The organism is Candidatus Jidaibacter acanthamoeba (assembly GCF_000815465.1).
In the GTDB taxonomy this organism is placed as follows: domain Bacteria; phylum Pseudomonadota; class Alphaproteobacteria; order Rickettsiales; family Midichloriaceae; genus Jidaibacter; species Jidaibacter acanthamoebae.
In genome coordinates, this window is sequence record NZ_JSWE01000058.1 from 113713 (window position 1) to 171383 (window position 57671).

Below are 57671 nucleotides of genomic sequence, written 5' to 3' on the forward strand. Positions count from 1 at the left end.
GCTGCTGTCTTGGTGGCCTCTATGCTGCTGATGTTGCTGATGATCGCGAAGCCCGAAATTTAATGAGGTGCCTTCATTCCCTCCGGTTAATGCGGATAAGGATGATTCCAATTCTTTTACCGAGCTCTGCAAAATGTCAAAAGTAGTAAATTTTTCACTTAATATTTCTATCTTTTTATTTCCCATAGCATCAACCTGCAAAGATATCTCAATTTTGCCAAGCTCTTGGGGTGATAACTCCACTTGGATTCTTGTTTCTCCGGAGGTGATTGCTTTATTGATTCGCATGGAAACTTGTTCGGCAATGTGGCTATAGTTCGGCAGATTATTTGTTTTTAACTCTTCAAGAGGTTTTACGGAGTATTTGCCGGCTTTAGGTGTTATTTCGTAGATTGGGTTTTGATAATTGTTTTCGCTTGAATCAGCTTCAACTGTTAATTCTTTATCAAATTCATTCAATGATCCGGTAGATAAATTTGTCTGAACCTGAGGATTTAGCCGCGAATCTTTTAATGGCTGTATTTCAGCATGCGGTTCCAAGTTTTCTGAATTTAACTTCCCTTGGTTATCATCTTTCTTAATATTTAATTTAGGCTCTTTCTCTTTAAAGTTTGTTAAATCTACATTCGGCTTTTCCTTAGTAAATATTATCGGAGTAGAAGTTTCCTGAATCGGTAGTTTTTGAGTATTAATATAATAAGAATTTTCCTCATATATTAAATTTGACGGATAAGGTAAAGAATCAATTTCTTCAAAGAATGTATACTCTTCTTTATCAGCTATAAAAGATTTTTTGTCAAAAGGTAAGCTTTCTTTAAACGGGATATTACTCATTTCATTTGGAATGATTTGAATTTCGCTGTATTCGTTTGTTAATTTGCTATTAATGTTTAAATCAGTATTATTCTCTTTTTCACCGTTCGGGGTTAGAAGCACCTCCGGATTTTGCTTGTCTATTTGATTGTTTGAGGGTAATTGTTTAACCGTATTTTCAAGATTTACCAAAGTTATAAATTCTCTCGGCTGCCCAATAAATCCGTCAAAATTAAAATTTTTCTCTATATCGAATGTAGGGTTGCTCTGAAGTGTTATATTTTGAGCTAAATTAAATTCCGGATGAGAAAAAGAATGGTTTATCAAAGAAGGCATAGAAGGTTTAGATGCTGCTATATCCTGCTTTTCATTTAATAAGGTGAGGCTACTGTAAAAATTATAGTTTTGCTGATTTGCATCAGGCTTTATTTCTAAATTTATAATATCTTCAGAAGGCAAGAAGCTAGATAAGCCATTTAGTAATTGTTCAAAATTACCAAGTTTCGGATCGATATTACCACCGACCATTCCGTTAAGTAACGAGTGGGTAATAACACTCTGCTCATTTGCAGCAATATTGACGGGTAAATTTCCTACTATTAAACTATCCATTATACAGCATTATAAATATAACTTAGTTATTGGTTAAGCAAATTTTATGCCAATTAATTAGAAGCTTTAATTAATTTATCGCCCGGCTTTACATTGTAATAATCAGTAAATCCGGCATTTACCTCAAGTGCATAAGAATAAGGCAGCCGAGATTCTATTATTTTTTTGCTATAGGGTTTTAAATTATAGTGGATTTCACGGATGATTAAATCCTTATCTAAATAAAACAAATCGAGAGGAATACGAGTATTATTCATCCAAAACCTTAAATTTTTTGGTTTGTCAAAAATAAATAACATACCATTGTCTTTAGCCAAATGGTCTCTATTGGATAAACCTTTCTTAATATCAGAAATATTTTCGGCAATTTCTAAATTTAGCTTAATGATGTTAGTCTCGCTAAGTAGAAAATATTCTTCAATCTTTAAGGCATGACTCTTAAAGAAATAAATCACAATTAAAGTAAGAAGTAGGATTCCGACTATCCTTTTAAACTTTAATAATAGCCGATAACCTTTCTTCCAACTCGGCAAATTCCGTTTCATACAGCAAATCATTATAGGGTTCAAAATTCAAAAAAATGTTAAGCCTGCTAACTTTAGTTATTTGTTGTGTTGTTAAAGGTTGTGCTGCTTCTGCAATCTCTTTCATTTCTTCTATTTTACCATTGCAGTGAAGTAATATATCGCATTTTGCTTCTAAAGCTCGTGCGGCATTTTGTTTTAGCGCGCCTGTCAGAGCTTTCATCGATAAATCATCGGTAACTAATAAGCCTTTAAAACCTATTTTATTGCGTATATAATCTATAACTCGAGGTGAAATCGTTGCAGGAAGTTTATCATCTATTGCGCTATAAATTATATGTGCAGTCATAGCTAAATTTAAATCAGATAGCCGGCTAAATACTTTGAAATCATTTTGCTCAAGAGTCTCCAAATTTTCATTCACGATAGGCAGGTCGAGGTGGCTATCTTTATCCGCTCTACCATGACCCGGTATATGCTTAATAATCGATTGAACACCGGCATCCCTTAAGCCGATATCGGCAATTTTACAAAGTTCGCCTACAATATATGGATCATCGCCGTAACTTCTATCTCCAATGATGTCGTTTGCATCTTTATAATAAAGGTCGGCAATGGGTGTGCAGTCTACATTTATTCCAAGGTTTGCAAGTTCTCTACCCATAAGTAGATGATTTATATATACTGCAACTTTAGCTTGCTCTAAATCCGTAAGGGCAAGGTCGCCAAAAATTTTAGCAGGTAAGCTTTCTCTAAAATTAGGTGGCCTTAATCTTGCAACTCTACCACCTTCCTGATCAATAAGTACTAGAATATTATCTCTGCCCAATAAATCTTTAAGCGATTTTATTAAGTTTTTTATCTGCTCCTTAGTTTCGCAGTTTCTTTTAAAAAGAATAAAGCCCAATGGATTAACTTCTTTAAAAAATGCTTTTTCTTCATAATTAAGCTGAGTGCCGTTTAACCCGAATATTACATTTGTTACTAAAGAGATGGTTAAGTTTTTCATATTCTAATGCTTTTTAAGCTAAAATTTATTTGTTATTATCAACTTCTATCACATCAAAAACGCTACTTAAAGATTTTTTATCGCTTTTAATAGATGCATTTCTTTCTAAAGTTTGTTTAGAATTGTTTTTAGGTTCTTTCGGTTTTGTTATTGCTTGTGTTGATTTTTCTTCAAGCTTCTCAGGTTTGGCTATAATTTCTTGGGGTTTTTGTGTCGTTTCTTCAGTGCTGTCTTTAGCATTTTGTATCTTGGTAATTAAATCAGACATCTTGTCTGAGTGGATCTGTTCAGCTTGGTTAGCCCGGGTTGCTGCCTTAGTTTCTAAAGTCGAATTTTGAGGAGTGATACTATTATATATTTCTTTATCCTGATTGGAAAATATTATACCGCCTCTATCTTCCGGAATGATTCTTAAATAGGAAGGATCACGCTTGATTAAAGGGAGGTTTTCCAGATCAACCGGCTTTACGGTATATTTATAAGAATAAAAGTATATTACCGTAAAAACCAATATGGAGATTAATAAAAAAGCATAACGAGGTTTAATTTTAAAAAATAAATTTAGAGATAATTTTGATTTATTATCTTCAGGTTTAATATCCTTAAGTCTTGTTCTTTTTAATTCTCGATAATTGCTTTTCATAAGTTGATATGATTTTTACTATTTTACTCTATCTATACTAAATAAAAGGTGAGTTTACTATACTTAAACTTAAAAATTACTTGATACTAAAGGTGAATTATGCTGAACATAAGAAAAGATAATAAATTTTTAACTAAAAGCTTAGTAATTTAATTAATAATCTTAAAGATTCTACCGTTGCCTGCTGCCTAATCTCATTTCTGTCTCCAACAAAAGTATATTTTTTACATTTGATATCACCTCTGCTGCCATAACCGATATAAACCAAACCCACAGGTGTTGTAGAGCTGCCGCCGCTGGGGCCTGCTACACCTGTAATGCTTATCCCCATATGTACGGAGGAGAGTTCGAATAACCCCGATAACATTTGGCGAGCTACCTCTTCACTAACCGCTCCTTGCTCGTTCAATACCTTAGAGCTTACCATTAATACTTCTCGCTTGGATTTCTCAGTATAGGTAACGTAGCCTCTCTCAAAAACTTGCGAGCTTCCGGGCACGGCTGTCAGGTAACAGGATAGCATTCCACCGGTACATGATTCGGCGGTACCGATTCTAACCAGCTGATCCTTGGCTTTAATTATTACTTCTTCTGCAAGTTTATAAGAATCTAAAAAAATCATATATCACATATAAAATATAAAAAACAACTCCTGCAAATATTGCAGCTAATAAATCATCTAATATCACACCGAAAGGATTTTTATAATACCTATCAACATATTTTATAAAAAAAGGTTTCCTTATATCAAAAAACCTAAACCCGATAAAAGCAATAATAAAGGTTAAATCCATCTGAGAAATTCCAAATAGATTGAAATAACTTTGTGAGATGAGATATAACCATTTAAAACTTATTGCAAGAGTTAAACTCATCCCGATCACTTCATCAATAACAATTGAGGAGTGGTCAAAAGTTTTAGTATTATTTTGAAAAGCCGTTACCGCCCATAGCCCTAAAATAAATAATACAACAGTACAAATCCAAAGGTTTAAAATTGCTTCGGAACTATCGGCTGCATGAAGCAATAACCAATAATAAAGCGGATAAAACCCTAAGCTTCCTAATGTGCCGCTTGCAAACCTGATTCTACCTATAAAAAACCAAGTTGATATTAATGAATATAAAGCAAAAGGAATCTTTACTTTAGTATGCTTAGCATGGGTGATCGTGGAAAGATCATAGTTTTTATAAATGTTACTCAAAATTCCTCTCAATAGTTCTTAGGAAGTGTAATAGCACATACCGCAGAAACGGAAATGCCCTCTTCTCTGCCGACAAATCCCAGTTTTTCGGAAGTTTTGGCTTTTACACTTACCTGATTATTACTTATATTAAGTAATTCTGCAATTTTTTTTCGCATCATATCCTTAAAATTCATGAGCTTAGGCTTTTCTGTAACTATTGTGACATCTATATTGTTTATAATGCCTCCCTTATCGGTTAATAACATATAGGCATGCTTTAAGAATATTGTGGAGTCTGTATTTTTCCATTTTTCGTCGGTCGGAGGGAAATACATTCCGATATCATCTTCACCCATCGCACCGAGTAAGGCATCCGTAATCGCATGTAGCGCAACATCCCCATCGGAATGGGCTGATAATGATTTGTTAAACGGTACCTCTATAGCACATAATTTTATGGTATTATTCTGATCTAAAGCAGGTTGAAATTTATGTATATCAAAGCCGTAACCAACGCGAGTAATATAATTTTGTTGCATAATTAATCCTCCGTAAGTTAAACACTCAGGTGTGGTAATTTTAATGTTTTGCGCATTGCTTTCTACAAAACCGACTTCAATCCCTTCTTCTATGCATAAGCTTATATCATCGGTAAAAATATGTTCCTGATATTTATTGTGAAGCTTTAAAATAGTTTGGAAATCAAACCCCTGCGGCGTGTGGGTAAGGTAAAAGTTATCCCTGTTATATATTGCATTAGGATGTTTAGATTTCAAAGTATCTTTTAATGATATTCCGGTATCCACTGCTTTTAATAACTCTAATTTCTTTAGTACATTTGAGATTACCTCTTCGCTTATAAAAGGTCTAGCTGCATCATGGATTAATATATTTTTAATTCCCGGTAATAAGCTTAAGCTTTGTAAACCGTTTCTTACCGAGTCCTGTCTTCTTTCACCGCCACGAGCGGGAGGCAGTAACTTATCCTCTAACCCTTTGGTCGCTTCACAATATAAATCATGATGCTCGAGATTTATTACTACCCTTACGGCATCGATTTTAGGATGATTGATGAATTTGAGAAGGGTAAGTTTCAAGATAGAGGTATTACCTAATTTTAAATATTGCTTAGGTATGGAAGCATTAACCCTGATTCCTAATCCGCTTGCCACAATTAAAGCAATATTTTTCATTTAATTATAAAATAATTTACTTAAATTTAAGAAAGTATTACCATAATTTATAAGGTTTTAATAGCAAGAAAAAATTTGAGGAAGGGGAGGGGTGCCAAACAAATTGCAAAAAGGTTATACTTTATTGGAACTAACCTTTGTCATAATTATAATTAGCTTGTTAATTTCAGCTATATACAGTGGTTATGGTTTAATTCAAAATACTAAATTAAAAAGCATTATCACTGATTCAAAATATTTTATTAATGCAGTTAATTTATTTGAACAAACCTATGGTAGCTTACCGGGAGATTTTCCGATCGCTTCTAATGTATGGGGTGCAAATTGTGATTCTACTCCGAGTAATTGTAACGGAGACGGAGATGGGATTACAAGATTTACAGCGAGTAGTACAACTCAGAATGAAGCATTAAGAGCATGGCAGCATTTGGCCTTAGCCGGATTGATTAAAGGGAAATATAACGGGGTTTCTACCGTGGCGGTATTTAATTTAGATCAGTATAATTCCCCGGTTTCTAACTATAATAAAAGTGCTTTTTGGAGTTTTTACTATAATTATCCGTATAACCCTCCCGATTATGAAGGACAATTTATCCAGTTGGTGAACTTTTATGGCCAAAATATAATTACTCCTAATGATGCATATACCATTGATGCTAAAATTGATGATGGCCTTCCAAGAAATGGTTTAGTGTGGGCTGAGGGTAGCCTTTGTACTAATAGTACTACACCGCCTACTTATAATTTAGGGGAATTAAATCAATACTGCTGGATAAAATTTGTGTTTAGGAAGTAGAGGAAAACTATGAATAATCACTCGATAAAAGGTTTTACGTTACTTGAACTATCAGCCGTAATTTTAATAATTGGGATAATAATAGGCAGTATTTCCTATGGGGCGAGTTTAATCGATCAAGCTCGGTTAAGAAGTATAATTACCGAGGCTAACGAATATATGGAGGCTATAAACTTGTTTGAGCAAAAATACGGTAATCTACCCGGAGATATTCCGACCGCTTCCGATCTATGGGGTACAACATGCGATGCTACGCCAAGTAACTGTAATGGGGATGGTGATGGTATAATCTCCTATTCGTATGGTACAACTAATCAAAATGAAGCTTTAAGAGCATGGCAGCATCTATCTTTAGCCGGAATGATTAAAGGTTCTTATTCTGGGGTATCCTCTGTTGCAGGAGAAACCAATATTGGGATTAATGCACCAATGTCACAATATAATAAAGGGGGTTGGAGCTTTTGGGCTTATACCCCGTACAACCCGCCTAGCAATGAAGGCCAGTATCTTGAGATTGGCTTATTTAGGGCTTCTAATGCTGCTGATAATAATATTTTAACAACCATGGACGCTTATAGCATAGACAGCAAAATTGACGATGGTTACCCACGAAATGGATTGGTTTGGGGATACTCCATATCAGGGGCTACATGCTATTCCGGTAGTACCGTAACAACACCTTATCTTGTTAACTCAACGGGTAACCTTTGTATATTAAAATTCACATTTAGAAAGTAGGATAGATTGAAAGAGAGAAATATGGAGAAATATAAGAAAACAGGATTTAGTTTAATAGAGTTAGCAGCAGTGATTTTAATAATCGCATTTTTAATTAGTAGTATTTCTATTGCATATTCCATGATTAAGCAAGCGAGTTTAAGAAGTATTATTAGCGAAGCAAACACTTTTACGGATGCTATTAACTTGTTTGAACAAAAGTATAGAAGCCTTCCAGGTGATTTTCCGTATGCCTCCGTTCAATGGGGAACGGCATGCGATTCTACTCCAAGTAACTGTAACGGTAACGGAGATGGGGTAATTGAATATAGTTATTCTTCCCTTTCGCAAAATGAAGCATTAAGAGCGTGGCAGCATTTGTCTTTAGCCGGGATGATTATTGGAAGCTATACCGGGGTTACTGATTTGGCAGGAACAACGTATATAGGAGTTAATGCTCCAATGGCTCAATACAATAAAAAAGGATGGAGTTTTCAAAATGAAGTTCGATATAGCCATTTAGAGCAATATTTAGAAATCGGCGGCCCACGTTTAGGGTTTCCTCCTAATGATTCCATACTTCCTACCATCGATGCTTATAGTATAGATAATAAAATTGATGACGGTTACCCGAGAAACGGCCTTGTTTGGGGAGCTACAATCTACGGTTTTCCGGGCGGTTGCTATTTTCCTGATACCACTACAGCTCCTTATACTACTGATGCAACTAACGGAAGTTGTATTTTAGAATTTACATTTAGAAAAAATAGATAAGGGAATGTAACATTACCTTTATTTTAGGAAGCCGGGTAGTGCCGAGATTATTCTACTTTATTAAAAACCTCCTTAAAATCTTTAAGAACCTCCGGAAACCTAACATTTTCCTCATTAAAAAAGTCGATCTCAACAAACTTAGCCATTTCAATTTCATCCTCGAATTCTTTAGGAACTTGGGGGTTTGGCGGCTCGTTAGATATAATTTTGCATTCAAATATATAGAAGTCTCCTGAGCTCTTAAGTAACCTGATAGGCTCAGCATTAAGTCCGGTCTCCTCATAAGTCTCTCTTGCAGCAGTTTGGTAAGCCAGCTCTTCTCCTTCCGGTTTACCTGAGGGTATGTCCCATTTATGACATTTTGCATTTTTAACGGCTAACAGCTTTCCGTTTATTTTAATTATGCACCCAGCTTTACCATAAATTTTCGGCAATACATATGTTTTTTCCTGTTGCATAAGATTTGTAACCTCAATACTGCTTTAGTTAATATATGAATACACTAAAACATAACAATAATAAGATGACTAATTTAAAATTTAATAAATTTTCACTTAGACTTTTGAAATAACGCAAATTGTCAGATCATCTTTGAGGTTAAAAGCATAGCTCTTATCAAATTCAAATATAATCTTTTCAAGCAGCCAGTTGCTTATATTGCTGCTTGGTATATCTTGAGTGCTGGTAGCCAGATTTTTCAGAAAATTACTTAAGTTAAACAAAATGTTATCTCGGTTTTTCGTTTCAATTAAAGCATCGCTGTAAAATATTATTAGATCCCAGTTAGTAAAATCGATAATATGATTTTTATAGCGGGGATTATCAATTATACCAAGCGGAAAACCTGTAGAATCCAATTTTTTTACCTTGGAATGCTTAAATGAAACCAGGTAAGGGCAGGGAGTGCCGGTTGCGGCATAAGTTAGCTTTTGCAGTGGGATATCTATCAAGCAGTAGAACATAGTAGCAAATTGATCTCTGCTTAGCATGGTAAAGAGATAGCTATTTATTTCATTTAAAAATTCAGCCGGATTTACTTGGGTTCCTGTAATGCTTTGAATTAATGAATGTAATCTGAAAGTATTAATAGCTGCCCTGATGCCGTGCCCAGAAAAGTCCCATATATAGCTTGCGACCAAACCGTCATCCATTTCCTTTATCGCATAATAGTCTCCCCCCAGTTCTTCTGAGGTTTTATAGTAAGAGGCGATAGAAAGGTTATTTTTTTTAGAAATTTCACTATGAACATTATCTTTGGAGATTAAACTTAAAAGCATTTTTCTTGCTTCTTCCAGTTCAAAATTTAATCTTTCTTGAAACTCTACAAGGCTTTTAAAGAGTTTGCTTTGAGATAAGTGCATCTTAACTCTGGTAAGTATTTCTACTTCTAATGCCGGAGTGCTAAGAAAATCATTGATTCCAAGTGCGAAAGCTTTCTTTTTTTTACTATAAGATTTGCAGTTTATTTTAGCTATTATAGGTATATGTTGTGTTTTACTATTTGATCTAAGCTTTAGACAAGTCTGATAACCATCGAGCTCCTGAGTAACCATATCTAAAATAATTAAATCAGGAATGCTTATTTCTACTGTTTCTAAAGCTTCACGGCAGGTATCGGCGATGCTCACTTTACTAAAACTTTCCTTTTCTAAGGTATTTTTAATAAAGTTTATTTCGTGTTTATCAGGCCCTATAATTAATATATCAGAGCTTTTAAGCTGCTTTTCTATACTTTCAATATGTTTTTCAATAAAATACATAACTCCCCCATTAATTCATTTTAACATCTATATAACTTGTTAGATATGAAAATGTTAAAAAATAACCGATATTAAGAATTGTCGTCAAATATATGGTTTTAAAATAAATCGGAATAGGAGGTAAAATTAATTAAACAGTAAAAGTTATGTGAAATATTGATACTTGAGTTGCAAAATAATACTAAGTGTTTGTTAAATATAGATTAAATTATTATAAGAAGTAATATTTCATAATTTTTAATTTTGGCTTGAACTATAGAAGTTATGTAGCTTTATCTAAACCGGTGATGAGTCGAGATTTTAATAATTACAAAAATATTAGACTATTAGCCTGTGTATTTACTTGCAAAAATATTAAAAAGTTTATAAAATTTAATATTAGGAGCTAAATTAGCAGAAAAGCGGAGCAAAAAAACAATGTCGAAGGTATTAAAGCCCTCTATACTGGTAGTAGAAGACGAAGAGTCAATTGCTACTGTAATTAAATATAATTTACAAAAAGAAGGTTATCAAGTCCAAATTACTTCAGATGGCGAAGAAGCAATATACTTAGCTAAAAATAGTAAGCCGGATATCATTCTTCTTGATTGGTTACTACCGTCAATTCAAGGTATTGAGGTTTGTAGAGTTTTAAGAGAAACTCCTGAAACTTCTAATATTCCGATTATCATGATCTCGGCTAAAGGCGAAGAATTTGATAGAATAAGCGGACTTGAACGCGGTGCTGATGATTACATAGTTAAACCTTTCTCTCCGGCGGAGTTAATTGCAAGGATTAAAGCAATATTCAGAAGATTGCGTCCTGCATTTTCAAATAAAACTCTGGATTTTGAAGATATTACTATGGATCTCATGACTCATTCCGTGAGCAGAAACGGGGTGGAAGTGAAGCTTGCGCCTATTGAATTTCAAATATTGCAAATTCTAATGGAGCACCCGAACAGAGTGCTTTCAAGAGAAGCTTTAATAGATAAGATTTGGGGTGTTGATATTTACGTCGGATCAAGAACGGTAGATGTGCATGTAACCAGACTTAGAAAAGCTTTAATAAAAGCTAGCCCTAATGGTGAAGATTTAATTAAAACTATTAGACTTGCGGGATATTGTTTAAAAACATCGGTAAGAAGATAAGTTTGCTTGATGCTCTTAAAATTCTGTAGTATTAGAAGTTTAGGAGCAAAGATTTACTTTCTTTTATTATGATGTCATATATACCTGCAATAGTGGTATTTCTAATTTATTTTTTTACTTTAGTAGTAACTTTGGTTTTAGGGCTCAAGGTATCGCACTATCATACTGTTATTGAGCCATTATCATTTTTTATCTCATTATGCGCAGCCGGTGTTATTAATTTTTTTATTTTGAAAAAGATATCACTTTCTAAAAAGCTAGCTGAGTATCAAACGCAAATATTTTCTACTGCTCTTTCCAATGAATGTGAATTTTATATAATATTAAATGATAACAACCAGATAGTTTTTTTAGATCCTAATCTTTCTTCACAAGTTAAGTTGCTTGGGAGTAGTTTGAAACCTAGCGAATTAGATAGCATATTTGAATTGCTGAATCTCAAAGCAGCAGCAAAAAATTCTATTATGGATGCGATTAATAAAGTTATAAAATTTTCAACTAATACGGATGTATTGGTTGCTTTTAAAGCCGTAAAAGTCAAGCTGGTAGCTGAACCATTTTCTGTATATGATCCGAATGATAAGACTGATAATATTTTTTCCAATAACAAAAGGTTTTATGTTATAAAAGGTACAAGGCTTAACGGTGATGAAGAAATAATTGAAACTGTTGATAAGCTTGGCTGTGGTTATTATGAGCTTGATGAGCTGGGGCATATTATCCAATGTAATGATTTTTTTGCAAGAGCGCTTGGTTTTAGAAGAGAAGAGTTGCTTGATGATTTAGTTAGTTTTTCCAATTTTATTCAAGCTGACCTTAACTTAAATAAAAATGAAGGACAAAACACAAAGACCGGCCATTTAAATAACACCTGGCAAGGTTTTGTAACTCTTGCAACGAAATTTAATGAGCAGATACATGCATTGGTAGTACAAAAAGCTTTTTACTCTGAAACAAGAACCATTAAAAAAATTACGGGATATTTTATTAAGTTACCCGATAAAAGCCTAATTACAAGAGCAAGAGGTGTAGAAGAAGGTTGGATTGATCATAGTTGGCAGTGTTTCTTTAAAGACTCTCCATACCCGGTAGCGTTACTTAAAAAAGACGGAAAGATTACGAAAATGAACCGATCTTTAGAGCTAATGGTAGGAAATCATTTTATTAATGATAATTTTATAAATTTATTTAGTCCGGAAAGCCAAAGGCAAATAAAATCCGAAATGCAAAAGATTTCTGCGGATATAATTTTACCGATCATTCCATTAAAAAATCTGAAACTTGCTAACGGAAAAATAACCGCGGTGTATATGGGGAGGATTTTGGATTTAAGCGGTAACTTATACGGATTTATGCCGAGAATTACAGATGTTACGCAGCAAAAAGAAATGGAAGAGAGCTTATCTCACGCTCTTAGAATGCAAACTATCGGTTATTTAGCGGGATCTATCGCACATGATTTTAATAACTTGCTTACGGCAATCTTAGGTTTTTGTGATATATTATTAATCAGACATACCCCTGAGGATCCATCTTTCGCACATATTATGCAGATTAGACAAAGTGCTAACCGAGCATCAAGCTTGGTTAACCGGTTACTTGCCTTTTCACGTAGGCAAACATTGAAACCCGAGATATTGAATTTAAATGAATTTTTCGGAGATTTTTATTCCTTAATTCAGCGCCTCGTGGGAGCGGAAATTCAAATTAATCAGGAAATAGCCAGTGATTTATGGTATATTAAATTTGATCCTGTGCAATTTGAGCAAGTAGTTCTAAATTTAGCAATTAACGCGCAGCAATCAATGGGAGAGAACGGAAAACTGTCGATCCGGGCTTTTAATTTAAAGCTGAAAGAACATGATCCTTATCTCGCAAGCTGTATAGCACCAAAAGGAGAGCCTCCTGCAGCAGCAGGGGATTATATTGTTATTGAAGTGGAAGATACAGGAATAGGTATTGATGAAAGTATTGCTAACAATATTTTTGAACCGTTCTTTACTACTAAGCAAGATAAATCAGGAACCGGTTTAGGGCTTTCCACCGTCTTTGGAATTGTAACCCAATCGGGAGGAAAGATTTACTTTAAAACTAAAATTGGTGAAGGTACTACTTTTATAGTTTTAATACCTAGACCGGTTATAACTGTTGAAGAGCAAAATGCACATAAGCAAATACAGCAAAAAACCGGAAAAGATGTATTCGGAAAGGGTTTAATAATACTGGTTGAAGATGAAGAGGCGGTAAGAGTTTTTGCTAAGCATGTATTAATAAGTAAAGGGTATGAGGTCATAGATTTTGCATTACCTCATCAGGCATTAAATGAAATTATTGTACTTGAAAAAAATATTGATTTAATCATTACCGATGTAGTTATGCCGGGAATGAGCGGGCCTACCCTGGTTGATGAGATAAAGAAAGTTCAGCCGAAAATTAAAGTAATATTCATATCAGGCTTCGGAGAAGAAGCATTTAATGAGGCTTATGGTAATGCCAGAGACTTTAATTTTTTACCGAAACCCTTTAACTTAAAAGAATTATTACTTAAGGTAAAAGAGGTGATTGACGGTTAGTACTTTAAATTAACTTAACCTAACTAGCAGCTAACTATTTAAATTATATATAGACTTAAAAGATTCAAGCTGATAAAAATTAATATAGGATAACTACTTAAGCAAGAAATGGATACTTCGGATAACAGAACTCAATCAGGCGCTAATGAAGCGGCATCAAAAATTGATGAGGCATTACAAGATATTAGAAAGGCTATGATTTCTGAAACTAATGTCAGTAGTGATATTCTTGAGCTTACGGAAGTTGTAGAAGACGGCAATTCCGGTAAAGTAACTGAAAAGGCTCCACCTTCTATAAAAAAGAACATTGCTCAACTTAATGAGGCAGTTACTAATAATTTAAATGAAAGTTCTGAAGATATACTAAAAAAAATTGATAACAGTGTGGCTGCTAAGAAGCTAAGAACCTCTCCCCCGAAATTTAATAGGGAGGACAATATGCAAACTAATCAAACTCAACCAAAGGATGTTGAAGAGCAAAATTTTAATGAAGAACAAAATATATCTCCCTCAAATAAATTATTTATAGCTGAAGAAGTAGCTAAGGAATCACAAGACCTAATAAGATCATTTATAAAAGCTACCACTAAAAATCATGAGGAAAATATAAATTTTAGGTCAGGTACTACTTTAGAAGATTTAGTTATTGAATTACTTAAACCTGAATTAAGCGAGTGGCTAAATAGAAATTTGCCTAATATAGTTAAAAGTATTGTAGAAAAAGAAGTTAAGAAGCTCATTCCTCAGGACGAATAAATTATGGAGAATAAGGGTAAGAGAATTATTGCGGCATTTATCGGAGCATGCCTCATCTATACGGCAAACTTAGCAATCGCAGAAGCAGATCCTACTGCAGCAGCTGATTCGGATGATATAGAAAGTAAAGTGAGTTCTGAGCTGGAAGAATTAAATGATTCTACTCAGCCAGCTCCTTCTATTCCTCCTATACCCCAAATTAATGTAGATAGTACAATGGTAAGCCCGTCGGGAGCAGCTTCTGCACAACCGGACAAAAAATTTAAACCAATTCTAAAATCAACCATAAGCAATTCTGAAGCCAATCCGGTTTCAGTAACTTCTTCACCGGTACCGCTAAGTATTGAGAAAAATGATGAAAATATTTCTGATAATCCTACCGTTGAACCGAATAAAGCTCCAAGCAAAACTTCTGAAGCTAATAAAGGTGAAGGTTCTAATTTACCTAATAACTTTGATGAAAAGTTTAATTACTTCTACTCACAAACTCAAAGAACTTTAAAGGAAACTAAAGAAGAAGCTGAAAAAGCTCCGTTTATTGGCGAACAGGATCCGCTGAATCAAATGGAAAACCTATATTTATACAGCCCGAATATAAATAAAAATAAGTCCGGTTCCGCTTCCGATAAAACGTCAAAATCTGATGTTTCGCTAAAGAAGAAAAATAACTATTCTCCTTATATTTATAACAGAAAAGTATATGATTATAGAAACACTATTCCTTCCCCGCAAATCAGCAAAAAGCATTACGGGTCAAATAATCAGCATTTACCCAAAACTTTTTATCAAAAAGAATATTCTGAGTATTTATTTATTGCAGCAATTAATGACGATGTAAGCAGCATAAGAGCATTTTTAGAAAAAGGAGCCGATATTAACGCCCAAGATATTAAATACGGGTATACTCCGCTAATGTATAGTATTTTATATAATAAACAAAAGTCATATAATTACTTAATAACTAAAGGGGCAGATCTAAATATTAGAAGTAATGACGGTAAGACGGTTGCTCACCTTGCAGCAACCGCAAATAACATAAAAGCTTTTGAACTGCTTATAGATTATGGGGTTGATCCTAATATTCATGATAATCAGGGTAACTCTCCATATTATTATTCAACTCAATTTACTGATGAATTTGCTTATATTGCAGTAAAGCAATATAAAAATATGAATAAAGCCTTAATAGATTTTACCAAAAACGGCTCTATTGCTGCCGTTAAGCAAACTTTAAGGCTTGGTGCAGATACGAATTATAAGGACGCCGACGGTAATACGGCATTAATCATTGCTGTACAGAAAAACAATGTAAAATTAGCCGGCTATTTGCTTTCTAAAGATTCTAATCCTCTACTGAGAAATAAAATAGGTTTATCAGCAATTGACTATGCTGCAATGAATAACTCTAAAGAATTAAAAGACATTCTTAAAACTGTTATTATAACCAAAGAACTTGAAGGAACTGAAGAAGTAAATTTAACTAAAAATGAAGAAAGGTTTTTAAACGGTAACTCTGGTAGTGATGATAATAATGCTTATAAACATTATTCACGTTGTAATTCATCAAATAATTTAAAAGCTGAACATCAAAAGAATCAAGGAAAACCTAAGGGTTCTACCAAAAAGGAAGTTGTGGTAGTAAGCCATGGACTAAATAAAGGTACGGAAAGGCCTTTAATAGGTAATGAGCCACTTAAAAAGCCAAAAGTTATTGTTTCTCCTCCTTTAACTAAAATAGAGCCGATTAATCCTGTTATCGTGCTTCCGGGTACTAAAAATAATCAAACTGTTCCGGTTGTTAAATCGCAAGTTGATCCTAAGCAAAATGATAATATAACATTAAAGGTACCTAAAGTAGTTAGAGAACCTATAGCTCGGAAAGATTCTAAAATAGCTTCCGATACAACTAAGGCAAATAATACCGTAATCACTGCTAAACCTGAACGAGCTACTAAGGTAGTTATTAAACCGCAAACCACTCCTAAAACTTTGATTACCACAAATACTTCTTTACAGGTTGCCAACTCTAAACCTTTAGCATCTAGGTCTGATAAAGAGTTAAAAGAAGAAAAAAAGGTTAAAACTCTGGAAAGTAAACAAGATTCAAAAAATTTAGCAATAAGTATAAAGGATATGGTTTCTAGACCGTTAGCTACGCAGGATGAGTTAAGCACAGCTAATGAAATAAATGCCGCCTCTAAAACTCCAGTAGTTCCGGCAATACCGGTTGCACCTAAAGTCCTATCAAAGCCGACAGTTTTAACTATGCCTGTAGCCCCGATAATTCCGGCTGCGCCTGAAGTTTTATCAAAGCCAGCTGCTGCCGCTACTCCGGTAATTCCGGTAGTACCCGTTGCACCTGTAGTTCCACCTAAATCATCAGTTGCATCTACTCCGGTAATCCCGGCAATATCCGTTGCACCTGTAGCTCCACCTAAACCAGAGCCGAAAATATCGGCGCCATCAGCAGTTGAAACCACTCCTACTGCTACTGTTAAAAAACCTACTTCATTATTGCCTTATTAAGTTAAAGACATTAGTTTATAAGGTGTAAAAATTATATGCATTTTATAAGATAAAAGCTAATATCGGAAAGCATAAATCAGTTAATAGCATTATATAATGAATAATTTAGTTTGCCCGCACTGTAGTCATAGCACAATACATGAGCACTTTTGCTCAAATTGTAATAAAGTTATACCGATTAAAGCTTTAAGCTACTTTGATGTTTTTCAGCTGAGCGAAAACTATAATGTTGATATGAAGCAATTAGATACAAAGCTATTTGAGCTGCAAAGGTGTTTTCATCCTGATAAATTTATTAACTTAAGCATAAGAGAACAAAGCATCTCATTAAATAATAGCGCACTTATTAACCAAGCGTATAAGGTATTGAAAACACCGCTTTTGAGGGCGGAATGTCTACTTAAATTAAAAGGCTTTGATATTGATAAAGAGGAAGTACCGCAACACCTTTTACTTGAATCAATGGAATGGCGAGAGAGCCTTGAAGTAAGTGAGGATGAAAGATCTATACGGCAATTATTAGAAGAGGTTTCATATAAAGAAAATAATGCTTATAAGCTTTTAACGGAATATTTTATAAAAGAGCTTTATAATCAGGCTTTATCAATATATATTGAACTCAAATTCTATACACGTTTTAAACTGGAAATTATAAATAAGCTTGATTTAATAAATGATACTATTTGATATTCAAGAGCCGGGAGAGACAGAAAGCTACCCGATCGGTAAAAGCATAGGTATTGATTTAGGTACAACTAATTCATTGGTGGCAGTTTCTTCAAACCGGCAACCTGTAATAATTGCAGATAAGATTAGCGGTAAAAAGATTTTACCTTCTATAGTCGCTTTTGAAAATAACCGCAGCTACGTGGGAAATGATGCTTTAAACCACAGCACATATATCTCTTCAATAAAAAGATTAATGGGAAGAGGAATAGAAGATATCAGAGGTTTGCATCTGCCGTATGATATTAATCAGAGTTCTAACCAAAACTTAATTAAGCTTAATATTAATAATACTATTAAAGACCCGATAGAAATTTCCGCTGAGATTTTAAAAGAATTAAAAAAAAGGGCGGAAGAATATTTGGGAGAACATATAGAAAATACAGTAATAACTGTTCCGGCATATTTTGATGATGCTGCACGGGTGGCCACTAAGAATGCCGCACAAATTGCCGGTCTTAAAGTTTTAAGGCTATTAAATGAGCCGACGGCTGCAGCCATTGCTTATAGTTTAGATAAAAATGAATCAGGAATTTTTGCCGTATATGATTTTGGAGGTGGTACTTTTGATGTTTCCATACTTAGACTTGAGAAAGGAATTTTCCAGGTTTTAGCTACGGGCGGAGATGTTGAGCTCGGCGGAGATGAGCTTGATAAAGCAATTGTAACCCATTTTACCGATCAGAAGCTAAATATCAGTAGTCTTCAAATCTACCTGCGGGAAGCAAGAAAGATAAAAGAATATTTAACTGGTAACACTAACTGGCAAGGTGAAATTTTAAATAAAAAGTATTCACTTTCTCAAATCGAGTTTAATAATTTAATTAAGCCTTATGTCAGTAAGACAATTAAAATTTTTAAAGATGTTTTAAAGCAAGCGGAAATTGAGATTAACGATATTAGTGAAATCATTCTGGTCGGTGGGTCTACCAGGGTTCCTTATATTAAAGCGGCTTTAACTCAAGCTTTTGGTAAGCAGCCGTTAGATACAATCAACCCTGAAGAAATTGTAGCCCTGGGTGCTGCTATTCAGGCTGAAGCTTTAACTTACGGAAGTGACAATATCCTTCTTGATGTTACACCTCTTTCCCTAGGAATAGAACTTATGGGCGGTATTTCGGAAATAATTATTCCTAGGAACTCCCCGTTACCTACGCAGCAAAAAAGAATGTATACCACACATAGCGATGGCCAAACCGGGTTAAAAATACATGTGATCCAAGGGGAAAGTGAGAAGGTTTCCGAGTGCAGATCACTTGCTCATTTTGAGCTTAAAGGTCTTCCTCAATTACCGGCCGGTGAACCGAGAATAGAAATTACATTCAAAATTGATGCTGACGGAATTTTAACGGTAACCGCTTACGAAAAGCTCACCGAAACTAAGCAGGAAATTGAAATTAAACCTGCATATGGCTTGAAGGAAGAAGAAGTACTTAGTTTGCTGCAAAAAAATAATATCATTTGAAAAAATACTTCTTATACAAATTATATTTTATTAATAAAGCTCGGAGGATAAGTGCAGTCACTATCCTCTTACCTTGCTGGTTGTTGTAAACTTTCTTCTCTTGATTGTGTAATTCTTTCTGCAAAAGTTGGTTTAACTTTATCAGCACCTAAATGTTTATTAACTAGTGAATCTTTTTCAACTTTATTAATACCTAAATTTTTCTCAAAAGCTTTTTTCTGGCTTTCATTCATTACACTTTTGCATGCTTGCGCAATCTTTCCATTCTCTCCAACAAACATTTCCGGGCTTTTCTTCGATAGTTGTAAAATAAAGTCTAAATGTTCATTAGCAAAATTTTTGAGAACTGTTGTTTCGCTTTTTGAGATGCTGGTTTCAGAAATAGCTATAAGGCACTTCTCAAGGCCTAGATCATAAGCATCTTTACCTTGTCTTTTAAGTCCATCAAACCTTGGGCTGTTTAAATATTGAGCAGCGCCGTCATATCCTCCCCAAGTTCCTATTCCTGTTGCTTTTTGAATAGGCTCAATAAGCGGGTCAATATATTTATTAACTGTATTTTGTAATTCTACTTGGTTTTTGTTAGCCTTAGTTGCCATTTTATCCTCTGTGGTTTATCTAGAAATCAGAAGCTAATATAAAATGGTTAACAAATAGTTAACAATTATAAATAATTTAAAATTTTTTATTCTAAGTAATAATCGGTAAGTGAGATCGGCTTTAAAAGCCGTATAATTATTAGCTTTACCCCCCTTTCTTATAGGGCAATAATTTTTCATTATAAGGTTTTATCGGTAGACTTCCGGCTAGTTGATTAAAATAATTCATCTTTGACCATATATTAAAATCACCGATAATGTATATAGCTCTCTTAGCTCTGGTTAAAGCGACATTTAATATATTAGGAGTATTTGAAGCCCAGCGTATGCCCCCAATTGATTCAGGATTGCCGCCTAATATAAATATAACTATCTCCGTTTCTTTCCCTTGGAAAATATGAGTTGTTCCCACATTTAATCTCATCCACTTTTTAAACTCGGCATCATTCATAAAAAGCTCTTTATCTGCAAAGTTCTCTTTAATAACGCGTTGCAATCCCGGTTTCATACCTGTGTAAGGTGAGATAATAAAAGTTGATTTTAAATTGCAATTAATATCTCTAAGTTGCTTAATATGTCTTAAAAAATTAAGTGCTACTTCACCCTCATCTTTAGACCAATTATTTTTTATTTTTCCATTTGAAGTGACATGTGCCCATACACTATCGGATAACTTCCGATCAACCGGCATAGGCTTATTATTACTGCTGTAAATCATAAGGTTATCATAAGCAATGAAGTTAGCTATGCTGAACATAGGATCATTACACCTTCTGTGAACCCTAAGTGGTGCCCCTATCCAATAATTATTTCCTTCCAATTGTAAATTAGTACCAATGGGATTTGCTCTATCGGCCAATGTCTGAACAGATTGATTTAAGGGGTTCCAATCATCCGAAATTTTAAAATGATCTCTTAATATTATAGACATTATTTTTGGGATAGTTCTTACAGGTTCAATTTGAAGCGGGTCTCCCACTATCATTGCTCGCTTAGCTCTAAAAAGCGCACCAGCTGCCATTTGAGGAAGAGCTTGTCCGGCTTCATCTATCAGCAACCAGCCGATTGTATTACTTCCCATGCCTCTGAATAACCTGGAGAATGAAGCGAAAGTAGTTGAGACGGCAGGAATTATCAAGTGGAAAGCCTCCCAAATATGAGGTAATAAGTGCACTTTATCATAGGGCAGGTTTCCTTGAGCTATTGCTTGGCGTGCAGCCCTTAGAGTATTACTTGTCTTTTCTTTAGTATTTATAATAAAAACTTTATGTAAATTTAATGCTTCAATAAAAATTTTGGCTCTTAATTCATGCAGTTCAGGAAAGTTCCAAGGCGTTGTCTTTTGTAGTATTTTATCATCTAATGACCAATATTCATTATCGGGAAAATTATTTCCCATTTTTTCTTTAAAACTAAATATTATATTATTAATTTTTTTAAGCTCTTCTTGGCTATTTTGTTTCTCAATACTTAAAATTTCTAAGCTTTTATTTGTGCTACGTAACTCTTGCTCATTGTTATTTAATTTAGTATTTAGACTAATTTTTCTTTTTTGGGATTTAACTAATGATTTGATTTCTTGTAGGTATTCTTTCTCCCAATCTGAATTCTTTTTTCTATTGAATAAAAAATTCCATATTCGTGCAAAGAATGAAGGTCTGGTTTTTTCTATAGCAGAAATAACTTTTTCTTTTACTAATATACTACTTTCCGCGCTATCTATCTTAATTATTAATTCTTGTTTAGTTTCATTGATTGCATTTAATTGACGGGTTAAAGATTTATACTTTATTTCAATGGTCTTTAAATGTTCTTCAAGTATAACTTTAGTTTTGAGACATTCTTCAAGACCTTTTAGTTCTTCTTGAATTTTGGAAAACTTTTCAAGACAATTTAAAAAATTCTTTTTAGCTTGTTGCCAATCTTTTGCGCCAGCATCACTTTTATTTAATATAGTATTAAAATCATTAATACTCTCACCTTTAATGCGATTCGGCCAAAATTTACTGAAAAAGTCACTTACTTTTTTTGCACTGCCAAGAGGAGCGGCAGTTAAGCCCCAGCATTCTTTACCGAATATATATGATGCAACTTCAGAGAAATAATCTATTTCCCACTGATCATCAATTGCGCTCTTAATCGGAATTTCCGTTGTAATGTTTTCAACTGCCGTATTATTAGAGCCGGTTATAACAATACTATGGCCTAAGAGTTCTTCATTTAATTTCCAAACTTTATAATTATAACCTTCTATATAAAGATTCTCACTTCCTGAAAAAGCATCAGACGGAGAATTGAACGCCGCTAATTTTTTTGCTCTTAAAACAATAATATTAGCAATGACGTCCCGTAGTAGAGTAGTTTTGCCCGTACCGGGAGGGCCGTTTACCGAAAAAATTTCAGTTTTTGAATTAAAAAAAGTATTCACCGCCAGCTGTTGGCTTAATACCAATGGATGATCCCCATTGCCAGGCCAGCGGGCAGGGGCTAAATTATGCGGGGATAGTAAAGTTTGTACCAGCTTGTTTTCTGCTCTGATATCCGCTCTCGGGATAGAGGGAATTAAATTAAGGTACTCCGATAGAGCTTTGCCTATAGGCTTATTTCCCTTTATAGTATCTGAAATTAATTTTAAATCCTTGAAATAAAAGCTGTTAAAAAGGTTTAAAGATGTGCTTTCTACTTCTATTTCCTGCTCAATTTCTTCAATTAAATTTTCTTTACTCAGCTTTGGTTTAGGTTTTACTACTTTATGCGAATCTATTCTTACTTTGTTTTTTACCGTTCCCAGTAATTCTTCCCACTCCGATATTTGTTTAATTCCATTAACTAGATCTTCAAATAAATTAAAATTTATTGGAATATGATGATCCGGTTTACGCAACATAATAAATACATTATTGAGTATTTCTTTGATTTTATCTTTAATTGAATCAAAATTATTTAGCCAAATATCCGAACTAAGATCCTCCATCTTTATTAAACAACCCATAGAAGCCACATAATCCGGAATAGCAATAGAACCCTCTATAGGCTTGCCGTTAATATCAACTTCAAAGCAACACAAATATGATTCGTTGTCCGAAGGCTTATAATTAAAATCATCTATATTAGATTTGAGCAGTTCTTTTAACTTTTTAACTATTTTATCGCAATATATTTACCCCCACATAAACCGTATAGCGCCAAGTATGTGTTTCATCTTCATATTGTTCAAATTTACTTCGGTTAAGCCATGGTATTTCTTTATCACCTAATACTACTTTTAATGCTGAATCATTTTTATAAGCCGTGGGAGGAGTGAAACGCTCCACCCAAGACCAGTAGTCGATAATATTTTTGGTTTGTAATAAATTATTGCGCATCCATTTGCTCTAAACTTAAAGTTTCTTGCTCATAAAGAGATAAGCTTTACACCCACTAATAACATTTTCTTAGCAATTTGATAGCATTTTTATAATATTATTTGAAAATTTAGAGGGCTGTTATGCAATAGTTAAGAACAAAGGTGTTTTAAAGTTTTAATTTTAAATAGTAATTTTTCATTGCCCTAACATAAAAAACAGGGGATATTATTTATATAGGTAAATAAAAACAAAGTAATTTTAAGCAGATGGATGAAGCAAAGCGGATAATAGCAAAAATGATTGATAGCGGGGAATACTTTAATGATTCCAAGGAATGGTATGCCTCAAAATATTTATACTTTTATACTCAAAAAGCTTATATAGGAATTATCGCAATATTTTCCGTTATTTTTACTATAGTAATATTTAAAACAGTGATGATTGATAATATAAAAAAACTTTATCCTTTTCCCCTCTATTCGGAAGATGAGGTTAAATATTATTCAAAAATTATTCCCGTATCAAAGGGCAGTGAGCCGGTTACAATTTCAGTGGCCAGGTATTTTGCTTCCGCTTATATAAAATCACGTGAAGAATATGATTTTAAAGTAGTAAATGATAAAGAAGCATGGAAAGAACTGTTAAGACGAGTGAGGGAACTGTCTTCAAGAAAAATATTCAGTGATTATGTAGACTATATCGATACTACCACTAACCCGGATAGCCCTATAATTAAATATAAAGACAGCGTCAAGCGAATAATACAAATTCAAAATATAGAATTTCCAAAAAATTCCGTTAACCCTGAATCAGCTATAGTTTATTATAAAGCCATAGAACAAACCGATAAAGAAGAAAAAAGTTCGTTTTGGAAGGCAAGTATAACTTTTAGTATGAGTAATATTGAAAATATTATAGATAATAAGTCCGAAGTGGAATTTACTATTACTAAGTATGATAATTCGGAGCTCAAGCAAAATAATTAGTATAAATGAAATAATTAAAGCTTGCTTACAACATATGTTTTATGACATAAATATTTGAGGATTAAAATTTTACTTTATCATGAAAATTATTAGATTATTTTTACTTTTTTCACTTTGTTTGAGCATGTTAACCGCCCAAGCAAATGCAACATCTACTCCGCGCCCTATAGGTAATGAAAAAAGAATAAAGATTATAAACTATATGCCGAATACTGTGTTTAAGTTCGTCGGCCATTATTTTTATCAATCTATAATTGAATTCGGCTTAGATGAAGAGATAGATACCATTACCATGGGAACACCGACTCCTTGGCAGATTGTTCCGGCAGGTAATCGCATATTTATTAAGCCCGTAGAAGATGACGCAACCACAAATATGACGGTAATTACCAATAAAAGAATGTATTTCTTTGAAATGCATGCCCAAGATGCGAAAAGCATAAGCGATGATGAGCTATCATTTGTCGTTAAGTTTGTTTATCCTGAAGATGGTACTATAGGGGGTATTAAACAAGTTAGCTCAACCGGCGGGCCTGATTTATCCAAACCTGAATTATATAACTTTAAATATACCATAAGCGGCGATGCGAGGCTAATAGAACCGTTGTTAATATTTGATGACGGGGAGTTTACTTACTTTAAATTCAGAAATATAAATGCTGAAATCCCTGCCTTTTTCCTAGTGGATGACAAAGGTAACGAAGGCTTAATTAACTATAGAGTTTCGGGTGAGTACGTAGTGATTGAAAGGGTTGCTCCCAAGTTTACCCTGCGCCATGGCGTTGATACTTTATGTGTATTTAATGAACTTATGGAAGCTGACCTTAAGAAGAGGTAGGGGTAATTAGTTATCATGAAGCCGGCAAAAAAGTGATTATTTTACATTCGATTGTCGGCTTTTTGCCTTCTTAATATATCATAGCTTGATTTATAGTGTGCATTGTATAGTTCTAATATATTTAATATAAGCATTTATTAAATGATAGGAGGGCTTCCATATGAGGGCTAATATAATCTACTATATAATTATATTGATAACCATGTTAGGTGCACCAACATCAATTTTAGCTGAAACTAAAAATAATGATAAACCTAAATATCCTCCTTATCCTGATATATGGGGGTATGACCTTACTGATTACAAGAGAACAAAGGACACCTCATCTATCATAAGTGCTTATTTAGCACCGAGTGGTGATATAGTGTTTACTTTTCATATAGAAGATCAAACTAAAAATAATTTTGATGAAAATGATTATAATAAAAACACTTGGCTTGCGGCACTAAAATTTTTTACAGGAGAGATAGTGGAAATTGGGCTTCCAAAGAATCTTGATGCCTTTGTGGAAGACAACAAGCTAGTTAATATAGGAAGCAGGGAAATTGAGTTAAAAGATGGTACTATGATTATATATGATTATGATTCTGCCGGTCGCTTATGTCAAAGTAATAATCTGGTGCGTTCGTCACTTTTAATTGGTAAGCCAAGATCGGGAGAAGAGTGGTTGTATCGTTCTGATGATCAGGTTAAAAAATTCTCAATAATAGAAGCAATGCCTGATATATTTAGAGATTATGATAGGCAAGGAGTGGATCCCTGCCCTAGGGGAGGGAAAATTATTTATAAGCAATTATATTTTTTGCCTTCAACTTTAATAAAACTCAAGGATGATACATTTATTGCTTTTAATTCTTCAGGAAACCTCATTGTGCGTTTTAATAAGGATTTGGATACTAAATTCAAACCCCATAAGGGAATTAAGGGAATGGATATAAATAAAAATCTTTTTATAATACCTTATTCAGTAATTGAAAATATATATGACCAAGTAATAAAGGAAGAGGAATATGGAGTGCAAGGTGTACATGATAGGTTATTACTTTACTTTCAAGATGAAGAGAAAGAGAAATAAACAATAATTAATAAATGAATGAACTATGGCAAAAAATAAAAAATTTACAGGTGGAGATAATCTTTCTGGGATACATAAGAAATATCATGATATAATGATGCAAAATGAGTTGCAAGGAGGATATAAAGGATATGAACTTAGCTGGGCAGGACCTGGTAAAAGCGCTCCTTCCTTTGGTGGTAATCAAATGGACATTGGTGGTAATCAACATGCTCGTGACACGCTAAAGGACATTATTAAAAATGCTGTCAATGAGAAAGGAGAAAGTTTTTTTATTAAATCGGAGTTAGATTACATAACTACCATACTAAAAGACAAAAACTCAGAAAATTTAGTTGGTAAGTCACCAAGCCAGATTTTTGGCGATAAGGTGGAAAAAATTAACCAAGCTTTAAGTAGTAAGTACGGAATTGAAACTATAAATAAAGCATATGTTGATGAAATAGCTAATGGTGCAGATACGATAGAGAAGGTGGTGAAAAATATTAAGCACCCTGCTGCTAAAGCTTTCTATGATACTGATTTGGGTAGAACTTTACTATTTGATTATAATAATCAATATAATGGGATTAGTAAGGGAGGTCCTCTGGAAAACTATATGAACGGGAAAGAGGTAACTATGTTTACCGGTAAGAAGCTTTCCATAGCAGATAAGCAGGAATTTACCTTAGATGATCATAGACAGTTCATACTTAACTTAAAACAAGCTAATAATAATGATAAAGCTTATAAAAATACCGTCCAACGGCTTGAAAATATTGAAAAATATTTTTCTGCAAAAGATAAAATTGCCACTCTTAGCGAAAGACCGTTTGAAAGCGTTGAAGTAAAAAAAGATATAGTAATAGATAGTGAATCTTGCAAAACAATTTATAAAATTATTGCTTCTTTAAATGGAAGAATAACTTTGCCCAAAGAAGATTTAAATTACAAAATAAAATATATTGATGATCATTTTAATTTTCAAATAGCTGCTAAAGCTTTTGATCAAGAGTTAGCAGAAAAATTTAATATATGTTTTTCAAAGCATAAACTGTTGGATATTGAAAAAGCCGGAATAGAGGTTACAAGGCCTCCTATTGAAACGATTACCCCTGAAGAGTGCACAATAGCTATGCCTTATACAAACATAATTTATAAAAAAGAGGTTAACCTTAAGGATTTTTTAAATATATTTAAGCAGTGTAAGGAGATAATGGAGGATAAGATATTTGAGGCAAATTATTTATATCTATCAAAGCAATCGATACATGATGAACTATAATAAAGTTTGATTACCAAATTACAAAACCTTCAATGCTTTAAACATTATCAGTTAACTAGTAAAATATTTGTGGTAATATCTTTACCGAAAACAATTTTATCATAAGTAATGAAAACTTTTATCCACCTTAGGGCTCACTCGGATTATTCCCTCGGGATGAGTGCGGTAAAAATTAAGGAACTGGCAAAAAAATGCGTAGAATATAAATTCCCGGCGATATGTCTTGCCGATCATAAAAATTTATTCGGTGCACTTGAGTTTTCGCAAGCATGTATAAAATCAGGTGTGCAACCTATAATAGGATGTATTGTAAAAGTTGAATATGATAAAAAAACAACTCTAAACCGAAAAAGCTTAGGTGAAGTGCTGCTTATTGCTAAAAACAAGCAGGGCTACCAAAACCTTATGAAAATTGTTAGCCACTCATTTCTTAGCAGTGATAGTTTAGAAGATCCTAATATCAGTCTGGATTATTTATTGGAGAATATTGAGGGCTTAATTGCACTTACGGGCGGTAAAGAAAGTATACTCGGCAAATATGTTCTTGATAATAAATTTGAGGACGGGGCAATATTTCTTGAGCAGCTAAAGAAAAGGATTAAGGATGATTTATATATAGAAGTGCAAAGGAATGTTGATACCTATAACGAAGAGTTCGAGCAAAATATTTTAAAATATGCACAAGACTTGGAGCTAGGAATAGTTGCCACAAATGATATATATTTCCTAACCCCCCAAATGCATATAGCGCAAGATGCGTTATACTGTATAGCAGAAGCCAGAAAGCTTGAAGAGACGGAAAGGCCGAGTGTAAGCAAGGATTGCTATCTCAAAAGCACAGAAGAAATGTTTGAACTGTTTAAGGACCTCCCGGAAGCAATTGAGAACACAGTTAATATAGCAAAAAAATGTTTAGTGTATTCTGAAACCAGTAAGCCGTTACTGCCTAGTTTCTCAACTGCGAATAAGGCTAATGAAGATGAAATTTTATCCGAGTTTGCTAAAGAAGGATTGAGAAAGAGGCTTGCAAAACTACAATACACTATTGATGAAGAGGAGTATTTTAAAAGATTAGATTTTGAGCTTTCAGTAATCATTAAGATGAGATTTGCAGGATATTTCTTAATAGTTTCGGATTTTATAAAATGGAGTAAGAATAACGGAGTTCCGGTAGGTCCCGGAAGAGGATCGGGTGCCGGTTCATTGGTTGCCTGGGCAATTGACATTACTGATTTAGATCCGATAAAGTTCGGGCTTCTCTTTGAGCGGTTTTTAAATCCCGATCGAATATCGATGCCTGATTTCGACATAGATTTCTGTCAGGAAAGACGTGAAGAAGTTATAAAATACGTAAAAGAAAAGTATGGTGAAGATAGAGTTGCAAACATCATAACTTTTGGGAAGCTCCAGCCTAGGGCGGTTTTAAGGGATGTAGGCCGAGTTTTGGGAATGGATTATATGACGGTGGATAGAATCTGTAAAATGGTTCCTAATAACCCTGCTAACCCGGTTACCCTAAGCCAGGCAATTAATCTTGATCGGGATCTGCAAGGTCAAAGAGATACTAATCCGGTTATTGCAAAGTTATTATCTATTGGTTTGCAGCTTGAGGGAATGAACAGGCACGTCTCCACCCATGCCGCAGGTATTGTTATTGCAGATAGGCCTCTTGTTGAAGTTGTGCCTCTTTATAGAGACGATAATTCACCGATGCCTATAATTCAGTTTAATATGAAAGCGGCGGAAGATGCCGGCTTAGTTAAATTTGATTTTTTAGGTCTAAAGACTCTTACCGTGATTTCTTGGGCATGTGATCTGATTAATAAAAAAGAGACTGAAAACTTTGATATAGGCGAAATTTCATTAGAGGATAAAAAAACTTTTAAGCTACTCTCTAGAGGTGAAACAGTAGGTGTGTTCCAATTTGAAAGTGTTGGAATGAAAGAGACTATTAAAAAATTAAAACCGGATAAAATTGAGGATTTAATTGCTTTAGGTTCGCTTTATAGGCCGGGACCTATGGATAACATACCTAGCTATATTAATAGAAAACACGGCTATGAAAAGCCGCAATACCTTCATCCTAAATTAGAAGAAATTTTAAAAGAAACCTACGGTATTATTGTCTACCAAGAGCAGGTAATAATTATAGCGCAGGCACTCGCCGGCTACACTTTAGGTGAAGCTGACCTGTTAAGGCGGGCAATGGGCAAAAAAATCCAAGCTGAAATGGATGCCAACCGGGAAGTGTTTATTCAGGGCGCGGTAAAAAACGGAATAGGTCGAGATTTAGCGGAAGAAATATTTAATTTAATTGATAAATTCGCTAGCTATGGATTTAATAAGTCCCATGCTGCTGCTTATGCTATCATCTCATATCAAACTGCATTTTTAAAAGCTAATTATCCGCTGGAGTTTTTTACCGCCTCACTAAACTTAGAGATAGATGATGCTGATAAAATTAATTTATTTTTAAATGACGCAAGAAATTATAATATTACGATTTTGCCTCCGTCGATAAATCATTCCGAAGCTTTGTTTGTAATAGAGGATAAAGCAATCAGATACGGGTTATCTGCAATTAAAAATGTGGGTAGAAAAGCAGTTGAGGAAATAATAAAGATTAGAAAAGAAGAAGGAGAATTTAAGGATCTGGAAGATTTTTTAATTAAAGCTGGCTTGCGTAATCTTAATAAAAGGATGTTGGAAGGCTTGTCTAAAGCCGGGGCATTCGATTGCTTTAACACCAACCGAAATAGTATATTTAAAAGTGTCGAAAAAATCATTAGCTGGACTTCCATGCAGGAAGAGAATGCATCCACAAAGCAGGCAAGTTTATTTGAAGATATAGATATCGCCTACCAAAAAATATTTCTGGAAAATGTAGAGCAGTGGAATACCAAACAAACTTTAGAAGCTGAATTTGAAGCTTTCGGTTTTTATCTTTCTTCTCACCCGATTGAAGAATATGCAGTAAAATTAAGAAAAATGAATATTACTTTCGCCTGTGAAATTGATAGTAGGGTAGGGAGTAAATCTTCTAAATTAAATTTTGCAGGTGTAATAACTTCTAAAAAAATTAAGTCTTCAGCAAGAGGCAAATTTGCCTTTATCCAACTCTCGGATAAGACCGGTTTATTTGACGTTTCAATTTTTGATGAAAAACAATTAGTTCAATATAATGAAGAAGGATTATTGGAGGTCGGGAAGGTAGTATTTATAGTCGCTGATGCGAAAAAAGATAATACAGGTTTAAGGATTATCATTGATAGTATGTCATATATTGAAGATGCTTTAAAAGATGTGAAAACTACTTTAAAAATTACCATTAAAGATAGAGAGGCTATAAATATAATAAAAGATAGTATTACGGAAATAGGCATACCTATTAAACTTGCAGTATGTATTGATGGTGAAGGTGAAGTGTTTTTTAAAAATAACAAACCTATCTTTATTGATAGAGAAAAAATTTCTATGCTGAAAAATTCAAGTGCTTTAGAAATTAAAGAGGAATAGCCTAAAATGAAAAATCGGGTGGATAATATTTATTTCATACTTGTTGAGCCGCAGATGGGAGAAAACATCGGGGCAGTTGCCAGAGTAATAAGTAATTTCGGTTTTACCAAACTTAGGATTGTCTCACCGCGTGACGGTTGGCCGAATGTTAAAGCAAGGGAGCTTGCCGCACACGGCAAATTTATTATAGAGAGTGCAGAAGTCTTTAATAACTTAAATGAAGCAATTGAGGATCTTAATTTTATAGTTGCTACTTCAGCACAAAAAAGAGATATGCAAAAAGAAGTTTGTAAGTCCGAAGACCTACCGATTATGGTAGGTAATAATATCGCCCGAAATGGTGGTAAAGTTGGTATTCTGCTAGGTAGGGAAAGAAGCGGGCTCACTAATGAAGAAGTTGTATGTGCGGATATTTTTTGCTCTATAGAAACTTCCGCAATAAATAGCTCGTTAAATATTGCGCAAGCTGCCTGTGTTATTGCTTATGAGCTTTCTATCCCGCTTCTGAATGAAATAAAAACTAGCTCGGAAGTACAAGGCCTAGCTAATAAGGCAGAACTGGAATATTTTTTCCGGCATTTAAAACAAGAGCTTGATAAAAAAGATTTCTTTAAAGCGAAGGAAAAGGAGCAAAGAATGTTCCAAAATATTAGAAATACTTTTATAAAAGCCAAGATGACGGAGCAAGAAGTAAGAACCATGCGAGGAATTATAAAAGCTCTTACTTCTGAGAGTAATCTAAGAAATTAAAGTAGAAATTAATACCTATATATTTTTAAAGCAATATTCGGGCTTTCTATTTGATTAACTAATTCAATTTGACTATATTCAAATTAGAATAAATATATAGCTTATAATTGAATAATTTCGTGCCCTTAATCCTTTTTAAATATATAGCAAAGAAAAACATTACTTACTTTCTGGTTATACTTCTTATTGTTTCAATAATGATGCTGATTTTTGATTTTATGGAGTTAGTAAAAATCTCATATAATATTGATTTAAGTATGAGTATGATTTTCAAGTTAGCGACTTTAAGAAATTATTATCATGTTGAAAAGACTTTCCCTTTTATATTTATACTTACTACTATTTTAACTTATGCGAATCTTACCAAATCTTCCGAGCTTATAGTTGCAAGATCGTACGGCATGTCAGTTTGGCAATTTATATTTCCTGCAGTAACCGTTGCTTTCGTTTTCGGGGTAATAAACGTTCTTTTTTTAAACCCTATAGGCAGTAGTATGCTAGGAAAATTTGAACGGCTAGAAGCCATACATTTGAAAGGTCACTCAAGCACAATTGCTATATCTAAAAACGGGCTATGGTTAAAAGAAGCTTATAAAAAAGGAAATACAATTATTCATGCTATGAGGGTATCCCAAGAAACTAAGGAACTATTTGAGGTTACCTTCTTTCTGGCTGATAAAAATTATAAGTTTTTAACCAGGATTTATGCTAATTCAGCTAAGCTGGAAGACGGCAAATCATGGCTTCTATCAGATGTAGACATATCTAATGCGGATTATTCGTTTGAGCATAAGGATACATATCTAATGCCTACCAAAATCAGCTTTTTACAAATTCAGGAAAGTGTAATATCTCCGGATACTATTTCAATTTATAATTTACCTGCCTTTATAAAAACTACACAGGAATCAGGTTTTTCAACCCTTAGACATTTAAATTATTTGTTCAAAATTGTAGTATCTCCGTTCTTTTATCTTTCAATGGTATTGATTGGGCTTGTTTTTGCTACTAAATCTTCAAGAAGCGGAAGGGTAGGGATTTTTATGTTTTTAGGTATTATGGTTGGGTTTTTAATTTATTTCTTATCAGATATTATAAATGCAATCGGTATTGCAGGGAACATACCGGTTATATTTTCTGCTATTGCTCCGACTTTAATATGCTTTACAATTGGACTTTATCTTGTGTTACACTATGAAGACGGGTAAAAATAGAAATGTAGTTGGAAAATAAATTGGTTTTGACAAAATAATGAGGGAAAATTTTATGGCACAAAATGATTTAGGAAATAATGAGCTTATAATTGAGCAATTAACACTCAAGACTAACGATAAAAATTTAAAACAGTTCATAAAAATCCTTTATTCCAGCTTGCCGTACGATGAATTATCTTTATTTGAAACTGATTATTTATTTAAGGCCGCCGCCTCAACTTTTAGGTTGATGCAAAGCAAAAAAGATGAAGAAACAAAACTCCATATATACAAACCTAATAAGGATAAAGAGCAAATTATCCTGGAAGTGATAAATAAAGATATACCATTTTTAGTTGATTCAATCAGCAACCAATTAAAAATTGAAGATTTTGATATTCACTTGATCACTCACCAGGCGGTAATGATTGCAAGGGAAGAAGACGGGCATTTTATAAGCTTTTCAGAAAGCAAAACCAGCAGCAAAGAATCAATAATACAATTCCATATCTCTAAATGGTGTGGAGATGAATATCTTGCCTCATTTTATCATATAATTGAGCAAGTTCTAGAATGTGTTAATCTTGCCGTTAATGATTGGCAACCGATGCGTAAAAAAATGGAGGATGCTAAGAAGCTGATTGAAAATTATAAATTAAGCAAAGATCCCGAGTTAAAAGAAGAGAATATCAAGTTTCTAAACTGGTTAATTAACGGAAATTTCGTATTTGTCGGTTGCTATGAGTCTAAGATTATAAATTCTTCGGTAATCCCTGAGAAAGATAGTGTTATGGGAGGGTTAAAAAATAAAGCTTATTATTTGGAAGAATCTCATTTTGATGGTCAATATGAATCCGAAGATGTTTTATTTATTACAAAATGGGATGGACGCTCGCTTGTGCACCGAACCTCTCATATGGATCATGTAATAATTAAAGAATTTAATGATAAAGGAAAATGTATCCGTACCCTTGATTTTTTAGGCTTTTTTACTTCTTCGGTTTATTACCAATCCGTAAAAACCATCCCGCTTATCAGAAAAAAAGTTTTTAACGTAATTGAAAAATACGGGTACCCGGAATATAGCCATAATTGTAAAGAGCTGGTGACCGCACTTGAAAATTTCCCGAGAGGGGAATTAATACAAATGCATGAAGATGAGCTTTTAGAGACGGCAAAAGGAATAGTTTCATTAGCACTGATGCCGAAAGTTAAGCTGTTTGTAAGGCAGGATACTTCCAAAAAATTTATTACCTGCTTAATTTTTATTCCAAAATCAAGATTTAGTACGGAAGTAAGAGAAACGATTGAAAGTATGCTTTGCAATGTCTTTAACGGAGTGATCTCCAGTCAGCATGTAAACATTAGTGAGTCGCAGCTTGCAAATCTGCAAATAACTTTAAAAACCGAACCGAATAATATTCCCCGATATGATGTTACTGAGATAGAAGAAAGTATAGTAAAAGCCATTAGTGTCTGGGGTGATTATTTATTGCATGCATTAGGACAAAAATATTCCCGCAAAGATGCAAAAGCTAAATATTTAATATATAAGGATGCCTTTGATATTAAATATACTTCAAGTTTTACCGCTAAAGAAGCAGTAAATGATATTGAGATAATAGAAGCTTCATTGCAGGATAATACGGTAAAATTTAATCTTTATGAGCATGAGGAATCGGATAAACGAGTACTTCAGCTAAAAATATTTTCTCCCGATGAAAGATTGGCACTGTCATCTACCTTGCCTATTTTAGAGCATATAGGTTTCTTTGCCTCTGATGTATTAACATTTAAAGTTTCATTAAAAGATTTAGGAGCGGTTAGAGAATTTTATATTCATCACTTTAGGCTTCAATTCAAGCTATCTGAATTCAATTTAACCAATGAATTTAAAGACAATATAGAAATAGCATTAAATAAAATATGGGATCAAAGCATTGAAGATGATAGGTTTAATAGCTTAATATTATTCAGTAACCTTAACTGGCGCCAGGCTAACCTTCTTAGAGCATATTCAAAATATTTAAAGCAAATCAACTTTCAGTTCACTTTAGAATATGTTGTAGATGCATTGGTAAATAATTATGAACTTACTAAGTTATTAGTTGAGTTGTTCGAGCTAAGATTTAATCCAAATAGAGAGAGAAGTGAAGCAGATATAAATAAACTAATTGCTCACATTAATGAAAAACTTGCCGCGGTAAAAAGCATTACTGAAGATAAGGTTATCAAAACCTTCTTAAATATAATACAAGCAACTAAAAGAACTAATTACTTCCAAACCTATGAAAATAATCAGTATAAAGATTATTTATCACTAAAAATTGCTTCATCAGAAGTTATGGATATTCCACTGCCTAAACCTTATGCAGAAATCTTTGTATTTTCAAAAAGGGTTGAAGCCGTGCATTTAAGGGGAGGTAAAGTAGCAAGGGGAGGATTAAGATGGTCTGACCGCTCGGAAGATTTTAGAACTGAAGTCTTAGGACTTATGAAGGCTCAAATGACAAAAAATGCCGTAATAGTTCCTGTCGGCTCTAAGGGCGGTTTTGTGCTTAAAAGTACTACACTTAACATGAGCAGAGAAGAAGTATTTCAAGAGGCAATTGATTGCTATAAAACTTTCTTAAGCGGTTTATTGGATGTTACTGATAATATAGTGGATGGAAAGGTAGTAGCGCCTAAGGATGTAGTAAGATTTGATGATGAAGACCCTTATCTTGTGGTCGCAGCAGATAAAGGTACGGCAACATTCTCCGATCATGCCAATGAAGTTTCTTTAAAATATAATTTTTGGCTTGGCGATGCTTTTGCTTCGGGGGGATCTGCGGGGTATGACCATAAAAAGCTGGGTATCACGGCTAAGGGTGCATGGGTATCGGTTGAAAGACATTTTAGAGAACTGGGAATGGATATTGAAAAAGATCCGTTTACTGTGGTTGGAATCGGGGATATGTCGGGGGACGTATTCGGGAATGGAATGCTGCTGTCCCAAAATATTAAATTAATTGCGGCATTTAATCACATACACATTTTTATTGATCCGAATCCTGAACCTGAAGCGAGTTTTAAAGAAAGAGAAAGATTATTTTATTTACCTCGCTCCCAGTGGTCGGACTATAATGCTAAGCTGATCTCGGAAGGAGGGGGGATATTTAGTAGAACGGATAAAGCAATTAAATTATCTTCACAAATTAAACAAGTATTAGATATTACGGAAGATTTATTATCACCCGATGCATTAATTAAAGCTATTTTGGAAGCGCCAGTTGATTTGTTGTGGAACGGAGGAATCGGTACTTATGTGAAGGCTACCAGCCAAACGAATGATAAAATCGGTGATAAGGCTAACGATAATTTAAGAGTTAACGGTAAGGACTTAAGATGTAAAGTGATTGGTGAAGGCGGAAATTTAGGTTTCACCCAATTAGGGAGAATAGAATATGCTAAAGGAGGCGGGAAAATTAATACCGACTTTATTGATAATTCGGCAGGTGTAGATTGTTCGGATCATGAAGTAAATATTAAGATAGCTTTCTCTGAAGCTTTAAATAACTCTAAAATTACTTTAGAGGAAAGAAATATTATTCTTGACCAAATGAAGGATGAAGTTTCTGAGCTGGTTTTACAGGATAACATGAAACAAACTCAGATTATCAGCATTGAAGAAGAGAGAGGGAATGAAAATTTAGATCAGCATGCATGGCTGATCAAGCGTCTGGAGTCTAAGAAAGAATTGGATAGAGACATAGAGTTTTTACCTTCTATAGAGCGGATATCTACCTTAAAAGCTGAGGGCGGTAAACTGACAAGACCTGAAATTTCCGTACTTGTAGCTTATTCTAAAAACTCAATTTTTAATATGCTTTCTGAATATGATTTTTTGAAAGATAAGTTCTTTTATAAATATTTGCTTAAGTATTTCCCAACAGTGCTAAGAGAAAAATCGAAAGATTTAATTATAGAGCATAAGCTCAAAAACCAAATCGTTGCAACCATGATGACCAATGATTTCGTAAATATGCTCGGCTGTTGTTATTTTCACCAACTATTGGATGATACAAGTCATGACCCCGAAGACTTAGTTAAAGCATTTACCGCTATACGAGAAATATTTGATATTTCAAAATATTGGAAATTGGTAGAAGATTTAACCGGAAATGTACCTCCGCATATTAAAATATTGCTTTTCAAAGAGCTGCAAACCTTACTTAAAAGGAATATCAGTTGGTTTTTAAGACATAATCACTCATTGAATAATTTAGATGATATGGTGAAAAAATATAAAGACGGTGTAGATCAAATATTATCTAATTATAATGAGTTGGTTTCAAATACTTTACTTTCTGAAATTGAGTTGTTTACTCATATGTTTGAAGGGTATGATATACCTTTAGAGCTTATGAATGGTATTATTGCACTTAAGGCGGCAGTTTCCGCATGTGATATAGTGGTTATCGCCGATATTGTAAAAGAGAATGTGCTTAAAGTCGCTAAGGCATTTTATTTGCTGGGTGAAAAAATGCACCTAAACTGGATGCTGTCTCAGGCAAAAAAATATACTTCAAATCAGTACATCGAAAATGTTGCTTTAAGGTCAATTGTTAGCGAAATTGAAGATATACATATGGAGCTGACTAAGAAGGAAATATTACTGCAAAAAGAAACCGTTAAAGTAATTGATGATAGCGTTGAAGCGTGCTGTTTAGTTAAGACCTCGGATAAGGAGCAATATAACCAATTTATTTCCGAGCTTAAAGCCAGTCATTCAGATTCTTGGGTATCATTATTAATTATCGCGGTAAGACGAGTTAAGGAGTTAATGAATGCCTAGCAAAAAAGAAGTAAATTTTTATAAGATTCCGGAAGCTAATTTTTTTAAAATATTGCCGAAGCTATTAGAAAGCATAGTAGCGAGAGGAAACAAAATTGTGTTGCTTGCTGCAAATGATGAGCAAATAAGTTTATTAGATGATTTATTATGGGTCTATAGCCAGCTTTCTTTTCTGCCTCATGCCACTTATAAAGATGAGCTAAGAGAAGGAAACCCTATATATATAACTACTTCTGAACAGGATAACATTACAAAAGCAAATTTTATTGCGATTGTTGCAGAAAATTATATTCCTTCCAACCTTAATAATTATGAAAAATATTTGTTTTTTTATAATGAAAAAATCCTCAATTCAACTAAAGATAAGTTAAAGAAAATTAATGAGATGGGTGGAGTATGTAATTTTATTACCCAAGATGAAAAAGGTCAGTGGATAAAATCAGGGAGCTTATTATGAGTAGAATAATGTTATTTTTATTACCTGCTGTGTTGCCGCTATTATTATATATTGTGTCATTTATTTATAGTAATAGAAAAGCATTAAGATACGGCAATAAACAGCCCAAGTTTTTTTCAAAAGATTTATTTAAAGCTTTTATAACCGCTATGGTAATTGCCCTAATATGCTTTTGTATATTTATCTTCACTAATTTTTACTACCAAACTGATGGTTTATATATTCCGGCAAAAATTGTGAATGGTGAGCTTGTAAAAGGACATAATAATTAAATACGTCTTAATTTCCCGTCAGGACTTGACTTCAACTTGAAGTTTGCCTTTCTTCTGTTCAATAAAGATGTAAAAGCTGGCTAAAGCTATGACGCAAGCTCCAATTATTAAATGTGAGCCGGGATATATATTATATATTAAATAGGAAGCAATACCCATGAAGATCAATCGGCAATAACTAAACGGCATCAGAACCGTAATTGGGGCAAATTTATAGGAGAGAAATAATACAGTAACATTGGTAACTCCTATAACGCTGATAATTGAAGCATCAAATATGTCAATCATTTCTACCGGTTGCCAGTAATATAGGGCAAAGGGAAAGCTTATTATGGATGACCACATAAATGTATAAAATGTCTGAAGCATATAATGTTCGGTAGTCGTTTGTTTTTTACAGGTTATGTCATATCCTGCCCACATAAGAGTGGAAGCAAAAGCAATAATCAGCCCCTCAACTTTAAATTCATAAATGTTGGGTTTAAGAATGATAAACATTCCGATTAAGCTAACTAAAATTGCCCCTGCACATTTTAAGTTTAATTTTTCCCCGCAAAAAATAGTAGCAAGTAGGGTAGTCCAAATAGGAACCATATAGCTTATCGCACTTGCTTCATTAAGCCCGAGTAAGTGTAATGCTTTGACCCATAACACAAGAGCAACGAAATTTAAAACAGCACGTAGAATATAAGCTGCTAACACTTTAGGGCTTAATGAAAAGCTTATATTTTGTTTAATTATAAGGAGGTATAAAAAAGCTATAAAGCAGCCGAAAAATACTCTCAGGAATGAGATTTGTATAACATGTAACTTGCTGCCTAAGGTAACCATTAATACCGACATAATGGTAAATAAAAATAAATTGCAGAATTTTAAGCTAATAGCAAGGTTGTAATTTTTTTTCATAAATAATTATATAACCTGTTATCTTATATGCTCTTTATAAATATAAAATATTTAATATCCATTATAATTTTTCACTAAAGTTATAATGCTATCTAGCCTGCATGATATATAAGGAAATAAGGATCATCAGAAACAGAAACTCTAACATCTTTTACTGATCTGCCCGGGCAACATGTTACTCCCCCGTTGGTGAAAAGTTGGTTTCCATTCCAGATTAGTATATCCTTAAGTCGTATACTGGAGCCTAAGTCAAAAATTACATATTGAGGGGAACGTGTGTTTTGGGTTACCCAGTTGCTATATTTATATTGACCATTGGTAATAAAATCTCCTGGAGAAGCAAGGGTTGCGCTGGAGGTAACAGATGTATCCAATAGACCGAGACCTTGATATGGTTGGTCATTAACCGTATTGGCATTATCGACATATAGATTACTCGAGGTCATAAATATACCGGGTATAATGATGTTATTCGCAAGATTTCGAAATCTTACCTCGGAAAGGAAATATACATCCTGTCTTGAATCTTGCCCACTGCTTGGTGTTTGATTGGAAAGAAGTGAGAGTTTAACATATCTACCATAAGTATTATTTAAAGGTATAATATCAGCCGGTTGGTTAGTTTGCGCAGGTGTTAATGTCGCCGTTGTTGTATAAAAAGCTTTGCAAACGGGTTCTGAGCTAATATGTTCTTTAGGGATGGTAGAGAGAAAACTATTTGGAATTACTGAAATTGAACTATCTCCCGGTTTTTTCCATCCAATATATAAAAAACCACCGGCTATACTATTTCTATGCCAAACTTCAAAATAATAACTTTTGCCTCCGGTCAAGCTTACTGTTCCAGTTTGCGATGCATACTGTGTCCAATTCTGTGCAGAATTACCCGGGCTTGGTTTATAAAGAGTAGCTATTCTGTTTAACCTATTTGAAGTACTGCCGTCGGATAACCAAAATGTTGCATCGTCATCACTTGAAAGATAAAATGTATGAGGATTAGTTCCAGCAGTAGTTGGGGTTATATAACCGAATAATTTTTCAATATAATATTGAGTGCTTTGATACCCGCTATCTGGTAAGGAGAGTGCTGATCTTGAATACTTATAAGTTGGGTTTAAAATAAAGTTTGAATTCTCAAAGCCTGACAATAGATTAATAGAGCCAGTAGATGTATTTTTCCAATATTGAACGGACGCATTACCATTAGCACTAAGAGTTGCATCATAATCTGAAATAGTAATATTTGAGATAGCCATGTAAGCACTATAAGGCGAGCCATTTGTAGAAATAGTAAAATACAATTCTTTAAATAAATAATCACCTCCTGGAATAAGAGGTGAAAAACTACTTCCTATACTTGAAGCAGTATAAGTAGCAGCTGATGAGGTTGAGAAAGTAACGATTGTAGACTCTACAATAGTTGTTGGTGCAGCTGTGGTTGCGTATTTGAGGTTTAATCTAATAGTAGCATTAGTTGTAGCCATAGCATTAATTTTAAACCTTAAGATTGCAGAGCCCTTCCTATTAAGCTGAAGATTGTTAATATCTAGAGAAGGAGGAGTTGTATTTGATGAAATAACCAAATTTTCTTCTCTATTTAAAACAGTCCTTACCGCATTTTGCCAATTTAGGGGAGCTGCGCTATCAACACATTGATTGGTAAGGCAGTTAAGGCTATTGGTTTTTATAAAACAATCGTTAATAAAATCGGTTTTATTTTTATATACTAATATATCATCCGAGCTTGTAGTATTATTTGCTATTTGATAGATTCCATTATCAAGTCCCGATCCGCATGTGCCTCCGTAACATTCTGAATTCTCTTGCTCAATCGGTAAGCTCGCAGGAGGATAAGCATTTCTATTTGAAGAATAAGCATTATATGCACCGTAGCCATTAGCACCTCTGCTGATTATAACATATGCGGCATTATCTCCTATTGCTGTGCCGCTTGCATTGTTGACTACTATGGCAGCATCTCTAATTATGTAGTTAACTAAGTTATCCTCATTATAACTCTTATATAAATATGGTGAAGGCGAGTATTCTAATTTATTTCCCCAGCCGTCAATCATATATTCATCAGGTAGTCCCAAAGTTCTGGTAGGTATAGCGCCTAAAAATAATCTCATCATAGTGGAGGATTCTACTATATTAGGAGCATTACATATAAAATAAGTATCAGCAGTCCTTGACTCTGTACCATAAATAGAGCTTGAAGGGGTAGCAGTCGGTGAAGCCGGGCAGGGAAGCCTGCCGTTCATAGCAGCAAATCTTGTAAGGGCATCATTTATGGCATTCATTTTATTTATAGTAATTTGCTTTCTATCAACATTGCTTTGAGAAGCGCGGAAGCCTACGGATGCGGCAGCGAAAAGAGAAATAAGTACAATTCCTACCGAAACCATCATTAAGGTAAACCCTCTTTGCTCTCTCATACAATAAACTCTGTGAATAAAATACTATTTACAATATAACATATTTATTACAAATAAGTAAAACATAATGATAAACAAGGGGTTTGATAAAAGAGCTCTCTGATTACCTATTTAATAGTTTCAAAGAGCCCTTAAAATAATTAGATATGTATGGATCTGGAAAAAGCATTAAGGGTAGATTCATGCATCATTTCCGATAAGGTAGGATGGGCGAAAATAGTGTGCATTATATCAAGCTCAGTACCTTCCATATTTTTAACTAAGCCGAAACCTTGGATCATTTCTGTTACCTCAGCACCAACCATATGCGCGCCGATCAGTTCACCAGTTTTTGCGCAGAAAATAGTTTTAATTAAACCTTCGGTCTCTCCGATTGCCATGGCTTTACCGTTACCGAAGTAAGGGAACCTGCCTACTTTAATTTCTAAACCTTTCTCTTTGGCTTTCTCCTCTGTAAGCCCGATACTTGCTATTTGCGGATAGCAATATGTGCAGCCCGGAATATTTTCTAGTTTTAAGGGATGGATATCTTTAAGGCCTGCTATCTTTTCTACACAGATAATCCCTTCATGGCTCGCTTTATGCGCAAGCCACGGGGGTGAAGTTACATCACCGATCGCATATATGCCAGGCTCATCGGTTTCCAGATAAGGATTAGTTTTTATAAAGCCTCTATCCAGCTGCACTTTAGTGTTTTCAAGACCGATATTTTCGACATTCGCTACGATTCCGACTGCTGAGATGATTCTGTCGGCTTCTAAAGTTTTAATCTTGCCGTCCGCCTCATAACTAATCTCTATGCCGACTTTTTTCTTAGTGACTTTATTTACATGAGCGTTAGTGATCAGTTTCATGCCCCGCTTTTCAAAAGCTTTATGAGCAAGTTGTGAAATTTCATAATCTTCATGCGGAAGGATATGAGGGCTGCGTTCTAAAACAGTGACTTCCACTCCAAACATATTATAGAAACTTGCAAATTCTATTCCGATTGCACCGCTGCCGATAATTATAAGAGATTTAGGTAAGTTTTTAGGAGTCATCGCTTCTTTATATGACCAAATATGTTCGCCGTCGGGTTCTATCCCGGGTAATACCCTAGCTCTGGCTCCGGTTGCAATAATAATATGTTTTGCATTTATCTCGTTAACTTTCTTTCCTTCATTTTCTATGAGCACGGTTTTAGATTTAGTAACTTTACCATGTCCTTCAAAAACTTCTACTTTGTTTTTCTTAAGTAAGTGCTTAATACCGCTGCTAAGTTTTTCGGCAGTTGCTCTTGAGCGTGCTATGATTTTTTCAAAGTCAAAACTTATTCCTTTAACTTTAATACCAAATTCTTCGGCATGCTGAACAAGATGATAAACTTCAGCGGATTTAAGCAATGCTTTAGTTGGGATACAACCCCAGTTTAAGCAAATACCACCTAAGTGCTTACGCTCTACCAGTGCAGTTTTTAATCCCAGTTGAGCTGCCCTTATAGCAGCCACATATCCGCCCGGTCCGCCACCGATTACCACAATATCAAAATTCATATATTCCCTCTTGCCCTTAAATTAATATTAAACCAGCATTAAACCCGGGCACTCTATAAAGTTTTTAAATTTATTTAAAAATTCAGCTCCAAGTGCTCCGTCAACAATTCTGTGATCACATGATAAGGTAACGCTTACCATATTTACTACTTTTATTTCGCCGTTTATAACTGCCGCTCTCTCTTCTCCGGCACCGATCGCAAGAATCGCTGATTGAGGGGGGTTAACGATAGCATTGAAATTTTTAATCCCAAACATGCCAAGGTTAGTAATACTAAATCCGCCGCCTTGAAATTCTTCCGGTCTTAGCTGGTTAGCTTTAGCTCTTTTAGCAAGTTCTTTCATCTCATTAGAGATCATACTTAAAGATTTTTGATCTGCATTTTTGATTATCGGGGTAATTAACCCTTCATCAATTGCAACTGCTATTGAAACATCTACATTGTTGTAAAATTTAATTTCTTCATCAGTATATGAAGCATTTACTTGCGGTGTATCGCGAAGAGCGTTTGCTACGGCTTTGATCATAATATCGTTTACTGAGATTTTATATCTCGGAGTGCCATCAACTTTAACGGATTTATTGTTCATTTCTTCTCTTAAGCTTAAAAGCTTATCTATATTGCAATCTATAGTCAGATAGAAATGCGGAATGGTTTGTTTGGATTCTACCAGTCTCTTAGCAATAATTTTGCGCATCTGGCTTAACGGAGTTAATGAAAATTCCTGAGAATTTCTGCCGAAAGTAGAGCAAGTAGCTTTAAAGACAGGCTGGGGTGTAGGTTCTGCGTTTAACACATCCGCTTTGATAATCCGGCCGTGAGGGCCGGTGCCGCTAAGAGTGCTAAGATCGATATTTTCCAGCTGAGCTATACGCTTAGCAAGAGGGCTTGCAAAAACTCTAGCTTGATTTGTACTATTTGGTGTATGAATAGAAGATGGTTCGGGTTTTGTATTTTGTTCTTGTTTGGTCGGTTCTGCACTAGCGATTTTGTTCTGATCAGAGCTACCATTCTTTTTCAATATTTTTTCAATCGCCGAGTGATCTTCTCCGCTTTCAAGCAAAACAGCAATAAGCTGATTAACTTTAACCCCTTCACTTTTATCCGCGACAAGTATTTTACCAATAATACCTTTATCAACAGCTTCAACTTCCATTATTGCTTTGTCAGTCTCGATTTCTGCGATAACATCTCCGGGTTTTACTGTGTCCCCTTCTTTTTTTAGCCATTTAGCAAGATTTCCCTCCGTCATAGTCGGAGAAAGTGCTGGCATTAAAATTTCAATTGCCATTAATTCCTCAAAAACAAAATTATGCTTACGCATTGTTATAAAGTTTTAATATAATATTTTAAGATTAAAGGTGCAATATTAAATAGAGTTTAATGAGATACTTTTCCTTTGTGTTGTTGATGGAAAAAATATCCCATAGCAATTAAGATGATTATAACACCGATCAGTGCATGTTTACTGATTGTATCTTCAAAAAATATGTACATTCCGAATTCTATGAATAAAACTTTTGAAAATGTAAACGGCATTAAAATTACTATAGGGGTAGTCTTGTATGCGGAAAAAAGAGTAATACTGCTAAAAATAGTAAGAAGAGCTAGCACGGGTATAGTGCAGAGTTCATCGTAAGTAATCGGCTTCCAAATAAAGAGTGCAATCGGCAAGCTTAATATTACGGTAAATAAAAAGGTATAAAAAGTTTGAGCAACTATATCTTCTGAGGATTGAAGTTTGCAGATAATATTATAACACGACCACATAAATGTAGCAAATACCCCTATTGTAGTACCGTCGTTTAAATTAACGGTATAATCTGAAGAAATTATAATATAGACTCCAAAGCTGCTGATAAGTAAGATGATAAATGATTTTAAACTTAGTTTTTCATTACAAAATAAAACTGCAAGTATAGTAGTAAAAATCGGAGTCATATAATCAATACTGTAAGCTTCGTTAAGTGAAATATATTTTAACGCTTCCACCCAACTTACCATTCCTATTATATTGTATAAAGCTCTATAGAAATATAATTTATATGATCTAATCTTTAATCTCGCTTCTTTTACCGTTAAAAGCCAAGGAAGCATTATAGCGAGACCTGTAACCGAAATTAAAAAAAATATTTGAAATGCGGGGATAGAGGTTTTTAATGATAAAAACAATAGTGAAGTACTGGTAAAAAACAGTAAATTAAGCAGCTTTAAACTGATGCCGAAATTATAATTTCTTACCATTATTTCTGATCGTCATTTTTAGGTTTGAAGCTATTAACGATATCTTCTAAGCGCTCTATATCCTTATCATCAAGCCCATTTAAGTTATTCTCCTTATTAAGATGATTTCTATATAACTCAAGTAGAGACCTTAAATTACTAATCTCAATTTCTTCATCGGATTTCGTTAAGTAATCTCTAGTTTTAATATCTTCAAAATGTTTTTGCTCATTTTTAGAAAGCGATTTTAACATAACCCCTTTGGCATAAGAAATGAATCTCTCGTCTTTGCTTTTTTTGGCAAGTTTTTGATAAGATATATCTAGTTTTTCATTAAAATCTTCTGACGTAAATGTAAGTAAAAGCTGTTTCCCGAATTTTAATAAATCATAAGTTTGAGCATTCTTCAGCCAATTAGGTGCTACTTTTGCTTCGTCTTTAACTTCCGTGCCGTTTATTAAGCTTATACCGATTGATAAAAAGAAGTAGAAAAATGAAGCAATCAAAAACCCTCTGAAAAATCCAAAAAAAGCTCCCAAAGTACTATCGACAAATTTTGAACCGAATATTTTAACTGAACTGATTAGGCCATTTAATATAGCAAAAAATATCAGGAAAAATATCATTAAACCACCATACCCTATTGCCGTAAGGACTACCTCATTCGAAATCTTATCAGCAAGAACTTCTTTTAGATGAGGATAAGTTAAATCAGTTAAATATATAGAAAGAATCCAGCCGGTTAAAGATAATACCGAACCGATCAGTCCTCTGAAAATTGCAAATATAGTTGAAAGAGCAACAATGGTTATCACTGCTATGTCTAATAAATTAAATTCGTTAAAGTTCATAAAGTTATTCTAAAATAATTTTTCTTAATTCATTAATGTGAGATAACGAAATTTGCTCAATCTGGCAAGTAATGTTTTTATTTGATTTAGGAAGTATTGCTTTATTAAATCCTAATTTATACGCCTCATTAAGCCTTGCTTCAAGGTGAGAAATTTGTCTTAATTCTCCAGAGAGCCCAACTTCCCCGATGAAGACTATATCTCCGGGGATAGGCAGGTTGGAAGCTGCGGAAATTAAAGCAGCCGCTACAGCTAAATCCGCGCCCGGTTCCGTAATTTTCAGCCCGCCTGTAACATTCAGATAAACTTCCTTATCAAGTAAATTTAATCCGAACCTTGAATTTAAAATTGCTATCATCATGTTTAGGCGATTTAAATCCCATCCTATTGCAGCTCTTCTCGGTGTTGCCAAGAATGAAGGAACAATTAATGCTTGGATTTCAAGTAAGATCGGTCTACTGCCTTCTATGCACGGATAAATTGTTGAGCCGCTTATATCTTGTGTCCTATGGGGTAAAAATATTGAGGACGGGTTGGTTACTTCAGATAACCCTTCTTTAGTCATTTCAAAGATCCCGATTTCATTAGCTGCACCAAATCTATTTTTAACTGAGCGGATAATACGGAACTCATTTGAAGTATCGCCTTCAAAATAAAGTACGGTATCTACCATATGCTCAAGAACTTTAGGCCCTGCTATTTGGCCTTCTTTAGTAACATGACCTACAAGGATTATTGATATCCCTTTACTTTTAGCCACTCTAATAAGTTCAAACGCACACGCTCTAACTTGACTTACCGTGCCCGGAGCTGATTCTATATCTTCATGGTAGAGGGTTTGAATGGAGTCAATAATTACTAAGCTTAAATCTGAAGAGCTTTCTAATGTTCTGATAATATCCTTTAAGTTAGTAGTAATTGCAACCCTAACGTTGTTATCGGTAGTATTAAGCCTTCGGGAACGGAGCTTAATTTGTTCTAAAGATTCCTCGCCGCTGATATATAAACTTTTATTACCGTTAAATCCTAATTTATTTGCTACCTGTAGCAAAATAGTTGATTTACCGATTCCCGGGTCACCGCCAAGTAGAGTGATAGAGCCCGCAACTAAGCCGCCTCCAAGTACTCTATCGAGTTCTTCAATGCCGACTTGAAGTCTAATTATATGCTCGTTGCTTTCATTCAATCCGAAAATTTCTAAACTTGTTCCTCTTTGTTTTGCAGTAGTTTTTTTGCTAAAAGGGGAAGCGACCGAGTTTTCAGCTACTAGTGTGTTCCAGTTATTACACTCGTCACATTTGCCTTGCCACTTTTTATACTGAGCTCCGCAGTTTTGGCAGGCATATAACTCTTTTAGCTTCGTCATATACATTATTAAAATAAAAACTTCATTAGATAATAAGGATAAAAGATTAAAAAATCAATCCTCCTACAACCAATTTATTTTATGCGCTTCTGTACTTAAATGCTATATTATCGGCTAATTTAAGAAAAAATTGAAAAAATAAGTTTATTATTCTATAATTAAGTTAATAAGGGAGTTTTTCTGGGGGGTAAAATGCAGAATTCTTAAGTACCTATATACAACTAAATTATAGGAGTATTACATCCGGAGGGAAAAATGTCAGTACATAAAAATATTATTAAATTTTTAAATTATTCATATAACCGCAGCCATGAGTATATACCGCACAATTGGGATATCTTACTGGATACAAAAGATTTAAAAGAGGGGTCGCTTATTTTTGATGCTGTTGCTTTTATTAATAATGAATATAAGCAAATTGTCATAGCGTATAACGGGACTTTATTCAACATAAATAACTTTAAGGAACTTTACCATGATCTTTCCATTTGGTTGGATATTTATAAACAAGAAGTGCCTCATCAATTTACAGACGGAGGAGTAAGGTTTTTAAATAAAGTTATAGAGAAGGTTGGGGCGGAGCAGGTAGGAGATTATAAGCTTATTAATTTGGGTCATTCAACAGGAGCAATAAATAGTGATCTTGCTAGCTTATATTTAAATAAACTAGGCTATACCTCAGTATCGATTACTTATGAAAACTTAGGATCAAAACCGATTCTTGAAAAATATGCTGCTTATAATAATATTAACTTAGAAGGAATCCAAGAAAACTTTCAAGTTTATAATACTACAGAGAGTATCATAAATGAGCTTAATAAACATTTCGGTAATGTAAATAGGCTAGATTTATCTTATAATCCTGAAGATTCCATATTATCTAAAACAGCTTTCACTTTAAGTAATATTGGTGAAATGTTAGGGATTGCACATAAAGTTTACGCGTTATATACAAGCTTTGAACAGCAAGTTTATCCGCAAGTTTTTGAAGAAGGGCAGGTAAACAACGTAAACTATCTCAATGCCGCTAATTTACTTAATGCAGCCTCTATCGGTTTAATAGTCGCTTCAAGCAAAGTAAGTGAGGTTGATAAAGCTATCTTTATGCATAAGTTTGAGAATATTAAAAGGCTGGTAGGGGATAATCAAGGACTTAATGAAGAAAGTTTAGATTTAAATCAATCATTATTAACGGATGATAGCAGTAACTATTTTAGTAATAATTCACTAAACTACAGTTTTCATTAATAATTTATTACTTCTTTTTTAGTTTTAGCGTGTCGTTTAATGAACCTAAATGACACGCTATACTAATAATTATATGAATTAGAAATTTGAGCTTAGAAGAAACGTTTCTTTTTTTTAGCTATTTCAGTGGTAGATGTTCTTTCTTGATCGGCTTTATGACCATTCCCAGATTTTCTCCTACTAAAATTAGCATCTCTATCTTTGTTTTCGCCTCTAGGTTCTCTTAGTTCATGTCTATCTTCACCTCTAGATTCTCTCGGTTCATGTCTATCTTCACCTCTAGATTCTCTCGGTTCGCGTCTATCTTCACCTCTAGATTCTCTCGGTTCGCGTCTATCTCCACCTCTAGGTTCTCTTAGTTCACGTCTATCTTCACCTCTAGATTCTCTCGGTTCACGCTTATCTTCACCTCTAGGTTCTCTCGGTTCACGTTTATCTTCACCTCTAGGTTCTCTCGGTTCACGTTTACTTTCACTTTCTGTAGATTCTTCGGATTCCTGTGAAGAAGATTTCTTATCATCAGAAAAGTTAGGTTTATCTTTTAGAGTTAACTTAACTTTACCTGTTCTATGGTCAAGCGAGATCACTTTCACTTTTACAGCTTGTCCGAGACTTAAGAAATTAGAAATGTTACTACCTCTTTCGTTGGTTAATTCTGAAATGTGTAATAAACCTTCACGTACACCAAAGAAAGAAATAATCGCACCAAAATCAACGAGTTTAATAACAACACCGTCATAAACATCACCAATTTCAGGGTTAGTAGTAATGCCCTTAATCATGTTAAGTGCGATTTGAGTGCCTGCATCATTATTTGAGGCAATTTTAACAGTCCCGTCATCAGCAATATTAATCTCAGCTCCGCTTTTTTCACAAATATCGCGGATTACTTTTCCGCCTGAACCTATTACTTCACGGATTTTATCTTTTTCAATTTTAATTGAGGTGATGCGTGGAGCGTTTTCATTCAGTTCGGATCTTGATGTAGAGATTGCTTCATCCATCTTTCCTAAGATATGAAGTCTGCCTTCACTGGCTTGGGAAAGAGCTATTTTCATAATCTCTTCATTAATACCGTTAATTTTGATATCCATTTGTAAAGCGGTTATACCTTTTGCTGTCCCTGCAACTTTGAAATCCATATCGCCTAAGTAATCTTCATCACCCATGATATCGGAAAGTACGGAAAATTTCTCCCCTTCTTTGATGAGACCCATAGCAATACCTGCTACCGAAGACTTAAGCGGAACTCCTGCCGCCATCATAGACATAGAAGAGCCGCAAACGGTTGCCATTGAAGAAGAGCCGTTGGATTCGGTGATTTCAGAAACCACTCTTATAGCATAAGGAAATTCTTCTTTTGGAGGAAGTATTGCAGTTAAAGCTCTGAAAGCTAACTTACCATGCCCGATCTCTCTTCTGCCCGGCGCACCCATTCTACCGACTTCACCGACGGAAAACGGAGGAAAATTATAATGCAGCATAAAACGATCATGGCGTAACCCATGTAAATTCTCAACCATTTGTTCACTGGATTCGGTACCGAGTGTTGTTACGCAAATCGCTTGGGTTTCTCCCCTGGTAAATAATGCCGAACCATGAGTCTTAGGTAGGAAATCTACTTCGCCGACGATATTTCTTATTTCTTTTGGATTCCTGCCGTCAATTCTTTGATTATTATCTAAGATATTATTACGGACTAAATCTTTTTGTAAGTTTTTAAAAGCACTTTTAACTTTAATCTCATCCAAACCTTGGTTAGTGACAAGCTCTGCTGTAACTTTATCTTCTACCGCATTAATTTTTTCATTTCTCGCTTGCTTTTGAATCTCAGCATAAGCTGCTTTCAACTCTTTTTCAGCTAACTTTTTAACTTTTGCATCAATCTCCGAGTTATCAACTAAACTTACTTCCCATGCAGGTTTTCCGACTTCAGCCGCAAATTCTTTAATTGCCTGAATTATAGGTTGGAATTGTTTATGCCCGAACATAACCGCTTCTAACATGAGTTCTTCGCTTAGCTCTTTAGCTGCGGACTCTACCATTAAAACCGAGCTTTCCGTTCCTGATACTATTAAGTCCAGATCACTGATTGTTTTAGTTTCTTCATAAGTCTGATTGAGTACGAATTTACCGTCAATATATCCGACTCTTGTGGCTGCAACCGGTTCTGTAAACGGAATACCTGAAATAGTAAGAGCTGCCGAAGCACCTATAATAGAGAGAACGTCAGCTTCATAATCTGTGTCATAAGAAAGTACGGTACAAACAATTTGTACTTCATTATAGAACCCTTGTGGGAAAAGCGGACGAATAGGCCTGTCAATAAGTCTTGAAACTAAGGTTTCATGCTCGGAAGGTTTGCTTTCTCTTTTATTAAATCCGCCGGGAATCTTACCGATTGCATAAAATTTTTCCTGATAATTAACGGTGAGCGGGAAAAAATCAATTCCTTCTTTCTGCTTTTTATTACCGACAACAGTACATAAAACAACTGTACCGCCCATTTTTACTACTACTGCGGCATCTGCTTGCCTTGCAATTTTTCCTGTTTCCAGTTCTAAAGTTTTTCCGTTCCAATCAATGATTTTTGTGTGTAGTTTAAACATCCTTTACCTATAAAAAATAAAAAGTTGCGCTAGAGCTAACGCAACTTTCTTTAATTAAAAATTATTCCTAATAACATCATTAGTTATTTTCTTAGCCCTAGTCTTGCAATTAGATCTTGATATCTATTCAAGTCTTCTCTTTTTAAATAACTTAACAATCTTCTTCTTCTGTTAACTAAAACTAATAATCCTCTTCTTGATTGGAAATCTTTAGTATTACCTTTGAAGTGCTCGGTTAAGTTAGTGATTCTTTCGCTTAATATTGCAACCTGAACTTCAACTGATCCGGTATCGTTGCTACTTAAAGAAAAATCTTTAATAAGAGCCTGTTTTTTTTCTGCTGCTATCGACATCGTATACTCCTTATAAATTAAAAACACGTTTTGGTTTAAGCTGCCCATTTTCAAAGTTGCATATTGCAATTAACTTCAAGTTAAACAATGCTGCGACTTCGCTCTTTTCATGAAACTCTGCATCTAAATAAATCGGCATTCCGGTTTTTAATTTTTTTGCTTCCGCTTCATTTAAATTCCATACTAAGATGTCGTCCAGTACAGAAGTTATGGGCTTTAAATTCTTCTGCAAAAATTGCAAAGAAGAGATTTGGTCATCATTATGCAATAGATTTTTGATTTTATCCAGAGGAATTGCATCATCAACTATAAAATTTTTACTCTCTGTTCTTCTTAAGTAAGTAACATAGCCGCATGCACTTAAGTTTAAAGCTATATCCCTTGCCAGTGATCTTACATAAAAACCTTTGCCGCATTTAACCGCAAAAGTCGCGCTATCATCATTGCAGCTAATTATATCTAAATTATAAATAGTGACATTTCTTGATTCAAGTTTTACCTCTAATCCTTGACGGGCAAGATTATAAGCTCTCACCCCGTTTATTTTCAACGCGGAAAATTCAGGAGGCATTTGATTTATAACTCCGTAAAACGGTTTAATTACCGCCTTTAATTCCGTCGGGGTAGGGACTTTATCACTGACTTCTGTTGTTTTTCCTTCTCTATCTATAGTATCTCTGTTTTCTCCCCATTTGATGGTGAAATCATAAGCTTTTGAATTATCCATAATATAATTAATTAGCTTAGTTGCTTCACCCACTCCCACGATAAGTAACCCGGATGCAAAAGGATCAAGTGTTCCGGCATGTCCGATTTTTATGTTTTTGAGACCGATGCTTTTAAATAATTTTTTTATAAAATTTAGTGCGCCTGCTGAACTGATGTTCTCAGGTTTATCAATTAATAACCAGCCGTTCATTCTTTCTCTTTTTTTTATTAGGCACTATATAACTATATGTAAATTTAGGGAAGGGAAGAGAGTAATTTTCGGGGTAATTTTTAAAAACAATACAAGAATTCAAAATCCCTCAACTTTGAATATTGACAAAATATATATATATTTGCATAATGGCCACCTTAGAATAGAAAACTATATAAAGAATATTATGTCTTCATTTACAGCTGGAACTTATACTGCAAAGCCCTCGGAAGTTAATAAAGCATGGCATTTAATTAATGCTGATGGATTAGTTCTCGGTAGACTCGCTGCGGAAATTGCGAAAATTTTAAGAGGTAAACACAAGCCTTCTTACACACAAAATATTGATACAGGTGATAACATTGTTGTTATTAATGCCGATAAAATTCAAGTTACCGGAAAAAAACTTGATCAGGATTCTTTTTACTGGCATACAGGATATGCGGGTGGAATAAAAAGCAGAACCAAAGGAGAAATCTTAACCGGAAAATTCCCGCACAGACTTCTTGAAAAAGCTGTTGAGAGAATGATGCCGAAGGATAGCCCGCTTGCACGTAAACAAATGAAAAGTTTGCATGTATATGCAGGTGAAGCTCATCCGCATCAAGCGCAAAGTCCTGTAACATTAGATATTGCTAAACAAAATCCAAAGAATAAAAAATAAGGTATAATTAAACTTATGGCAGATATTAAAAAAACTACTAAAAAAGAAACAGAAGTAGCAAGTATAAACGATATTGCAAAAAAGACTACAAAGCCTAAAGCAGTAGAGAGCAAAGAAAAAACAGCCGAAGCTAAAGCTGCTCCGACTATAATTACCACTAAGAAGGCTTCTTCCAAGAAGGGCTCGGTTGAAAGGTTTTATGCAACCGGTAGAAGAAAAGAAGCAACTGCGAGAGTTTGGCTCTCTAGAGGTAGCGGAAAAATCGTAGTTAATGATCGCGATGTTACCGAATATTTTGCACGTCCGGTTTTACGAATGATTATCAATCAACCGTTCGTTGCCACGGAAACCACCGGTCAATTTGATGTTATGTGTACAGTTAAAGGAAGCGGTTTATCCGGCCAAGCAGGTGCTGTTAGACTCGGAATCAGCAGAGTACTGGATACAATGGTTCCGGATTTACACCCAACATTAAGAAAAGGTGGATTCCTAACCAGAGATAGCAGGAAAGTTGAGCGTAAGAAATTCGGACATAAAAAAGCTCGTAAAAGCTTCCAGTTCTCTAAGCGTTAAACCTATATATTATTCATCATTATTTGAAAAAGCACCCTTACAAATGTTCGGGTGTTTTTTTATATAATAAATCTAAAAGATTAAGAATCGAAAGATCGAAATAGGTTGTTAAATTACAAACCTACCTAAAACTGAGTTTAATAAACTTGTCATATATTAAGCTATTTTTTAAAGAAAAAGTAGGGTATCTGCTTTATTTTATAAAAATTGTATAATATAATTACATGAAAGAAACTTATAGGTATTTTGAAATATGTTAAGTAAGTTGTCCCAAGCCATCCTTTCCAAAGATACAGTGTTATTAAATGATATATTGAGTAATAATATTCAGGGTTTAGATCTAAATACTAAATTAAATTATATTGGTGGCGTATATACACCTTTAGAATTAGCACACGAAATAAGTAATAAGGATGCCTTTAAAGCCCTTGCCGAGGCAGGAGCTAAACCTACTTTATATAGCTTAAAGAAAGCGATGTTGAACTGCGATAATGAGTTGCTTGATGTTATACTTAAACACGGTCAAAGTTTAGATCTAAATACTAAATTAAATTATATTGGTAACGTATATACACCTTTAGAATTAGCACACGAAATAAGTAATAAGGATGCCTTTAAAGCCCTTGCCGAGGCAGGAGCTAAACCTACTTTATATAGCTTAAAGAAAGCGATGTTGAACTGCGATAATGAGTTGCTTGATGTTATACTTAAACACGGTCAAAGTTTAGATCTAAATACTAAATTAAATTATAATTATAGCTCATATACACCTTTAGAATTAGCGCAGGAAATAAATAATACAGAAATACTTAAATTATTGATTAATCATGGAGTTAAGCCTGATATTGCTATCTTGCAAAAAGCTATATTATCTGATAATGCAGGGCTAATTTCTGTTATATATAACAATACTTCTAATAATGATTTAAATACTAAGCATGAATTTAAATATAATGAAGCAGGAATATCTAAGGTGTTCAAAGGTACTGCTTTGGACTTCGCGTTCTCATCCGGTAAAGCGGAAGTATTTAAAGTTTTAGCGGGATTAACTTTTCCGGAAGCGGATACCGAAAAATTATCCGAGATTAATACAATTATTTCCAAGATAGGTGAGACAAAAGCTAATCACTCAACTAAAGTGCAGTATTTTAAAGAGACTTATGAAAAGATACAGTCATTAAATAATAAAATAGGAGAATGTAAAACCAACCCTAATTGTAATCATAAACCTTTAGTAAAAGAAGTAGCAAAATTGAGAATTGAAGGGAATAAAGAGTTACAAAAATGCGGATTTAAAATTGATGAGTGGACTAACGATAATATAAAAGATATTGAAAAATTTTCTAGCACTGAAGTGCATGTGTCTAAACAAGACATAATATCGTCTGTTTATGGAATATATAACGTTAATTCCGACCAGTATGAAAGCAGTAGTGTTATGGAGCATTTTAAGAATGATTATTGTGAATTATATGAATGCAATGAGCAGATTCTAAGTTTCTTATCCGTTTAATCAATTACCATATCATATGAAAAGCACTCTTCAGTAAATGTGGAGTGTTTTTTTATTATATAAAGTATGAATTGATGAATCTTGCAAAGTTATGAATGAGCTGAGCTGTCAATAATATAAATAAAGCAATCTAATAACAAAAAAATTATAATTAATGTAATTCTTAGTTGTAAGATTTATTATAGAACTACTTGTTACTTTTTAATTATATTATAATAAAGATTTAGTTAAAGATATTTTAATCTCTTTGCATTAAATATTTAAATTTGAGGTTAATCATATGGCAGATGAATTATTCCAAGCTATTTTATCTAAAAATCCTGAATTATTATCTAACATATTATCAAACAATAAAGATGATTTAAACGCAGAGTACGTTTTCCGTTATAATTACAAGCAAGGTGGTAATGATTATTTTAAAGGTACGCCTTTAGATTTTGCTCTCATGCTAAATAATAAGAGTGCAATTAAATCGCTTGTGGAGGCCGGAGTAAAACTTCATCCATCTGAGTTGAAAGATGCTATATTAACTGCTGATGAAGATATATTAGATTTATTACTAAAGAATAATAAAAATTTAGATTTAAATTCCGAGCATATTTTTCGTTTTAATTATACCGTAGATGGTAACAGAATAGAAGAGGGTACGTTTTTAGATCTTGCTCTGGCGGAAAATAAAATAATTGCACTTAAAGCTCTTATAGATGCAGGGGCAAAACCTACTCAATTAACCCTTATAACTGCAATATTAATTGATAACGCGGATATACTAAAACAATTACTTAAAAATGTTGAAGAGATAGCTTTAAATTCCGAGAGAACATTAATATATGATAAAAAGCTTGACGGAGGCCGTAGTTATATTATTGAGGGCACATATTTAGGTTTATCTTTAATAAAAGAAAAAGAGAATGCTTTCAAAACCCTGCTTAATGCAGGAGCTAAACCTGACCAACATACTGTTAAAGATGCAATTAATAAAAATAATTTCGAAATATTAAAAACTTTAACCGAGTATTTAATATTAAATGAAGATATAGAAAATCTAAGCTATATACTTAAGAATACAAAAGATTCAGATTTAAATAATAAGCATATTTTCCAATATGATTATAAAGATGATAGCAGCAAAATTATAGAAGGTACATTTTTAAAACTGGCTTTAGCGGAAAATAAGAATGATGCTTTTAAAGTTATAATTGATTCAGGTGCGAAGCCTGACGTAGCTCTTCTACAGGATGCAATAGTAAGTAATAACATAGTTGCATTAGATGTTTTACTTGATAATTTCAAAGATCTTGATTTAAATACCAAGCAAGCTTTTCTTTATAATTACCGGCAAGATAACCATAATGTATTTCAAGGAACCCCGCTTGAATTTACTGCTAAGGTTGGTAATATTGAAGTTTTTAAAGTATTATGTAATGCTACTCTTAGTAAGGATAGTTCAATCAATGTGACGGAAGGATATAATAATATATCTATGATAGTTGATAAATCTGATAATCAACCTGAGTATAAGGCTTTAATACAAGAAGTAGATAAGAAAGAAGAAGGTAATAATCAAGTTCAAAGTAGTGATTCTCAAAATTATAAGCCTTCTAAAGAATATGATATTACATTTGAAGAGATGTTTTTTAAAGAAAATGAAAAGCCTAATCATGAAGCTTTATTATCTATTTGTAAAAAGTATTATGAGCAAGAAGAAAAGGGTTCAAATAGCATAGACTTAGGGCATTCAGAGAATGAATGTTATCTTGCAAATGATAATCCATCATCATTAGATACTTTATCTGCTTAACCAAAATTAATTGCTAAGTTAGCTGCTATAGAGTATTTTAAGCATTTATACAGCTAACTATAGCTGATTTCTAATTATGAAAATTATTGAAACAGATAGACTAATTTTGCGCACTTGGAAGGGTGAAGATGCTAAACCTTATTTTGATATTAACCAAGATTCGAAAGTAATAGAGTTTTTGCCTAAGGCGCTTACTATGCAGCAAGTTAAGGACTTTATTTCAGCTATGAATGATCAGTATATAAAGAATAATTATACATTATTTGCTGCTGAGCTTAAGAAAACAGGAGAATTAATCGGCTTTATCGGGCTTAATTATATTGATTGGAAAGCA

The 57671-nt window shown here is 33.9% G+C and carries 46 protein-coding genes and 1 pseudogene (2 of these 47 only partly in view); 25 read left to right on the plus strand and 22 right to left on the minus strand.

Annotated elements, in window-relative coordinates; translation table 11 throughout:
• From NF27_RS01935 to ispF, 7 genes are all read right to left on the minus strand, one after another.
• Nucleotides 1-1425, minus strand: partial view of a flagellar hook-length control protein FliK gene (locus NF27_RS01935; protein ID WP_039455200.1) — the 5' portion only. 102 nt of this gene lie to the left of the window's left edge; the window shows 1425 of its 1527 coding nt (coding positions 1-1425); its start codon is at nt 1423-1425; its stop codon lies off the left edge, out of view.
• A gap of 53 nt (nt 1426-1478) precedes the next feature.
• The gene (locus tag NF27_RS01940; protein WP_068981994.1) at nt 1479-1970 is read right to left on the minus strand and encodes a DUF192 domain-containing protein; all 492 of its coding nucleotides are present in this window, start codon (nt 1968-1970) and stop codon (nt 1479-1481) included.
• Nucleotides 1915-2958, minus strand: coding sequence for a beta-N-acetylhexosaminidase (gene nagZ, locus NF27_RS01945; RefSeq protein WP_039455203.1), 1044 nt, complete (start codon nt 2956-2958; stop codon nt 1915-1917). Before nagZ ends, NF27_RS01940 begins: the two co-directional genes overlap by 56 nt.
• A 25-nt stretch (nt 2959-2983) precedes the next feature.
• Nucleotides 2984-3601: a hypothetical protein gene (locus NF27_RS01950; protein ID WP_039455205.1), complete on the minus strand. Its 618-nt coding sequence runs from the start codon at nt 3599-3601 to the stop codon at nt 2984-2986.
• Between the two features lie 133 nt (nt 3602-3734).
• Nucleotides 3735-4223 carry a CinA family protein gene (locus tag NF27_RS01955; protein ID WP_039455207.1) on the minus strand — a complete coding sequence of 163 codons (489 nt, stop codon included), beginning with the start codon at nt 4221-4223 and terminating at the stop codon, nt 3735-3737.
• Entirely contained in the window at nt 4201-4806 is a 606-nt protein-coding gene (locus NF27_RS01960; RefSeq protein ID WP_161791768.1) for a phosphatidylglycerophosphatase A family protein, read from the minus strand. The genes NF27_RS01955 and NF27_RS01960 overlap by 23 nt, the downstream gene beginning before the upstream one ends.
• Before the next feature lie 8 nt (nt 4807-4814).
• A complete protein-coding gene (gene ispF, locus NF27_RS01965) occupies nt 4815-5981 on the minus strand; it encodes a 2-C-methyl-D-erythritol 2,4-cyclodiphosphate synthase (protein ID WP_039455214.1) in 1167 nt (388 codons plus the stop codon).
• 91 nt (nt 5982-6072) lie between these two features.
• On the opposite strand from ispF, the gene NF27_RS01970 reads away from it, so the two are divergent.
• The 3 genes from NF27_RS01970 to NF27_RS01980 are packed head-to-tail and all read left to right on the plus strand — an operon-like array spanning nt 6073 to nt 8268.
• Complete coding sequence (locus tag NF27_RS01970) at nt 6073-6777, plus strand: prepilin-type N-terminal cleavage/methylation domain-containing protein (RefSeq protein ID WP_039455216.1); 705 nt, start codon at nt 6073-6075, stop codon at nt 6775-6777.
• 9 nt (nt 6778-6786) lie between these two features.
• Nucleotides 6787-7515, plus strand: a complete 729-nt coding sequence (locus NF27_RS10990; protein ID WP_053332489.1) for a prepilin-type N-terminal cleavage/methylation domain-containing protein — start codon at nt 6787-6789, stop codon at nt 7513-7515.
• A 6-nt stretch (nt 7516-7521) separates the two neighbouring features.
• Nucleotides 7522-8268 carry a type II secretion system protein gene (locus NF27_RS01980; protein WP_152606818.1) on the plus strand — a complete coding sequence of 249 codons (747 nt, stop codon included), beginning with the start codon at nt 7522-7524 and terminating at the stop codon, nt 8266-8268.
• A gap of 47 nt (nt 8269-8315) precedes the next feature.
• On the opposite strand, the gene NF27_RS01985 is transcribed toward NF27_RS01980, so the two are convergent.
• Together NF27_RS01985 and NF27_RS01990 are read right to left on the minus strand one after the other, a co-directional pair.
• Nucleotides 8316-8726, minus strand: a complete 411-nt coding sequence (locus tag NF27_RS01985) for an NUDIX hydrolase (protein ID WP_039455220.1) — start codon at nt 8724-8726, stop codon at nt 8316-8318.
• A gap of 96 nt (nt 8727-8822) precedes the next feature.
• Nucleotides 8823-10028, minus strand: coding sequence for a response regulator (locus NF27_RS01990; RefSeq protein ID WP_039455223.1), 1206 nt, complete (start codon nt 10026-10028; stop codon nt 8823-8825).
• 417 nt (nt 10029-10445) lie between these two features.
• Between NF27_RS01990 and phoB the strand changes: the two genes are divergently transcribed.
• The 6 genes from phoB (at nt 10446) to hscA (ending at nt 19205) form a co-directional block, all read left to right on the plus strand.
• Nucleotides 10446-11159 (plus strand): phosphate regulon transcriptional regulator PhoB, encoded by a 714-nt coding sequence (phoB, locus tag NF27_RS01995; protein WP_038539703.1) that lies wholly within the window; start codon nt 10446-10448, stop codon nt 11157-11159.
• Between the two features lie 71 nt (nt 11160-11230).
• Nucleotides 11231-13732: a hybrid sensor histidine kinase/response regulator gene (locus NF27_RS10995; protein WP_053332490.1), complete on the plus strand. Its 2502-nt coding sequence runs from the start codon at nt 11231-11233 to the stop codon at nt 13730-13732.
• A gap of 108 nt (nt 13733-13840) precedes the next feature.
• Entirely contained in the window at nt 13841-14488 is a 648-nt protein-coding gene (locus tag NF27_RS11700; protein WP_053332491.1) for a DUF2497 domain-containing protein, read from the plus strand.
• 3 nt (nt 14489-14491) lie between these two features.
• Nucleotides 14492-17014 (plus strand): ankyrin repeat domain-containing protein, encoded by a 2523-nt coding sequence (locus NF27_RS02010; protein ID WP_039455228.1) that lies wholly within the window; start codon nt 14492-14494, stop codon nt 17012-17014.
• Nucleotides 17015-17110: 96 nt separating this feature from the next.
• Entirely contained in the window at nt 17111-17701 is a 591-nt protein-coding gene (gene hscB, locus NF27_RS11005) for a Fe-S protein assembly co-chaperone HscB (protein WP_053332492.1), read from the plus strand.
• Complete coding sequence (gene hscA / locus NF27_RS02020) at nt 17688-19205, plus strand: Fe-S protein assembly chaperone HscA (protein WP_053332493.1); 1518 nt, start codon at nt 17688-17690, stop codon at nt 19203-19205. The genes hscB and hscA overlap by 14 nt, the downstream gene beginning before the upstream one ends.
• 68 nt (nt 19206-19273) lie before the next feature.
• Here hscA and NF27_RS02025 read toward each other — a convergent pair whose 3' ends face one another.
• The 3 genes from NF27_RS02025 to NF27_RS02035 all read right to left on the minus strand — a co-directional run bounded on the left by NF27_RS02025 (nt 19274) and on the right by NF27_RS02035 (nt 23169).
• Nucleotides 19274-19804, minus strand: a complete 531-nt coding sequence (locus NF27_RS02025) for a hypothetical protein (protein WP_039455231.1) — start codon at nt 19802-19804, stop codon at nt 19274-19276.
• Between the two features lie 145 nt (nt 19805-19949).
• Nucleotides 19950-22871: a DEAD/DEAH box helicase gene (locus NF27_RS02030; protein ID WP_039455233.1), complete on the minus strand. Its 2922-nt coding sequence runs from the start codon at nt 22869-22871 to the stop codon at nt 19950-19952.
• Nucleotides 22872-22950: 79 nt separating this feature from the next.
• Nucleotides 22951-23169 carry a hypothetical protein gene (locus NF27_RS02035; RefSeq protein ID WP_039455236.1) on the minus strand — a complete coding sequence of 73 codons (219 nt, stop codon included), beginning with the start codon at nt 23167-23169 and terminating at the stop codon, nt 22951-22953.
• Nucleotides 23170-23417: 248 nt separating this feature from the next.
• Between NF27_RS02035 and NF27_RS02040 the strand changes: the two genes are divergently transcribed.
• From NF27_RS02040 to NF27_RS02085, 10 genes are all read left to right on the plus strand, one after another.
• Nucleotides 23418-24137 carry a VirB8 family type IV secretion system protein gene (locus NF27_RS02040; protein WP_039455239.1) on the plus strand — a complete coding sequence of 240 codons (720 nt, stop codon included), beginning with the start codon at nt 23418-23420 and terminating at the stop codon, nt 24135-24137.
• A 79-nt stretch (nt 24138-24216) separates the two neighbouring features.
• Nucleotides 24217-24975: a P-type conjugative transfer protein VirB9 gene (gene virB9, locus NF27_RS02045; RefSeq protein WP_039455241.1), complete on the plus strand. Its 759-nt coding sequence runs from the start codon at nt 24217-24219 to the stop codon at nt 24973-24975.
• A 160-nt stretch (nt 24976-25135) separates the two neighbouring features.
• Nucleotides 25136-26050: a hypothetical protein gene (locus tag NF27_RS02050; protein ID WP_039455243.1), complete on the plus strand. Its 915-nt coding sequence runs from the start codon at nt 25136-25138 to the stop codon at nt 26048-26050.
• A gap of 25 nt (nt 26051-26075) precedes the next feature.
• Nucleotides 26076-27314: a hypothetical protein gene (locus tag NF27_RS02055; protein WP_039455245.1), complete on the plus strand. Its 1239-nt coding sequence runs from the start codon at nt 26076-26078 to the stop codon at nt 27312-27314.
• Between the two features lie 108 nt (nt 27315-27422).
• Nucleotides 27423-30830 (plus strand): DNA polymerase III subunit alpha, encoded by a 3408-nt coding sequence (gene dnaE, locus NF27_RS02060; protein WP_053332494.1) that lies wholly within the window; start codon nt 27423-27425, stop codon nt 30828-30830.
• A gap of 6 nt (nt 30831-30836) precedes the next feature.
• Nucleotides 30837-31580, plus strand: a complete 744-nt coding sequence (locus NF27_RS02065) for an RNA methyltransferase (RefSeq protein ID WP_039455248.1) — start codon at nt 30837-30839, stop codon at nt 31578-31580.
• Between the two features lie 119 nt (nt 31581-31699).
• Entirely contained in the window at nt 31700-32788 is a 1089-nt protein-coding gene (lptG, locus tag NF27_RS02070; protein ID WP_161791769.1) for an LPS export ABC transporter permease LptG, read from the plus strand.
• Between the two features lie 58 nt (nt 32789-32846).
• Nucleotides 32847-37610 carry an NAD-glutamate dehydrogenase gene (locus tag NF27_RS02075; protein ID WP_053332495.1) on the plus strand — a complete coding sequence of 1588 codons (4764 nt, stop codon included), beginning with the start codon at nt 32847-32849 and terminating at the stop codon, nt 37608-37610.
• Nucleotides 37603-38067, plus strand: a complete 465-nt coding sequence (locus NF27_RS11010; protein WP_053332496.1) for a DNA polymerase III subunit chi — start codon at nt 37603-37605, stop codon at nt 38065-38067. Before NF27_RS02075 ends, NF27_RS11010 begins: the two co-directional genes overlap by 8 nt.
• Complete coding sequence (locus tag NF27_RS02085; RefSeq protein ID WP_039455251.1) at nt 38064-38339, plus strand: hypothetical protein; 276 nt, start codon at nt 38064-38066, stop codon at nt 38337-38339. The genes NF27_RS11010 and NF27_RS02085 overlap by 4 nt, the downstream gene beginning before the upstream one ends.
• Nucleotides 38340-38357: 18 nt before the next feature.
• On the opposite strand, the gene NF27_RS11015 is transcribed toward NF27_RS02085, so the two are convergent.
• The 7 genes from NF27_RS11015 to radA form a co-directional block, all read right to left on the minus strand.
• The gene (locus tag NF27_RS11015; RefSeq protein ID WP_053332497.1) at nt 38358-39245 is read right to left on the minus strand and encodes a DMT family transporter; all 888 of its coding nucleotides are present in this window, start codon (nt 39243-39245) and stop codon (nt 38358-38360) included.
• Nucleotides 39246-39337: 92 nt separating this feature from the next.
• Nucleotides 39338-41683, minus strand: a complete 2346-nt coding sequence (locus tag NF27_RS02095) for a PA14 domain-containing protein (RefSeq protein ID WP_039455253.1) — start codon at nt 41681-41683, stop codon at nt 39338-39340.
• A gap of 140 nt (nt 41684-41823) precedes the next feature.
• Nucleotides 41824-43215 carry a dihydrolipoyl dehydrogenase gene (lpdA, locus tag NF27_RS02100; protein WP_039455256.1) on the minus strand — a complete coding sequence of 464 codons (1392 nt, stop codon included), beginning with the start codon at nt 43213-43215 and terminating at the stop codon, nt 41824-41826.
• 27 nt (nt 43216-43242) lie between these two features.
• Nucleotides 43243-44508, minus strand: coding sequence for a pyruvate dehydrogenase complex dihydrolipoamide acetyltransferase (locus tag NF27_RS02105; protein WP_039455363.1), 1266 nt, complete (start codon nt 44506-44508; stop codon nt 43243-43245).
• An 89-nt stretch (nt 44509-44597) separates the two neighbouring features.
• On the minus strand, nt 44598-45461 hold the full coding sequence (locus NF27_RS02110) for a DMT family transporter (protein WP_039455258.1): 864 nt from the start codon (nt 45459-45461) through the stop codon (nt 44598-44600).
• Nucleotides 45461-46291, minus strand: a complete 831-nt coding sequence (locus tag NF27_RS02115) for a CvpA family protein (protein WP_039455259.1) — start codon at nt 46289-46291, stop codon at nt 45461-45463. The genes NF27_RS02110 and NF27_RS02115 overlap by 1 nt, the downstream gene beginning before the upstream one ends.
• 4 nt (nt 46292-46295) lie before the next feature.
• The gene (radA, locus tag NF27_RS02120; protein ID WP_039455366.1) at nt 46296-47657 is read right to left on the minus strand and encodes a DNA repair protein RadA; all 1362 of its coding nucleotides are present in this window, start codon (nt 47655-47657) and stop codon (nt 46296-46298) included.
• Nucleotides 47658-47912: 255 nt separating this feature from the next.
• Between radA and NF27_RS02125 the strand changes: the two genes are divergently transcribed.
• Nucleotides 47913-48905 (plus strand): hypothetical protein, encoded by a 993-nt coding sequence (locus tag NF27_RS02125; protein WP_039455261.1) that lies wholly within the window; start codon nt 47913-47915, stop codon nt 48903-48905.
• A gap of 392 nt (nt 48906-49297) precedes the next feature.
• On the opposite strand, the pseudogene pnp reads toward NF27_RS02125, so the two are convergent.
• The 3 genes and pseudogenes from pnp to truB form a co-directional block, all read right to left on the minus strand.
• Nucleotides 49298-51514: pseudogene (gene pnp, locus NF27_RS02130) on the minus strand (polyribonucleotide nucleotidyltransferase); the annotation flags it as partial.
• An 83-nt stretch (nt 51515-51597) separates the two neighbouring features.
• Nucleotides 51598-51867 carry a 30S ribosomal protein S15 gene (gene rpsO / locus NF27_RS02135; RefSeq protein ID WP_039455263.1) on the minus strand — a complete coding sequence of 90 codons (270 nt, stop codon included), beginning with the start codon at nt 51865-51867 and terminating at the stop codon, nt 51598-51600.
• Nucleotides 51868-51877: 10 nt separating this feature from the next.
• A complete protein-coding gene (gene truB, locus NF27_RS02140) occupies nt 51878-52786 on the minus strand; it encodes a tRNA pseudouridine(55) synthase TruB (RefSeq protein ID WP_039455272.1) in 909 nt (302 codons plus the stop codon).
• A gap of 187 nt (nt 52787-52973) precedes the next feature.
• Here truB and rplM point away from each other — a divergent pair, with 187 nt between their 5' ends.
• From rplM to NF27_RS02165, 5 genes are all read left to right on the plus strand, one after another.
• On the plus strand, nt 52974-53450 hold the full coding sequence (gene rplM, locus NF27_RS02145) for a 50S ribosomal protein L13 (protein ID WP_039455369.1): 477 nt from the start codon (nt 52974-52976) through the stop codon (nt 53448-53450).
• Nucleotides 53451-53513: 63 nt separating this feature from the next.
• On the plus strand, nt 53514-54023 hold the full coding sequence (gene rpsI / locus NF27_RS02150; RefSeq protein WP_410518012.1) for a 30S ribosomal protein S9: 510 nt from the start codon (nt 53514-53516) through the stop codon (nt 54021-54023).
• A gap of 253 nt (nt 54024-54276) precedes the next feature.
• Nucleotides 54277-55536: a hypothetical protein gene (locus NF27_RS02155; RefSeq protein ID WP_039455274.1), complete on the plus strand. Its 1260-nt coding sequence runs from the start codon at nt 54277-54279 to the stop codon at nt 55534-55536.
• A 280-nt stretch (nt 55537-55816) separates the two neighbouring features.
• Complete coding sequence (locus tag NF27_RS02160) at nt 55817-57337, plus strand: ankyrin repeat domain-containing protein (protein WP_039455276.1); 1521 nt, start codon at nt 55817-55819, stop codon at nt 57335-57337.
• Between the two features lie 76 nt (nt 57338-57413).
• A protein-coding gene (locus NF27_RS02165; RefSeq protein WP_084212754.1) for a GNAT family N-acetyltransferase crosses the window boundary here: on the plus strand, nt 57414-57671 show its 5' end (the start). It continues 309 nt past the right edge of the window; 258 of the gene's 567 nt are visible here — the first part of the coding sequence; it begins with the start codon at nt 57414-57416; the stop codon falls past the right edge of the window.

Coding starts and splice junctions, on each gene's coding strand:
- NF27_RS01940 (WP_068981994.1), bottom strand. CDS start 1,970: ATGAAACGGAATTTGCCGAGTTGGAAGAAAGGTTATCGGCTATTATTA.
- nagZ (WP_039455203.1), bottom strand. CDS start 2,958: ATGAAAAACTTAACCATCTCTTTAGTAACAAATGTAATATTCGGGTTA.
- NF27_RS01950 (WP_039455205.1), bottom strand. CDS start 3,601: ATGAAAAGCAATTATCGAGAATTAAAAAGAACAAGACTTAAGGATATT.
- NF27_RS01955 (WP_039455207.1), bottom strand. CDS start 4,223: ATGATTTTTTTAGATTCTTATAAACTTGCAGAAGAAGTAATAATTAAA.
- ispF (WP_039455214.1), bottom strand. CDS start 5,981: ATGAAAAATATTGCTTTAATTGTGGCAAGCGGATTAGGAATCAGGGTT.
- NF27_RS10990 (WP_053332489.1), top strand. CDS start 6,787: ATGAATAATCACTCGATAAAAGGTTTTACGTTACTTGAACTATCAGCC.
- NF27_RS01985 (WP_039455220.1), bottom strand. CDS start 8,726: ATGCAACAGGAAAAAACATATGTATTGCCGAAAATTTATGGTAAAGCT.
- NF27_RS01990 (WP_039455223.1), bottom strand. CDS start 10,028: ATGTATTTTATTGAAAAACATATTGAAAGTATAGAAAAGCAGCTTAAA.
- phoB (WP_038539703.1), top strand. CDS start 10,446: ATGTCGAAGGTATTAAAGCCCTCTATACTGGTAGTAGAAGACGAAGAG.
- NF27_RS10995 (WP_053332490.1), top strand. CDS start 11,231: ATGTCATATATACCTGCAATAGTGGTATTTCTAATTTATTTTTTTACT.
- NF27_RS11700 (WP_053332491.1), top strand. CDS start 13,841: ATGGATACTTCGGATAACAGAACTCAATCAGGCGCTAATGAAGCGGCA.
- NF27_RS02010 (WP_039455228.1), top strand. CDS start 14,492: ATGGAGAATAAGGGTAAGAGAATTATTGCGGCATTTATCGGAGCATGC.
- hscB (WP_053332492.1), top strand. CDS start 17,111: ATGAATAATTTAGTTTGCCCGCACTGTAGTCATAGCACAATACATGAG.
- hscA (WP_053332493.1), top strand. CDS start 17,688: ATGATACTATTTGATATTCAAGAGCCGGGAGAGACAGAAAGCTACCCG.
- NF27_RS02025 (WP_039455231.1), bottom strand. CDS start 19,804: ATGGCAACTAAGGCTAACAAAAACCAAGTAGAATTACAAAATACAGTT.
- NF27_RS02035 (WP_039455236.1), bottom strand. CDS start 23,169: ATGCGCAATAATTTATTACAAACCAAAAATATTATCGACTACTGGTCT.
- NF27_RS02040 (WP_039455239.1), top strand. CDS start 23,418: ATGGATGAAGCAAAGCGGATAATAGCAAAAATGATTGATAGCGGGGAA.
- virB9 (WP_039455241.1), top strand. CDS start 24,217: ATGAAAATTATTAGATTATTTTTACTTTTTTCACTTTGTTTGAGCATG.
- NF27_RS02050 (WP_039455243.1), top strand. CDS start 25,136: ATGAGGGCTAATATAATCTACTATATAATTATATTGATAACCATGTTA.
- NF27_RS02055 (WP_039455245.1), top strand. CDS start 26,076: ATGGCAAAAAATAAAAAATTTACAGGTGGAGATAATCTTTCTGGGATA.
- dnaE (WP_053332494.1), top strand. CDS start 27,423: ATGAAAACTTTTATCCACCTTAGGGCTCACTCGGATTATTCCCTCGGG.
- NF27_RS02065 (WP_039455248.1), top strand. CDS start 30,837: ATGAAAAATCGGGTGGATAATATTTATTTCATACTTGTTGAGCCGCAG.
- NF27_RS02075 (WP_053332495.1), top strand. CDS start 32,847: ATGGCACAAAATGATTTAGGAAATAATGAGCTTATAATTGAGCAATTA.
- NF27_RS11010 (WP_053332496.1), top strand. CDS start 37,603: ATGCCTAGCAAAAAAGAAGTAAATTTTTATAAGATTCCGGAAGCTAAT.
- NF27_RS02085 (WP_039455251.1), top strand. CDS start 38,064: ATGAGTAGAATAATGTTATTTTTATTACCTGCTGTGTTGCCGCTATTA.
- NF27_RS11015 (WP_053332497.1), bottom strand. CDS start 39,245: ATGAAAAAAAATTACAACCTTGCTATTAGCTTAAAATTCTGCAATTTA.
- NF27_RS02095 (WP_039455253.1), bottom strand. CDS start 41,683: ATGAGAGAGCAAAGAGGGTTTACCTTAATGATGGTTTCGGTAGGAATT.
- lpdA (WP_039455256.1), bottom strand. CDS start 43,215: ATGAATTTTGATATTGTGGTAATCGGTGGCGGACCGGGCGGATATGTG.
- NF27_RS02105 (WP_039455363.1), bottom strand. CDS start 44,508: ATGGCAATTGAAATTTTAATGCCAGCACTTTCTCCGACTATGACGGAG.
- NF27_RS02110 (WP_039455258.1), bottom strand. CDS start 45,461: ATGGTAAGAAATTATAATTTCGGCATCAGTTTAAAGCTGCTTAATTTA.
- NF27_RS02115 (WP_039455259.1), bottom strand. CDS start 46,291: ATGAACTTTAACGAATTTAATTTATTAGACATAGCAGTGATAACCATT.
- radA (WP_039455366.1), bottom strand. CDS start 47,657: ATGACGAAGCTAAAAGAGTTATATGCCTGCCAAAACTGCGGAGCTCAG.
- NF27_RS02125 (WP_039455261.1), top strand. CDS start 47,913: ATGTCAGTACATAAAAATATTATTAAATTTTTAAATTATTCATATAAC.
- rpsO (WP_039455263.1), bottom strand. CDS start 51,867: ATGTCGATAGCAGCAGAAAAAAAACAGGCTCTTATTAAAGATTTTTCT.
- truB (WP_039455272.1), bottom strand. CDS start 52,786: ATGAACGGCTGGTTATTAATTGATAAACCTGAGAACATCAGTTCAGCA.
- rplM (WP_039455369.1), top strand. CDS start 52,974: ATGTCTTCATTTACAGCTGGAACTTATACTGCAAAGCCCTCGGAAGTT.
- NF27_RS02155 (WP_039455274.1), top strand. CDS start 54,277: ATGTTAAGTAAGTTGTCCCAAGCCATCCTTTCCAAAGATACAGTGTTA.
- NF27_RS02160 (WP_039455276.1), top strand. CDS start 55,817: ATGGCAGATGAATTATTCCAAGCTATTTTATCTAAAAATCCTGAATTA.